Origin of the sequence: Pseudomonas sp. TAE6080, assembly GCF_018732265.1 — a bacterium.
Lineage (GTDB): Bacteria > Pseudomonadota > Gammaproteobacteria > Pseudomonadales > Pseudomonadaceae > Aquipseudomonas > Aquipseudomonas brenneri.
Genome location: NZ_JAHIDY010000002.1, coordinates 148632 through 205000, shown reverse-complemented (window position 1 = coordinate 205000; position 56369 = coordinate 148632). Strand labels below are relative to the sequence as shown.

Here is a 56369-nt window from a genome sequence, read left to right as displayed (position 1 = left end):
TAGTGTTCGAGTTCTGCTTGCGGCGACTCATAGTGAAAGTGCGCATACCAAAGCACCGCGTGAGTCTGATGATCACGCACCTCGTATTCGTCGAGGTAGTTTTTCCCGGGGCCCTTGAGCCGTCGGCGGGTGAGCACTTTGGCGATTTTCACCAGCCCTTGGCTATACAGCCATTCCACCCGTGCTGCCGTCGGTGGTTGCTGTGTGATCATCTCGATGCGGGTGCTTGTTCCCAGCTTGTAGAGCCGCGTAGCCACGTCGTTGAGTTTGCGGTTGAGGGTGGCGGCGGGAGGGCGGTCGCTTTCGGTGAGGTTGAGTTGAGTCAGAGCTTCTTCGATGGTGTTCGCCGCGCGTTCGAGCCGTGCAGCGTACTGATGAAACATTTCTTCGATTTCCACCGGGCTGCGTCCGGCTTTCTTCGAGTGGCTCAAGGTTCGCAGGGTGGCGGCGGGTTCTCCGTCCAACAGGCTCTGCCCGGTATTGATACTCAGATTCAGGTCGATGGGCTGGGGCACAAGGGATGCTGAAGAGGGGCTCTCCCGCTCGACCCAGACCCCTGGGCTTTTTTCGTGAAAGGTTGCGATGACCTTGCCCGTCATGGGTGCCTTGACGTCCACCAGGCTACGTTCGGCTGCACGGGGCTCACCCACGACAACTCCGTTGAAGCGCGTCTTGATGACTTTGCGCTTGGGCGTCTGCGGTGTTTTTGATGGGCCGGGCTTGGGCTCCTGGGCTTTTCTTTCCTTGAGCAGCCCCACCAGTTCCTGAACCGCCTGCTGGTTGAATTGTTCGACTTGTTGGCGGAGGCTTTCCAGCGGCTCTCGCTGCACCTGCTCCGGGTGTTCGGCGTGTAGGTCCAGCAGACGCTGGTCGACTATTGCAAATTGCTCGACCAGGCTGTTCAACACTTCAATGTGCTCGTGCAGGTCACTGACGCTGGTTTCGACCAGTGTCTCGATCCACGTTTGTACGTTGAGATCGGCGATATCGATGATGTCATTGAGTTGGGCGTGGGCATTGGTGAAGGCCTCCCCACTGCCTTCGCCAATACACAGGTAGCGGCTGAGGGTGAGTTGCAGCGCCTTGAGGTCGTGAAGCTTGAATTCGGGCAAGGCTTTCATGGTGGTCTGGATGACTTTTGCACCCTCTATGCCTAGGCCCTCCAACTCGCGATAGCGTGATTGCGCGTACTCCATGCGGTTGATCATATCCAGGTTCAACTTAGCCATTGTCTGGGCGATTTCGCTGCGCTGTTTAAAGTTCAGGCCGGTAACGGCTTCTATGTCTTCCACCGCCACCAACAACTTGTCACGAAAGGCAGGTAGACGTTCTGAGATAGCAGAGCGTGTCAGCAGCAGTTGTTTGTTCAAGTAATCGATCATGCTGCTCTGGTAGTTGGGCACCGAGTCGATGATGTTCAGCGATCGCAGTTGGCGAATGGGTACGTCATATTCGGCCAGGCGGCTGTCCACCTTATCGAGGAATGTCTGGCGCTGGAGGTCGGTGGACGGCCCGGGAGTCGGGTCTATCGCCGCGTGAGCCTGTGAGACTTCGGCTTGCCCGCGTTCTTCTTCGGCTTTGAATTGGCTGAGTTTCTCCCTGAGGTCGTTGATCCGGGAGGGTGCCTTGCCTCGGGCAGCGTGCCGGCGGTTCCGGAACCCGGCGCCACGCAGGCGCAGGCGGGTATCGACAAACCATTGACCGGCCAGGTTACTCACCAGTAAAGGGCCGTTGTGGGAGGGGCGTTTTGGGTCGACGATCACGACACTGTCGTTTTCATCCACCATGACCTCGAACCAGCGTATTCCGACGGGGGCATACCATTTATCGGCAAGTGAATAGAGATGCAGGTGAGCCCCGGCTTCCTTGATCGGCTCCCCCAGCCCTTCGGGTTTGGCAACGTTGAAGCGGTCCAGTGTCGCTCCCAGGTTTTCGGGTGAGCGATTGAGCGGGCCGCTGGTATACAGGGGCCCTTGATGGTGAGCCGGCAGATCGGCATCGGGCAGGTTGGGTTGTTGTGTCACGGGGACTTTGCGGGCCGGTAACGGTACGGCTTCAGGATCCGTCACGGGTGTGGTTTCAGGTGTCGGCGGTTGCACCTTGATCGTCTTTCGCTCCGGCGGATGTCGCAGGGCGACGTGCAGTACCAGGGCCATGCCCAGGTTGAGCAGCAGGTCGACCTGCGCCGTCCAGGAAACTTGCCCGTCTGGCCCAGGCTCGGTTTGGGTGGATGCTTGCAGGTCGTCCATGATTTGCCAGATCCAGGCGGCGATCCCGGCCGTACGCCCCATGAATGGCAAGGCTGCGCTGAAAATCATCCAGCCGGCTTGCCGGTAGCTTGCCCAGCGTTTCTGCACGTTGGATACCGATTGCCGAGTGGCCAGTTCAACCATCGCATTGGCGTTGTCCTTGAACAGCGTTGCCAGGGTGTCGTTGCCTACCACTTCACTGCTCAAGGCAATGGGACCGCTCATTTGCAGCACCACCTGCGGCTCCACCAGCCCGCGCACGACGGTCCATGGTGAGGGCAGTGCGGCGGGGAAGACGTATTGCTCGTAGTTAAAGCGCACGTTTTCGGGTAACCAGGCCAGCACCGAGTCGCGCAAGGTGCGGTGATGCTTGATGGCATAGAGCAGGTTTTGCTGTGACGGGAACTGAACCAGCACCGGCTCCAGCAGTGGGCGGTACAGTAGGCACGGGCCTTGGGTCTGGTCGCGGGGGCCGATCACGAACATATTGGCCACCACATCCTGTGCCTGGCCGGGGCGCAAGGTGGGGACAAGCGCCAGGCGGCGGATGACGATTTCTTGCCCATCGACCTGCCGTTGATGCGTTTGCGCCTGCATGGCAGCGGCGATATAGCGGTAACCACGATCATCAAGGCCATGCAGGCGTTGAATTTTCCACTGCAGTGCCAGCAGCGGTAGTTGCACCTGCAAGTGCGAGGTGTAGAGGGTTTGTCGGCTCTTTGACTCAATAGGGTCGTCAAGCAAGGTGCGCTTGATAAGGTTCGGATAGTGCTCGCCTAGGTCGAGCGTTTCAATCAGGTCCTTGAGGTAGTTGTACGTCAACCATGTCGGACCATTGCCGCCGTTGTAGCGCACGCTGGCCGTGCCGGTGGGTAACCCGGTGAGGTTTTCCAGGGCCAGGTCGATCAAGTTGCACCGGGTGATGTCACTGGTGCCAGGTAGCACAAAGGTACCCCAGAGCACCGGGCTCTCGATGCTGATCTCGATTTTGTCCAGGTTCAGGTTCGCGTCATTTCTGTGGGTTTGCATCTGGTTTTGCAGCTGCTGCCGGGCGTAGTCGCGGATCGGTGGGATACCCTCCTGGAAAGACTGCCCATGATTGTGCGTATGCAGTTCGGCCAACTCGATCACGTACCGGCTGTAGGTCGCTACATCCAGGTCTGAGGCGTGAGCGAGCCAGTTGGGGAGCTGTTGATGGATCTGGCGGATACTCGACAGCGAGTCATCGCTCAAGTCTTCAATCACCGGCAGGATGCGGGCCACCGCCTGGCCGGTGACGACCGTCGCGGGAGGTGCTTCGAGGCCGGACGAGCCAATAGCGCCGATTGCTTGCAGTTGCAGGGTGATCAGATTACACGCCAGGCTGTCGAAGAAATCACCGGTAGGTTCGTACAGTCGCCATTGCACACTCACGTCGGGTTGATATTGAGTAAGGCTCGCCGGCAACGCTTCGCCGAGTTTATCCAGCGACTCGAATTTCTCGTAACCGCTGATCAGCGAGTACGCCAGAATTCGCTGACGCTGCTCGTGGACACCGATCAACACGGCCATGTCCGATAGGCCAATGTGAACGTCATTGTTGTTGTGATGCCCATCCATGTCGATCAGGTAAGCGTGTGTCTGGTACGTATCAGAGGCCTTGCGCTTGTCCAGCTCCGGAGCGTGGAACAATGTCCTGGCCATGGCGCAATCGTGCTCATCCCAACCTTCCTGGGTGGTGACATTCCACACCTTGCGCAGGGAATGGGAGAGCGTCTGCCAGCGCGGGCCTGACAGGCCATTGGAGGCATTCCAGTAATCGAGCTGCTGCTCCTGGAAGGCGGTGAATATCAGGGCCGATAGCTCATTGATCAACCGTGCGATGGCATCGATCTTCACCGGTAGGTGCACGACAGGCTGGGCCTCTGGCTCCAGGGTCAGGAAATGCTCACCGTCGATATAGATCACCTGGCTCGGCGACAAAGCCTGGTTGGCCAGGACTGAGGTCAGTGATTGCGCGGAGGCGGGCGCCGACTGAATGACATCGCCGACGATGCGCCAGTGCGGCGTGATAACCATGGCCAGGTCCGGGTCGATGGTGAGTGTCGGGTATTGCTCAATGAGGGAGGAACGCAACAGGTTGGCGGCGACATCCCGAATGGACGGACCAACGCTCAATTGCGTCAACAGTTCATAGTTACTGGGAGGGTGGTTGTTGGTGAGGGATGAGTCGTTGGGCATCTGCAGCTCCTTGGCCAGTGTCAGGCTTTAAGAGCTCCAAGGTAGTTTCCGGGAGGGTGGGAAAGACGGTAGATAAATAATCATGGCCGGGGCGTGCTCTCCCCGGCCATGAGTGATTATGTCCCGGACTTGATCTTGGTCCAGGCGCGGGTCCTGGCACGTTCGGCATCGCGGGCCAGGGGTTTCAAGGTGTAGAGCGTGGCCATTGCTGCTTCGCTGGGGTACAGGTTGGGGTTGTTGCGGATCGCTGGATCCACCTGTTCGGTGGCGTCCTTGTTGGGGTTGGGATAACCGACAAAGTCGCTGATGGGCGCAATGACCTGGGGTTGCAGCAGGTAGTTGATAAAGGTGTAGGCGTCTTGCGGGTTTTTGGCGCCCTTGGGTATCGCAAGCATGTCGAACCAGATCGGCGCACCTTCCTTGGGCAGGCGCATGTCGACCGTCACCCCGTTCTTGGCTTCTTTGGCACGGTTGGCAGCCTGGGAGAAGCTGCCGGAATAGCCGACGGCCACGCAGATATCACCGTTGGCGATGTCGGCCATGTATTTGGAGGAGTGAAAATAGGTGATGTACGGCCGGATCTTGAGCAGCAGGGCCTCGGCTTTTTCATAGTCCTTGGGGTTGCTGCTGTTGGGGTCCAGGCCCAGGTGTTGCAAGGCCAGTGGCAGGATTTCCGACGGCGAATCGAGAAGGGCGACACCGCACTGCTTGAGCTTGCTGATGTTCTCTTCCTTGAAGATCAGGTCCCAGCTGTCCACCGGTGCGCTGTCGCCCAGTGCGGCCTTGACCTTGGCCGGGTTGAAGCCGATCAGGATGGTGCCGTACATGTAGGGCACGGCAAATTTATTGCCGGGGTCGTTGGCCTCGATCAGCTTCATCAGCTTGGGGTCGAGGTGGTTCCAGTTCGGCAGTTGGCTGCGGTCCAGGGGCTGGAACACACCGGCTTCGATCTGTTTGGCCAGGAACACATTGGACGGCACCACCACGTCATAGCCGGAGTTGCCAGTCAGCAGCTTGGCTTCCAGGGCTTCGTTGGTGTCGAAGATGTCGTAGATCAGCTTGATCGCCGGGTTCCGGGCCTTGAAGTCGTCCAGCGCCTTGGGGGTGATGTAGTCGAACCAGTTATAAACCCGCAGGGTGTTTTCTTGTGCGTGGGCGGTGGTGCTCAGCACGGCGGCGCAGAGCACAAGCGACTTGAGCATGTTCATTGGGCTGCCCCCTCAAAACCTTCGAGAACGTTGACGGCATTGATGCCGATTTCTTCCACGGCATAACCGCCCTCCATCACAAACAGCGTGGGCCTGCCCAAGCGCGCGATACGTGCGCCCATGGCCAGGTAATCCGGGCTGTCGAGCTTGAACTGCGAGATAGGGTCGTCCTTGAACGTGTCCACGCCCAGGGACACCACGATGATCTCGGCGCCGTAACGTTCAATCTCCGTGCAGGCGTCTTCAAGTGCTGCGCTCCAGGATTCCCAGCCGGAACCAGCCGGCAGCGGGTAGTTGAAGTTGAAGCCTTCACCGGCCCCATCACCCAATTCGTCGGCATAGCCCAGGAAAAATGGAAACTCCGCTTCCGGGTGGCCGTGGATCGAGGTGAACAGCACATCGCTGCGCTCATAGAAAATCGACTGGGTACCGTTACCGTGGTGGTAATCCACGTCCAGGATCGCGACCTTTTTATGGCCTTGGTCAAGGAAGGCCTGGGCGGCAATAGCGGCGTTGTTGAGGTAGCAATAACCCCCCATCAAGTCGCCGGCGGCGTGGTGCCCCGGTGGGCGGCAGAGTGCGAAGGCACTGTGGGCGCCCTGCTGGATGGCTGCCTGGGCTGTGAGAGCGACCTGCGCCGCGCTGTACGCTGCTTGCCAGGTGCCGGCGGTGATCGGCGCGCCGCCGTCGAAGCTGTAATAGCCCAATTGGCCATGTAGGCTGGTGGGCAGTACACGCCGCAAGGTGCGTGCGGGCCAGGTGTAGGGCAACAGGTCGCCGTCCTGGCCGAACTCGGTCCAGCGCGCCCAGGCCCCCTTGAAGAAGTCCAGGTAGTCGCGGCTGTGGATACGCTGCAGCGGTGTCAGGCCGAAATCCTGGGGCGCCTGCACCGGGCCCAGTTCGCGGTCCTTGACCCGTTGCAGCACGTGGTCGGCGCGCGAGGGCATTTCAAAGCAGGGCATCAATTGCCCGTCCATCAGTTCGCAACGGCCGTGGTGCAGGTGGTGATCGTCTGAGTAGATCGTCAGCATTTGTTGTTCTCCGCAGGCTGTATCGGTGAATGCAGTCTTGCGGCGAGCGCGATTTAAGAGAACGGCAGGAGCGGCCAAAAGGGGATTAATACGGCCAAATTATCTGTCCGAAATTCGCCCCATGTGGGAGCGGGCTTGCTCGCGAAGGCATCAGCGCGGTGCGGGTCAGGGGCGAAATTGACTAGGCGCCACTCCGCTCCAGCGCACGAAGGCATGCCTGAAACTTGCGGTTTCGCTGAACCCCAGGGCCTCGGCAATCCGGTAGATCGGCCACTGGTCTTGCGACAACAGTTGCTTGGCCTGCTCGAAGCGCAGCTCGTCCAGCAACTCCTGGTAACTGCAGCCCAGGTCATGCAGGTGCCGGCGCAGGGTGCGCGGGGAACAGTTCATCTGCTGGGCCAGGCCATCCAGCCCGGGTGCCGCGTGCAGTTGCGCAGCAAGCAATTGGCGGACCCGTCCCAGCCAGGCCTCGCGCCCGGTGAATTCGGTGTTCTGTTTGCGGCAGCGCTCAGCCATGGCCCGGTGGGTCACGGTATCGGCCAGAGGCAAAGGTTGGGCAAGCCAGCGTTTGTCAAAGGCGAACGCATTGGCAGTGGCCTGGAACTGCAACGGGCAGTCGAAGCACTCGGCGTAGCGTGCCTGATAATCCGGCGCATCATGCTCAAAGCGCGCGCCCAGCAGAGGCAGCGGGTGGCCGAGCAGGTCGTCGCAGATAACCTTCAACGACCCCAGGCACAGCTCTACATTGAAGGCGGTCAGCGCCGGGTTTTCTCGGTAATCGCTGGCGGTGAACCAGATACGTTCGCCGTCCTCCTCCAGGCTCAGCTCAAACAGTGTTCCCAACAGCGCCGGATAACGCAGGGCCAGGCGCAAAGCGTCACCGAAAGTGGCACTGGTGAGCAGGGCATAGCCGAGCATGCCGTAGGCCGATACGTGCATTCGCTGTCCCACGATCAGCCCGATGTCGCGCTGCAAGGCCACGGCATTGGCGCACACCTGCATCTCCTGGTGCGTGGCGATGCGTGTGTCGGCGCGGCTCAAGTCCGCCGCACAGATGCCACTGCCGGCCAGCAGCGCTTCGGCGGGCCAGCCTTCGGCCTTGAAGGTGCTGAGCACCAGGGAAACGGCATTGAGGGTAGTGAGGTGGGAGTGCAACATGGGAACTTCCAGCCAGGGGATGGCTGGAAGTGGAGCAAGTTATATGCCGCTCAGCTCAGTTCGCCGCACAGGTCCAGTTCCACCAGGCGGCGGACTTCGTGGGTTGCAAGGCCGGCGCCGAGCAGGGCCTGTAATTTGCCGAACACCGCTTCGCGGGTCATGCCGCCTCCGGACAGAACGCCTGCGCCGCGCAAACGGCTGCCCGCTTCGTACACATCCAGTTCCACGCCGCCTTCATGGCATTGGGTAATTGCCACCACCACTACGTTGTGCTCCTGCGCACGCTGGAGGCTGGCGAGAAACGCCGGGTTATCGCTCGGCCCGGTACCGCTGCCGAAGCACTCCAGGACCAGCGCCTGGATACCGCTGTCGACCAGTGCATCCAGTTGCCCAGCGGTGATGCCCGGCACCAGCGGCAGCACACCGACATTGGCCAGGGCCTTGGGTTGGCGGTAATCCAGGGCGGCGGGAATTGCCTGGGCCTTGGCCACGCCGCCGTTGCGCTGCAGTGCGGCAAACGGATGGCGACCAAAGCTGCGGACCTTCGCGCAGCGGGTCGGTGCCATCAGCGCGCCGTGGAAATACAGTTGCACACCCGGTGCCAGGCCTTTACCCAGCGCTTGCAACGCGCCGCTGACGTTTTCCCAGGCATCACTGTCCGGCACACCGGCGGGTAGCATCGAACCGGTGAACAACACCGGTGCCGGCAGGCCCAGCAGTTGGAAACACATGGCCGCCGCACTGTAGGCCAGGGTGTCGGTGCCGTGCAGGATCAGTACGGCATCGGCGCCGTTATCCACGGCCTCAACCACGGCGCTGCGCAGTTGCTGCCAGTAAGCGGGGGTCATGTTGGCGCTGTCGATCAGCGGCGCCATCTCCCGGAAGCGCCACGCGGGCACTTGCATGTTGGCAAGCTGCTCGCGCATGCGCGCCTCGAAACCCGATGCAGGCGCCAGGCCGTTGGCGCTGGCCTGCATGCCGATGGTGCCACCGGTGTAGAGCACCATGACGTTGTTGGATGGGGACATGAATTTTCTCCTGAACGAAAAACGCCGCCGGGCCCAGAGCATGCCCAAGGCCAGGCGGCGTGTCATCTATCTACGCTCAGCGTTGCACTTGAGCGTTCAGTTCAACCGATGGGGCTGCGTCCGGTTGCACCGGGTTGGCCGGCCAGGCCTTGCGGTCCAGGTCCAGGTCGGGGAACTGGCTGGAGTCGAACACCGGGGTCTTGATCCCGGCGGCACGCTGGTCGTCGTAGTCCTTGAGCAGGCGCATGGCGATCTTGAACAGGAACGCCAGGGCGAACAGGTTGACGAACGCCAGCATGGTCATGGTGATGTCGGCGAAGGCGAACACGGTGCCCAGGTTCTCGATCGAGCCCCAGAAGATCAGCACCAGCACCAGCGCACGGTAACCAATCAGCACCTTGCGGTTGTTGCCGACCAGAAAGCGCAGGTTGCTCTCGCCCAGGTAGTAGTTGTACATGATCGAGGTGAACACGAACAAAGCCAGGGCCACGGAGATAAACATCCGGCCCCAGTCACCGACCACTGCCGCCAGGGAGTTCTGGGTCAGGGCAATGCCGTCGCCTTCAAAACCTGGGGTGTAGAACCCCGAGAGCAGGATCAGCAGCGCGGTGCAGGTACAAATGATGAAGGTGTCGAGGAACACGCTGAACGCTTGCACCACACCCTGGGCGACCGGGTGCTCGACCGAGGCCACGGCGGCCACGTTGGGCGCACTGCCCAGGCCGGCTTCGTTGGCGAACACGCCGCGCTTCACGCCCATGATGATTGCGCTGCCCACCAGGCCGCCGAAGGCTTGGTCCAGGCCAAAGGCGCTCTTGACGATGGTCATCAACATGCCCGGCACCTGGTCAAATTGCAGCACGATCACGTAGACCGTCACGGCGATGTAGACCAGGGTCTTGACCGGCACCAGCAGGTCGGCGATCGAGGCAATGCGCTTGATCCCGCCGATGAACACCAGGCCCAGCAATACCGCCAGGGCCAGGCCGGTGTAGGTGGTGTCGAAGCCAAAAGCGTTGTTCAGCGAGTGGGTCACGGCATGGGCTTGCAGGCCGTTGAAGGCAAAGCCGAAGGTCACCAGCAGCAGGAACGCCATGACCATGCCCAGCCAGCGTTTTTGCAGGCCGTGCTGGATGTAATAGGCCGGGCCGCCACGGTAGGTGCCTTCAGCGTCGGTGCGCTTGTAGAGCTGGCCGAGGGAGCACTCGATAAAGCTCGAAGACATGCCCACCAGTGCGGTGACCCACATCCAGAACACGGCACCGGGGCCGCCGAGGGTCACGGCAATGCCGACGCCGGCGATGTTACCGGCGCCCACCCGCCCGGCCAGGCTGAGCATCAGCGCCTGGAACGAACTGAGTTGGCCGGCGCTGCTTTTCAGGCTGTCGCGAAACACCGCGAACATATGAAAGAAGTGACGAAACTGAACGAAACGCGAGCGGATCGTGAAGTAGCCACCGAGCCCGACAATGAGCACGATCAGCACTTTTCCTGAGAGGAAGTCGTTGATGACTTCTAGCATGGAGTATTCCTCGCTGTTTTTTGTAAAGGCAAAAGCCGGACGGTTCGACACATCGTGTTACACACAATCGCGCAGGCAGCACGATAGGTGGGTCGAGTGTTCGTCCCGGTTCCAAGTCGCGGGTTGTTATTAGTTCGGCGTTCGCATGCGGTTGACGGCCGTGCATGCGAAGAGGGGCGGCACTATACCGATGTGCGCGCCAGCCGTCTGCAAGCAGCGCAACTGGGCGAGGAGTGGTAGGCGGGCAAAGGGCTGAACCGGTTCACTTTTGTAGGCGCGAGCTTGCTCGCGAAAAACGCCCAGGCACCGCGTTTTTTCAGGACGCCGGGGTCATCGTTGGCGATCTTCGCGAGCAAGCTCGCTCCTACAAGGGGGCATCAGAAGTAGTAACCAATATTCACGTTGGTGCGGTAATACCACTCGTTGCTGCCCACCGAGCTGGTGTTGGTGAAGCCGCTGCCATTCTCGGCACCGCCGTAGGGGTTGGCGTTGCGCGCCCAGGTAAAGTCGACCCAGGCCATCACCGGCATCGCCAGGAACTGCGCGCCTACGGTGAACATCTGCGAATCATCCCAGGCGCTCTTGTCTTTCATCATCCGACTGTAGTCGGTGTACAACTTGACCTTCTTCAACTGCCCCAGCGACGGTGTGTAGACGTCATAACCGAGGTTGACCGAGGCCAGACTGGCCTTGGACGCGATCAGGTACGCCGGTGTCAGGCCGTTGCCGCCCATCAGCACCGAATCCTTGCTGACGCCCGTGGGGTTTTCGGGATCGTATTCGTAGCGGATGGCCTGGCTGGTGACCGTCCACAGCCCCTTGTTGATGATGGCGTGTACGCCAGCGGCCCAGTAGTCGCCGTCATCCTTGGTGGTGGCGTTGTACAGCTGGGCGGTGACCAGCGAGGCACCGATCTCGGTCTTCCAGCCATCGCTGTTGAAGGTGCGTGCCACCCGCGCGTTGATCTGGTTGCGTTTCTCGTTGTCCTGGCGCGACTGGGTGAAGGCAATCGCATTGTCTTTCAGGTCGGCGTAACGCCCGACTTCAGGCGAGTAGCGAATGTCGCTGGGCAACATGCGCGGGAAGAAACCCAGTTGCACGTCCCAATCCTGGTCCTTGTAGCTGTACTTGAGGCCGGTGCCGGCACTTGAGGCATAGCCCATGAAAAACGGCAGGTGGTAACTCCAGCCGAATTGCGGGTACGGCTCCAGGCCAAAAGGCTTGAACGGCGCCCCCAATTGCAGGTTGGAATTGGCATTGAGCCGATAGCCGACGAACCCACGGTCAATGGAGCGCTTGCCGTCGTCCTGGAACCAGTAGCCGAGATCGCTATAGAGGTTCTTGTAGGTGGCCTGCACATCCAGGCGGAAGGTGTCGAAGAGGAAGCGACCATTGTTCTCGGTGGTATCCCAATGCTCGTCACGATAGTTGGTACGCAACGCGCCGCCGATATCCAGGCTGCTGTCGCCGCTATCGCTGCGCCAGGAAATATGCGGGAAAGGCTTGTTGGCGGCGTTGGCCCGCACCGGCTCGGAAGGAATGGGTTCGGCGGCGAAACTGCTGAAACTGGCAAACATCAATCCTGCACACAAGACGCGCTTCATAGAGACCTCTCTACCGGGTGATCGGCAACACTCGTCCGCTTGCCTTTAAAGGCAACTAAGGAGGGAGCGGGTCTTACCGGGTTTAAGTGTTGGTTCTTATTGTTTTATCGGCGAAACGCCGTTTAATCAGTGAATGCACAGGAGTAGAGCAGGAAGTGTGCCAGGCGGCTTGTTAGTTTGTTTTTTATAAAAATATTATTAAAAACAATTGTTTATATGGGAAACAAGGCTGTTTGTATAACCCATGAAACAACCCGCAAGTGCGGTAACAAAGTTGCCCGTGATAGGTGCGTCTTTATTGCACGTTGCCAATGAACCGGGCACTAGTTTGTTTTACGGATAATCCTGTAGGAGCGAGCTTGCTCGCGAAGAACTTGAGGGCAACGCGGTTACTCAGGATAAACCGCGTTATCGTTAACGTTCTTCGCGAGCAAGCTCGCTCCTACAGAGGGTGGGGAGGTTAGAGGTCGAGCACCAGGCGTTGGCTCTTGCAGCCGGAAACACACACCATCATCGATTTATTCGCCGCCCGTTCGGCCTTGGTCAGCACGCCGTCGCGGTGGTCGATCTCGCCTTCCACCACCCGTGTTTCACAGGAACCACACACCCCTTCGCGGCAGCTGTGATCGATCTCGCAACCCGCTTGGAGCAGCACATCCAGCAAGCTCAAGCCGGGTTCCACCGCCAGGGTTTTGCCGGACTTTTTCAACTCCACGCTGTAGCGGTTCTGGGCGTCTTCGCTGGGCGGCAGTTCGGCGGCGGTAAACCGTTCGATATGGGCGTGGGGATAACCCAAGCGTTCACAAGTGCCCTCGAAGGCATCCAGCATCGGTGTCGGCCCGCAGCAATAGAAGTGCGTGTCCGCGGGCTGGCCGGCCAGGTAGGCGGCGAGGTCTGGCGGCACGCCTTTCTCGTCGTTGAAGTGGTACACCACCCGCGCATCCAGGCCGTTCAAGGCTTCCACCAACGCCGCTTCCTGGCGCGAGCGCGCGCAGTAGATCAGCTCGGCGGATTTTCCCAGGGCCAGCAGTTGGCGAAACATGCAGTAGATCGGCGTAATACCGATGCCACCGGCCACCAGCACACTGTGGCTGGCGCTCAGGTCCAGCGCGAAGTTATTGCGTGGCGCCGAGATCGACAACGGCATGCCAACCCGTAACTGGCTGTGCACATATTCCGAGCCGCCCCGGCTGTTGCGGTCGCGCAGGATCCCCACGGTATAACGCCCCTGGTCGCTGGGGGCGTTGAGCAGCGAGTAACTGCGCACCAGGCCGTTGGCCAAATGCAGGTCGATGTGCGAGCCGGCCTCGAACGGCGGGAACACGGTATCGCCCAGCGGGCGCAACTCAACGCTGATGATGCCTTCGGCTTCATAGCGCAAGGTGTGGACGCGGGCGTTGAGGAGCGCGATCTTGTTCATGGCAGTTGCTTCGCGTCGATCAATTCGAGCTGGGCCTTGGCGGCGTTCTTCAGGTAGCGCCGCAACCGCACCACACCCAAATCGTGTTGATAGAGGTTCTCGCGCTGATTGGCGTCCGGCTCCATGAACTCCAGCAGCACCCGGTCTTGCTCCAGCACCGCCCAATGCCGTGCCTCCAGACGGTTCTTGTACAAGAACCGCCAGGTGTCGCGCTGCCAGCCGGTCAGCGGACGGCAGCGCCAGTGGAACGCCGCCGACAGCGAACGACTGCTGGGGGTATAGCTGCCGATAATGGTGAAGTTGCCGCCAGGGCCACCGGTTTTCGGGTAAGGGATTTCCAGGCGCAGCCAATGGCAGCCGTTGTCCATGAACTCGGTCCAGTCGAAGTTCACCCCGCGTTGGCCTTCCTTCTCGAAGAAGAATCCGGTGTCGGTGTCGCGGGTGACAAATTTGGCGGTGGCCTCACCTTCACTCATCGAGTGCGACATCTTGTGCAGGTAGGTGCCGTGCATCGGGTCCATGACGTTGTCGATCACGTAGCGGTAATCGCCTTTCCACTCGGTGTAGCAAACGAAGCTGCTCCACTGGGGGGAGGTCAGTTGCTCGGGCAGGACCAGCTCCGGGGCCGTGGCCAGATGCGGGTCGGTGGCGTTGAACAGGAAAATCGCGCCAGCGGCTTCGCGGGTGTGGAACATACGTGTCGGCCGGCTGCCTTCCAGTTTGCAGCCGGGACTGCCCGGCACCTTAGTGACCGTGCCGTCGCAGCGCACTTCGACACCGTGGTAAGGGCACTGTAAACGATCCCCCAGCACCGGCCCCTGGGACAACGGCGCGCCGCGATGGGGGCAATGGTCTTCCAGGGCGTGAACGCTGCCATCGTTGTCGCGCCACAGGGCGATCTTGTAGCCCAGGCGCCTGATCGACAGTGGTTTTTCGCCCAATAGGTCCGACGGCAATACCGGGAACCAGAGGTCTTTCAGGCCCTTGGCCAGATGCTGTTCAACAGGGTCGACGGTCAGTTGCATATTCATTTTTTATTCCTTCTGCCGGGTCATTCGCCCAGCCGGGCCATCAAGGTTTCGTAGGCATCTGCCGTCCACTCGCCGCTGGTCAGCGGGCAGGGCGGGCCGGCCAGGTTCAGGTGCGCGAGCAGGTCCGGCAGTTCGGTCACGCCGTTGCCAAAGGCGCGCTCGATGGAGTCGCCCAGCAACTCTTCAAACTGGGTGTTGGGCCGTTTGCGCGCCTGATGGGGCTCCAGGTAGGGTTCGGTCGTGCTCATCGTATTGCCCTCTATTGGGTGCCCGGGCGCGGGTCGTTTCGCGCACCGGGCTAAAGTCGTGTTCAGGCTGCGTTGTTTGTCGAGACGGTCCAGGCGTCGTAGCCGTAGACCCAGTCGGCATTGCCGCCGTCCTTGAGCCACTGGTTGCCCCGCGAGCCGATCTGGATCTGGCTGGTGCGTTCCAGGCGTGCCTGCTGATAAGCCTGCAATGCCTGCGCGACCTGGGTCGGGCTGGTGAGGTCTTGCAGGTAGCGGCCGAGGACCACCGCGTCTTCGATGGCCTGGCCGGCGCCCTGGGCCATGAACGGCATCATCGGGTGGCAGGCATCGCCCAGCAGGGTGATGGCGCCCTTGGACCAGAACGGCAGTGGATCGCGTTCATACAGCGCGGTCTTGAGCACATCAGTACACGCATCGAGCAGCGCGCGGGCGTCCGGGTGGAAGGCCTGGTAATGGCTGCGCAGCTCATCGGCATCGCCGGCACTGGTCCACGACTCTTCGTGCCAGCTGTCCTGGGCGGTGGTGGCGAAGATAAAGATGTCCTTGCCCTGGTTCAGCGGGAACGTGACGATCTGGCTCTGCGGGTTAGGCCCCCACCACTTGGTGAAGGCCTGGATGTTCGGCACATGGGCCACCAACTCGGCTGGCACTACGGCGCGGTACGCCACCACCCCGGTAAAGCGCGGATGCTCTTCGCCGAACAGCGCGTTGCGCACTACCGAATGAATGCCATCGGCGCCGATCAGCACATCGCAGCGGTGCTGGCTGCCATCCTTGAAATGCAGGTGGATGCCGTCGTCAGTCTGTTCGACCCGTTCGGCGCGCTTGGCGAACTGCACCTGTTCCAGCGGGAACACCTCGGCCAGGGCCGCCAGCAGGTCGGCGCGGTGAATGGTCAGTTGCGGCGCGCCGTATTTCTGCTCGGCGGCGTCGGACATTTCCAGGCGCGAAGTCTCTTCGCCGCTGTCCCACATCCGGCTGATGCGGTGGGTCGGCCGCGCAGCCGGGATGCGCACGGCGGCGCCAATGCCCAGGCCATCCAGTGCCCGTACCGCGTTGGGGGTGAGGTTGATATCGGCACCGACCCGCAAAAAGGCCTTGGACTGTTCGAACACGGTGACCTGGTGACCGGCGCGGTGCAGGGCGATGGCAGCGGTCAGGCCGCCGATACCGGCACCGGCGATAGCAATATTCAGGGAAGGCATGGGCGACTCCTGCTCAGGATTTGGGTTTGTCGGTGAGGAACTTGCCTTGCGGCGCCTCGACGTGTTGCTGGCGTCGGGTATTGCCGTCGATGCCGCCGGCAATCGCCCATTCGGCGAACACCGTGGGGCCCGGCTCAAAGGTGCGCGGCTGCCATTCGCCGGTCAGTTGGTCCTCGTCGGCGTAGTACTCCACCAGCGCGCCGGCGGGGTTCTTGAAGTACCAGAAGAACGCCGAAGACACCGGGTGGCGCCCCGGCCCGATCTCGGTCGGCCAGCCGCTGCGCGACACATGCATGCCACCGCCGAACACCTCGTGTACGTCACGTACGGTAAAGGCCACATGGTTCAGCCCGGCCCGTGGCGCCGGCAGTTGCAGCATGAACAGATCGTGATGGCCGCCTTCTTCGGCGGTGCGCAAGAACGCGCCGCGATCCGGGTAGCGGTCCGAGGCCTGGAAGCCGAAACGCTCGTGGTAGAAGGCTTCGCAGGCGTTCACATCCTTGACGAAAAACACCACGTGGCCGACTTCAATCGGCGTGGCGCGTTCATAGATCGGCGCGGCCTTGTTGATCCTGCCCTTGGTCTGCCAGGTGTTGTGGCCGCTGCACTCGATCTTAAGCTCACGCTTGCGCGTCACTTGCAGGCGGATCGCCAAGCCATTGGGGTCGGTGCAGCCGATGCGCCCGTTGCCTTCGACAAAACCCGGATCGTTGGCGATGCGTTCGGCATACAGCGCAAGGTCCGCTGCGTCGGCCACACCCCACACCACTTCACGCACGGTGGAGCCGGCTTCGATGGCGGGCGGCAGGCCCGGTTTGTTCAGGTCGGCCAATACCACGCGGCAACCGTTAAGCGTTTCGAAGATCACTTCGTCCGCCTGGGTGCTGACCTGCTTCAAGCCCCAGTCGCTGAAAAACCGCACGCAGGTGTCGAGGTCCTCGACGCCGTAGGTGACTTCATCAATACCTAAAACGCTCATTGCGCTACCTCGTGTGGCACGCCGGCCCAGGCCAGTGGTTGTTCGTTCATGCCCCAGTAGAGGCTCTTCTGTTCCATGTATTGCAGGATCCCCAGGCGCCCTTTTTCACGGCCCAGGCCACTGTCGCGCCAGCCGCCAAACGGCGTGGAAATCGAGAACTGCTTGTAGGTGTTGATCCACACCGTACCGGCCTGCAAACGCCGGCCCAGGGCCCAGGCGCGCTTGTAGTCACGGCTCCAGATCCCCGCCGCGAGGGCGTACAGGCTGTCGTTGGCCTGCTCCAGCAACTGTGCTTCGTCGTCGAACGGCATGGCCACCAGCACTGGGCCGAAGATTTCTTCCTGGCACACCTGTTGTTGGTTGTGCAGGCCTTCGAGGATGGTCGGCGGGTAGAAGTAACCCTGGTCATACACGCCGCCACTTGGGCGCTGCCCGCCCAGGCGCAGGCGCCCACCTTCGGCCAGGCCGAGGGCGACGTAACGTTCCACCGACTCACGATGGCCGGCACTGATCAGCGGGCCCATCTGCGTGTTTTCGTCGGCCGGGTCGCCCATGCGCAGGTTGGCGGCGGCGGCCACCAGGCGCTGCATAAAGGGTTCGTACAGGGCGCGCGCAACAAACAGCCGCGAACCGGCAATACACGCCTCGCCCGAGGAGCTGAAAATGCCGTACAGCACACCGGCCACCGCGTGGTCGAGGTCGGCGTCATCCAGGACGATGGTCGGCGACTTGCCGCCCAGTTCCAGGGACACCGGCATCATCTTGTCGGCAGCGATATGGGCGATGTGCTTGCCGGTGCGGGTGCCGCCGGTGAACGACACGCGCTTGACCAGCGGGTGGCGGGTCAGCGCATCACCGAGCAACGAACCCTTGCCCGGCAGCACGCTGATCAGGCCCTTGGGCAAGCCGGCTTCTTCGCACAGACGCGCCAGGCGCAGGGCCAGCAACGGGGTGATTTCTGCTGGCTTGATCACCACCGCATTGCCTGCCGCCAGGGCTGGCGCGACCTTTTGCGCCTCGCTGGCAATCGGCGAGTTCCATGGGGTGATCGCGGCGACCACGCCCATTGGCTCATACACGCTCATGCTGACGAAATCACCGCGCGACGGGGTGATGGTTTCTTCCAGGGTTTCGCAAGCGGCGGCAAAGAACTGGAAGGTGCCCGCAGCGCTGGCTACCAGTGCACGGGTTTCATTGATCGGTTTGCCGTTGTCCTGGCGTTGCAGCTGCGCCAGCTCTTCGCTGTGCAGGCGGATCAGCTCGGCGATGCGGTACAGCACGCCGGCCCGCTCATGGGGTTTGCGCTGGGCCCAGCCGCTGTGCAGGAACGCCTGGTGCGCGCCCTGGATGGCGTCTTCCACATCTTGCAGATCGGCGGCATTGAGCCAGGCTACGGGTTCGCCGGTGGCCGGGTAGTGGCTGGCGTAGCGCTCGCCACGGCCCTGGCGCCAGTGGCCGGCGATGCAGATCGGTAAAGTCTGTTCGAGGGTCATCGACGGGCTCCTAGATTGAGATGGCATGGGCGTGGTTGCCCAAGGCTCGGACCACGCTGTATACGGTCAGCGCCGAGGTCTTGGGGTTGGCCAAAAGCGGCTTGCCGCGCAGGCTCAACTCGAAACGACCAAAGGCGCCACGGGCTTCGAAGTGGTGGACGTTTTCGTCGCTGTGGGGGTCGGCGATCAACGTCACATGGGTGCGATCCAGGCCCAGCCCGGCCAGGGACAGGGTGGCGGCGACGTTGGCGTTTTTCGGGTACAGCCGCGCCGCTTCGCGGGCGCTGCCCTGGAAGATCACCGTGGCTTCGCGGATGCTGTCCAGGTCGCAAGCCTGCTCGCCGGGAGTGTTCTTCCAGGCGCGGGCTGGCTTGCGCCCGGTGTAGTTGACCGAATCCAGCCCGCCGACCTTGGCCGCCGACAACGCATCAATGCCGCCAATCGCGCCGGGCAGCAACTCGATGCGGGTCTTGCCGCGTTCGGCCGCTGCTTCCAGGCGCTCGACCAGGCCCACTTCGGACAAGGCGCCGACCGAGACAATCAGGCAGGCAATGCCGCGCTCCAGGGCCGGCAGCACATGCTCTTCGATGGCCCGATGGCCGGCGCACTCCACCAGCAAATCCGGACGCGTATCGGCGGGCAATGCCGTGAGCACCTGCGGCGGCTTTTTGAAACTGGCCAGGCGCTGGCGCACCAGGGCTTCGGAGCCCTCGGAGGCGATGACGTAATCCACGCACAGCTGCGGATCGTTCTCCAGCAGCTCCAGTACGCCGACGCCAATGGCGCCGCAGCCGATCATGGTGATATGCAACATGCGACGATCCTCAGGCGGTGGCCTTCTGGGCTTTGGTTTCGCTGTTGGGCGGGCCGGCGAACTGGGTGGCGAAGTTGCCCACGCTGAGCATGTCCACTTCCAGCAGGAACGGGCCGGGTTGGCTCAAGGCACTGTCGACCACGCGGCCGAAATCCTTGAGGTCGGTGACCAGGCCATGGCGCAGGCCCATGGAGTCGGCGAGCTTGGTGTAGTCCGGGGTGTGCAGGTCGACGTAGCAATGGCGGCTGCCGTAGACCGCGTCCTGGATATTGCGGATCACCCCGTAGCGCTGGTCGTTCATCAGCAGGATCACCAGGTTGGCGCGCTCCTGGACCAGGGTCGCCAGCTCACCGAGGTTGAGGATGAACCCGCCGTCGCCGGCCAAGGCAAACACCTTGCGCTCGGGCGCAGTTTCGGCTGCCGCGATTGCCGCACCGATACCCATCGCCAAACCCTGGCCGATGCCGCCACCGAGGGCGTGAACCCCGGCGCGCGGGTGGTACAGGTTAAGCAGGCGGTTGCCCCAGATGCTGTTGGACAGGGTCACGTCGCGCACCCACGAGAAGTTGCGCCCGGTGACGGCCTGCAATTGCTCGACCATCGCCGAGTACGGGCCCAGGTCGGCGACCAGTTGGCTGCGCGATTGCTCACGCACGGCCTTGAGTTCGTCGAGGAAGTCCGGGTCGGTGTGCAGGCGACCTTCCAGACGATCAGCCAAACCGTCCAGGGCCAGGGCCGCGTCGCCGCAGATAAACAGCTCGCTGGCATAGCTGCGGCCTTCGATGGCCGGGTTGGCGTCGATGCGCAGGGTGTTCTGCGGCAATTTCAGCGCGTACTTGAAGGTCTCGTTGCTGCGCAGGCGCGAGCCGGCGATCAGCAGCGCATCGCAGGTTTGCAGGAACTGCTCGACCCGCTTGTTCTGCGAAAAGGCGCCCAGGCAACGCTCGTCGTCCTCATTGACCACGCCACGGCCCTGGGTCGAAGTGATCACCCCCACACCCATCGCCAGCAGGCGCTTGACCTGCGCGCCGGCATGCCGCGCGCCGCCACCGAGCCAGAGCATCGGGCGCTTGGCGTTGGCCAGGCGCTCGGCCACCAGGTCGAGGGCTTCCGGCGGCGGCACGGCCACCGGGATCGGCAGCGGCGACAGGTCGGTGGGCATCGGGATAAAGGTCGACTGGATGTCGATCGGGATCTCGACGCTGACCGGGCCGGTGGGCGCGGTGAGGGCGGTCTGCACTGCGAGCTTCAGGGTGCTGAGGGCGGTTTCGACGCTGCGCACGCGGAAAGCGGCCTTGGACACCGCCTTGAGCATGTTCAACTGGTCGCGGGCTTCGTGGATGTACGCGAGCTCCTGGTCCAGGTACGGCGTCTCGATCTGCCCGGTGATATGCAGCAACGGGGTGCCGGCGGTCTGCGCTTCCACCATGGCGCCAGCGGCATTGCCGGCGGCGGTGCCGGTGGAGGTCAGGCACACGCCCAGGCCACCAGTGGTCCGGGCATAGGCGTCGGCCATGTTGGCGGCGCCGGCTTCACCCCGGGCCATGACAAAACGGATATTGCCGCGCACGGCAAAGGCATCGAGGATCGGCATGTTGTGGATCGAGATCACGCCAAACACGGCCTTGACGTCGCATTGTTCGAGGAAGGCGGTGATGGCAGCGCCCACGGTGACAGTGTTTTCATTACGCATGGCGGGACAGGCCTCCGGATACATCGATATGGCTGCCTGTGGTGTAAGCCGACAGAGGCGAGGCCAGAAACAGGATCGCGCGGGCCGCTTCAAGCGGCAGGCCCAGGCGCCCCAGGGGGATTTGTTTTTGTTGGGCCAGGCGGGCGGTCCATTGCGCCCAGTCGAGGTCGCGTTCTTCACGCGCTTCGAAGCGGCGGCGCCATTGCCCGGATTCCACCAGGCCAATCAGGATGCCGTTGACGCGGATGCCCTGGGGGGCGAATTCGGTGGCCATCGAGCGCACCAGGTTCTTGACCCCGGCGCGGGCGGCCGAGGTGGCGACCATGTGCGGTTCCGGCTGGCTGGCCAGCAGCGAGTTGACGCAGACGATGGCGGCGTCGGCCTGGTTTTGCAGCTGCGGCTTGAAGGCGCGCACCGGGTTGATCACCGAGAAAAACTTCAGGTGCAGCTCTTCGGTCCAGGCGCTGTCGGTGGTGTCGGCAAAGGTCGAGACCCGGCCTTGCCCGGCGTTGTTGATCAGCACGCTGGCATTGCCCAGTGCCGCCAGGCTGGCGCTGGCAAAGGCGCTGACCGATTCGGCATCAAGGACATCGCACGCCTGGGCCAGCAGCCGGCCTTGCGGGAAACGCTGGCGCAGGTCGTTTTCGGCGCGGCGCAGGCGCTCTGCATCGCGGCCGCAGAACGCGACGGCTGCGCCGGCTTCCAGCAGCAGTTCGACGCACGCCAGGCCAATGCCTGATGAACCTCCGGTGACGATTGCGGTGCGGCCCTGCAATGAATAAAGGCTCATCTCAATCTCTCATCAAGGCAGTGACGCGGGGTAGCCCGCCATGGGCGCCACCGTTGTAGTTGAGCAGGCGTGAAAGCTCGTCGGCGCTGCGCCGCACTTGGTTCAGCAGCTCTTCAAAATTGACGTGGCCGATCTGCGTGGTGGGGATGGTCACGCCGAGTGCGGCAACGATGCCGCCACTCTGGTCGCGTACCGGCGCGGCCACCGTGGAGATCGCCGACTCAAAAAAACCTTCGCCGCTGACAAAGCCGCGTTGGCGGTCGGCCTGGACCAGGTCGAACAGCTCCATCACGGTCTTTGGCGTGCAGTGGGAGTGCTGCTCCAGGTGCTCTTCGGGATACAACTCGCGCAGTTCGGCCAGCGACAGGTCCTCCAGGAGGATGCGCCCCAATACCGTGGCATGGGCCGGCAAACGAGTGCCGACGTTGACCGCGTTGGAGAACACCGAAGGTGGCGAGACCTTGGCTACGTACACGATGGAACGTCCGTCGCGCACCACCAGGTTGCTGGGGTAGTTCACCCGGTCGCACAACCGTGCCAGCAGCGGCTGGCCGAGCTCAGTCAGCTCCAGCGACGCGAGGTACTCGAAGCCCAGGCGCAACACCGACATGCCGAGGCGGTATTCGTTGCCGCTGCGGGTGACGAAGCCCATGGTTTCCAGGGTGGTCAGCAGGCGGAAGATGGTCGAGCGCGGCAGCGCCAGGCGGCGCGCCAGTTCCGGCGCGGTCAGGGTACGGTTGCGCCGGCTGAATTCGCAGAGCAGCAGCAAGCCGCGCTCCAGGCCCGGCACGATGTATTTGTCCTGGGCATCCTTCAGCAGATCTGAGTCATTCATAAGGTTCTACCTGTCAGGGATTGTTTGAGGGCGTAGGCCAGGCGACCGGCAACCACCAGTGGTTGTTCGATAGGGCTGGCATGGCCTGCGTCGGCGATCAGGTTGAAGCTGGCGCCCAGGGCCTTGGCCACGCCCAGGCAGGTGTCGGGCGTGGTGACGGCGTCGGCTTCGCCGCAATGCACCTCGCAGGGCATCGTCGGTTGGCCGTGGCGCAGCAGGTCGTCGCCGCACAACAACTCGATGGCCTGGCGATAACCCAGCGGGTTCAGGCGCGCCATGTTCCAGTGGACCCAGGCCAGTGCTTCGGGTTGGGCGCGCGGCGACAGCATGTGCGCACTGCGTTGTGCGGCCAGGCCGGCGATGCCCAGGCGTTGCAGGTTATCCAGGCGCTGTTGGCGGACCTGCTGGCGCTGCTGGCTACGTTCGGGCGCGCCATAGCCGCGAGCGGGGCTGATCAGCACCAGGCGGCTCACGCGTTTGGCCTGGGCACTGCGGGCCAATGCCAGGGCGGTCAGCGCCCCCAGGGAATGGCCGACCAGTACGCACTCATCCACCTGCAGCGCATCGAGCATCTGCGCCAGGCGGGCAGCGTATTGCTCGGCCTTGGGTACTTGCGACTCCAGGGGGCTGGAGTCGCCATAACCCGGCGCATCCCAGGCAATGACCCGAGCCTGGGCCGCCAGATGCTGTGCCACCTGCAGCCAGGACGCCGCGCCCGAGCCGATGCCGTGCAGCAACACCACCACAGGCCCCGTGCCGCATTCACGCAGGGCCTGCTGGCCACCTGCGGCGGCGACCAGGCGCTGGGGGAAGTCGCGCTGCAGTTGGGCTTGCAGATGGGCCGTCGGCGCGGCTTGAGTGAGTCCTGGCAACATGGGCTTACCCGCGCTTGATCGAGGCCAGAGGGTGCTCTGGCGGATAGGTCGGGGTGATCGGCTTTTTCGCGCCGAGCATCACGCACATCAGCGCGTCTTCGTCGCCGATATTGATCTCTTCGCGGTACACGCCAGGCGGCACGGAAATCACGTCGCGGTCGGTGAGGATGGTTTCGAAGCGTTCACCGTCCTTTTCCAGCACCACTTTGAGTTTGCCGCGCAGCACGAAGAACACTTCTTCTACGTCAATGTGCAGGTGTGGCGGGCCCTCGTGGCCGGCCGGGATGACCATGGTGGAAAAGGTGAAGTGCTCCGACGGGATGGTGTTCATGTCGGTGCTGATGCCGGTACCGCCGGTGCCGATGTAGCGCATTTGCGCGCGGCGGAACTTGGGGTCGTAGTCGGCCTGGAACTTCAGCGCGTCCCAGTCGTACTTGCGCGTCTCGTAGCGGGCGATACGGGTGCTCATCCAGCTTTCCAGGCTGGCGCCGGCAGGGCGGTCCCAGCTTTTGGGGGTGTCGTTTTGGGCAGATAGATCAGTCATGACAGTCTCCAGATCAAGGCATGACGAACCCGCCGTTGACCGGCAGGGTTTGTCCAGTGATAAAGCGGGCAAGGTCGGACAGCGCGAACAGCACGGCGCCGCTGACGTCTTCGGGCAATTGCGGGCGTTGCAGGGCCCGCTGGTCGTTGTACAAACGGTGGCGCGCCTCGGGCACGTAGGCGGTGGCTTCCACCAGCACCAGGCCGGGGGCGATGGCATTGACGGTGATGTTGTCGCTGCCCAGTTCCCGCGCCAGGCTGCGGGTCATGGCGATGATTGCGCCCTTGCTGGCGACATAGGCCAACAGGTTCGGCGCACCCCACAGCGGGGTGTCCGAGGCCAGGTTGACGATGGCGCCCTGACCGCTGTCGCGCAGGGCCGGCAGGCAGGCGGTGGTCATCAGCCAGGTGCCGCGCACGTTGACTTGCATCACCTGGTCCCAGGTGTCGATGCTCAGCGCTTCGCAGCCCTTGCCGCCGGAGTTGGTGATCGAGGCGTTGTTCACCAGGCCGTCGAGGCCGCCGAGCAGGCTGATCGTCGCGTCGATACAGGCCTGGATCGATGCGGGTTGCGCCAGGTCGACAGTCACGGCCTGGACGTCCAGGCCCAGCGCCCGTAATTCACCGGCGGCCTGCTGCACACGTTCGTGCAGCACATCGGCAATCACCACCCGCGCACCGGCCTGGCCGATGGCCTGGGCAAAGGCATAGCCCAGGCCACGGGCACCACCGGTGACCAGCACGCGGCGGCCTGCAAGCAAAAGGTCATGGCGGCTCATCATTGGGTGCTCAACATGGCTTTGGGCATGTAGTGCAGGACGCGTTTTTCCGCCCACACCACTGCGCCGTAGGCGATCACCCCGATCAGGGTCAGCGCCACAATGGCGACGAACACCCCAGCGGTATTGCCCTGGCCTTCGGCGTCCACCAGCAGGAAGCCCAGGCCCTGGTTGCCGCCGACCAGTTCACCGACGGTGACGCCGATCACCGCCAGGGTCGAGGCGATGCGCAGGCCGGAAAACAGCGCGGCCATGGCCGAGGGAAACTCCACCAGGCGGAAGATCTGCCAGCGGCTGGCATTCATGGTGCGTATCAGGTTGATCATGTCCGGATCGACGGTGCGAATCGCCGAGAGCACGTTGATCATCACCGGGAAGAACACGATCAGGATCGCGATCAGAATCTTCGGGTAGATGGTGTAGCCCAGCCACATCACGAACAGCGGGGCGAAGGCCACTTTCGGCGCGATCTGCAACGCCAGGATGTACGGCGACAACATGGCTTCGGCTGCCGGCGACAGGCCCAGCGATACGCCGATCATCACACCCAGCAGGGCGCCGAGGGCGAAGCCGACGACGATTTCAAACGCGGTGATCAGGGTGTGTTGCAGCAGGCCGCCCGCCTGCCACATCACCAGGCTTTCCTGGACCACGCGGCTGAGCTTGGGCATGACGAACTCGGGCATGCCGAGCAGGCCCGGGCCCCACTGCCAGAGCACCAGGAACAGGATCAGCAGCGCGACGCTACCGAGCACGGAGTTATTGCTTTTCATCGTGTGCGTACCTCAATGTCCCGGTGCTTCACTGTGCGGCGACCGGGCTGTCGACGAATTGGTTGGTGAAGAGCTCCTCAAGCGGGGTCTCGCGGGTGACGATGCCTTCGCTCACGTAGAACTGGCGGACCTTGTCCAGACGCTCTGGGTCGATGTGCCCGAGCACGCTCTGGTTGGCGTAGACGTGCTCGACATAGAGCTTGAAGATTTTCTCCAGTGAGTCTTCCTTGCCGGCGTAGGTGGGGACTGCCTTGGCAAAGGTCGCGGCAGCCGCACGCGGGTCCTGGATGATGTCGCGCATGCCTTGCAGGGTGGCCTGAACGACGCCGCGCACCACGTCGGGGTGATGTTTGATGGCGTCGTCGGAGGCGAGGATTGCCTGGGCCATGCTTTCGAAAATCTGCTCCTGGGGAATCAACTTGATCTGTGCGCCAGCTTCTTGTGCGGTGACCACCCAGTCCGGCACACCGGCCATGGCCTGGGCTTTGTTAGCCGTGAACAGTTGCCAGACCCCCGCAGGCCCTGCGGCCTGGATATTCACGTCGTTCTTGCCAAGGCCTGCCTTGCGCAACGACGCGAGCAGGGCGTAGTAGGTGGTGTCGGAGTAGGACATCACCGTCACGGTCTTACCCTTGAGGTCACTGACGCTGTTGATGTTGTCCCGAGCGTTGGTGGCGATCATCGTCACCCCGCCCGACCCCAGCACCGCCACGGCGCGAACCGGGATGCCATTGCCCCGCACCATGATCGGCGTATCGCCGATGGCTCCGCCAAGCAGAGCATTGCCGGCACCGATCTGCTTGGCCACATCCACACCGCCTTTGGCGGCAATAAACGTCAGGTTCAGGTCCTGGGCCGCGTAATAGCCCTTTTCCTTGGCGATGATCCATGGCGCAAAGGCCGGCAAGTTGGGTGGCGCCGGCAGCAGGTAGGTGACCTTGGTCGGCTGTGCCTGGGCGGCGCAGGCGATACCGAGGCCCAGGCTGAGGGCGCAAAGACGTTGAAACAGAGACTTGAGCATGGGAACTCCTGAATCGGTTGGGGGCCGCTAGGGCGGTGATCAGTGCAGTTCGGTGTCGGCGCCGACTTGCAGCAACTCCATCAGGCGGCCAACCAGCGGGCCGATTTCCGGCAGCTTGCGGCGTTCCAGGGGGTTGTCGCGAAACGGCAGGTCGATGCTGATCTCCTCGATGATCGTGCCGGGGCGCGCGCTCATGACCAGCAAGCGGTCGGACATGGCGATGCCTTCGATCAGGTCATGGGTGATGAACAGCGCGGTTTTCTTCTCGTCGAACAGCATCCGCGCCATGTCCTGTTGCAGGATCATCTTGGTCTGGGCATCGAGGGCCGAGAACGGCTCGTCGAGGAACAGCACCTGTGGGTCGATGGCCAGGGTGCGGGCCAAGGCGGCGCGCTGGCGCATGCCGCCCGAGAGCTGGAACGGGTAGTGATCGGCGTAGCCGTTGAGGTGGCAGCGGTCGAGCAGGTCCAGGGCCACCTTCTGCCGGGTGGCAGCGGGCACGCCCTGGATCTCCAGGCCCAGTTCCACGTTGCGGCGGATGCTGCGCCAGGGCATCAGCAGGTCTTTCTGCAACATGAACGCGACCTGCGGCACGGGCCCGGTGACCGGCTCGCCACCGACGAACACCTCGCCTTCGCTGGGCCGGTACAGGCCCGAGCCCATATTCAGGATGGTGCTTTTGCCACAACCGGATGGGCCGATGATCGACACCACTTCACCCCGGCGAATCTTGAAGTTCACCTCGCGAATGGCGAAGGGCGCGTCCGCTTTACCCTTGGCCGGGAAACATTTACCGACATTGCGAAATTCAATTTCAGTCGGCTCCAGCTCTTCCTTGAGAGCGGGGTTATTCCATTGGGGCGTCACGGCGTACATCTCTTTCACAGCCATCAGGTAGGTACTCTGGTCTGTTTTATAGGTGATACGTCGTTTAGTGCATGAACAATGCCAGGGGATTATTTCCTACAAGTTTTTAGTGGAAATCCTTTTGTATTAATGGGTTATGTGATTTTTTGTTAAAGTCATGCGTTTCATATATGAAACATTGGTTCTTATATGGCACGAAATTGCACACTGCTTGAGCGTGTAATGGGAAGTTGCAAGAAGTCGGTGCTTTATTGGGTAACGCGGGGAAGTTACGAAAGGGCTTAGTTGTTTTATAGATAAAACGCAGCTGTGCGTTTCTATATAGGTATTTGTAGGAGCGAGCTTGCTCGCGAAGAACGTTAACGATAACGCGGGCTTCCTGGATGAGCGCGGCGCTCTCAGGTTTTTCGCGAGCAAGCTCGCTCCTACAGGGCGCAGGCGTTAAAAAACAGGCAAAAAAAAGGGCCTGAAGAACAAGTCTTCAAGCCCTCAAAAGGGTGAGAGGTGTCTAGTCCCTCAACCTGGTGAGCGGTGCTACCTGCGTTCAGGCCTTCAAAGGCACCAGACGCGGGGCAATCATGTTTTCCGGGCGCAGGATGTCGTCGAGCATGGCGTCGTCGAGCAAGCCTTCTTCGCGCACCAGTTCCAGCACGCCGCGGCCGCTTTCAAGGGCGATACGCGCGATGCGGGTGGCGTTTTCATAACCGATGTACGGGTTCAGCGCGGTGACCAGGCCGATGGAGTGTTCCACCAGTTCGCGGCAGCGTGCTTCGTTGGCGGTGATGCCGACGATGCAGTGTTCGCGCAGCATGTCCATGGCGCGTTGCAGCAGGCGGATCGAGTCGAAGATCTTGAAGGCGATCAGCGGCTCCATCACGTTCAGCTGCAGTTGGCCGCCTTCGGCCGCCATGGTCAGGGCCAGGTCGTTACCGATGACCTGGAACGCGACCTGGTTCACGGCTTCCGGGATCACCGGGTTGACCTTGCCGGGCATGATCGAGCTGCCTGGCTGACGCGCTGGCAGGTTGATTTCGTTGATCCCGGTACGCGGGCCGCTGGACAGCAGGCGCAGGTCGTTGCAGATCTTCGACAGCTTCACCGCAGTACGCTTGAGCATGCCGGAGAACAGCACAAAGGCGCCCATGTCGGAGGTGGCTTCGATCAGGTCGGCGGCTGGCACCAGCGGCTGGCCGCTGATGGTGGCCAGGCGTTGTACGGCCAGGGCCTGGTAGCGCGGGTCGGCGTTGATGCCGGTACCGATGGCGGTGCCGCCCAGGTTGACTTCGGTCAACAGCTCCGGAGCCAGGGTCTTCAGGCGCGCCAGGTCTTCACCCAGGGTGGTGGCGAAGGCGCGGAATTCCTGGCCGAGGGTCATCGGCACGGCGTCTTGCAGTTGGGTGCGGCCCATTTTCAGGACGTGGCCGAACTCGACACCTTTGGCGGCGAACGCCTGGATCAGGCTGTCGAGGCTGGCCAGCAGCGCGTCATGGCCCAACAGCAGACCCAGGCGGATCGCGGTCGGGTAGGCGTCGTTGGTCGACTGAGCCATGTTCACGTCGTTGTTGGGGTGCAGGTACTGGTATTCGCCCTTCTGGTGGCCCATGGCCTCCAGCGCGATGTTGGCGATGACTTCGTTGGCATTCATGTTGGTTGAAGTGCCAGCGCCGCCTTGAATCATGTCCACCACGAACTCTTCGTGGAAGTCGCCGCGGATCAGGCGGGCGCAGGCTTCGCTGATGGCAGCGTGCTTGGCTTCGCTGAGCTGGCCCAACTCGCGGTTGGCGTCAGCGGCGGCTTGCTTGACCATTGCCAGACCGACCACCAATTTCGGGTAATGCGAAATCGGAACGCCGGAGAGACGGAAGTTATTCACGGCTCGCAGGGTCTGGATGCCGTAATACGCTTGGGCAGGTACTTCGAGTACGCCAAGCAGGTCTTTTTCTGTACGGAATGATGCAGCGGAGGACATGACGGAAATCATCTCGATATGGACCCGGAACAGGCCGGAACGCTGCGAATGCTAGGCTTGCAGAAGTTTTTGGGCCAATGCTGTTAAGCACTGGCCTATGCACAAACGGCATAATGTTGATGTGACCCGGTTATCATGGCGGGCGTGTGTGCCAAAATGGTGCATGCCCTGGAGAATCAGATGAACCTTGAAAGCAAATGGCTGGAAGACTTTAGCGCCCTGGCTGCCACGCGCAGCTTCTCCCAGGCTGCCGAGCGGCGCTTTGTCACCCAGCCGGCCTTCAGCCGACGTATCCGCAGCCTGGAGGCCGCGTTGGGGCTGACCCTGGTCAACCGCTCGCGCACGCCCGTCGAACTGACGGCGGCGGGGCAATTGTTTTTGGTCACAGCGCGCACGGTGGTCGAACAACTGGGCGAAGTGCTGCGCCATTTGCATCACCTTGAAGGTGGGCAGGGCGAAGTCATGCAAGTGGCTGCCGCGCACTCCCTGGCATTGGGCTTTTTCCCACGCTGGATCGCGCAATTGCGCAATGAAGGGCTGAACATCGCCACGCGGCTGGTGGCCACCAACGTCGGCGACGCCGTGCATGCGCTGCGTGAAGGCGGTTGTGACCTGATGCTGGCGTTCTACGATCCGGATGCCGCGATGCAGATGGACCCGGACATTTTCCCCTCGTTGCACCTGGGCAATACAGAAATGCTCCCGGTCTGCGCCGCCGATGCCGATGGCAAGCCGTTGTTCGACCTGGAGGGCGAGGGCAGCGTGCCACTGCTGGCCTACAGCGCCGGTGCGTTCCTCGGGCGGTCGGTGAACCTGTTGCTGCGCCAGCGCGCGCTACGCTTTACCACGGTGTACGAAACCGCGATGGCCGACAGCCTGAAAAGCATGGCCCTGGAAGGATTGGGAATTGCCTGGGTGCCACAGTTGAGCGTGCGCGCCGAACTCGCGCGCGGCGAGCTGGTGGTGTGCGGCGGGGCGCAGTGGCATGTGCCGCTGGAGATTCGGCTGTATCGTTGCGCGTTGGTGCGCAAGGCGAATGTGCGGTTGTTGTGGCGCAAGCTGGAAGGCGGCGCGGCGCAGTCCCCGGCGGCTGAGCGCGGTTAAATGTGGGAGCTGGCTTGCCTGCGATAGCGGTGTATCAGCTGACATTTCAGGCACTGACCCTCCGCCATCGCAGGCAAGCCAGCTCCCACAGTATTTTGTGGTGTTTTCGCTGACCTGGAAGTCAATAAAATCGCAGGTTTAACGCGTAAGACAGATGGTCATCCAAGGGGCTGTTTATCTGCATTATTACGGTATACTGCGCGGCCTTCGGCCGGTCCAACCGGCCTTAATTCGTACAACAAGCCACGCCGGATTTCCCGCGTGGCTTGTTGTTTTTTGACGCGCCTGCGGGCGCCCAGAGAGAAGAGGCACGACGATGAGTGCATTGGTTGGCGTGATCATGGGCTCCAAGTCCGATTGGTCCACCCTTAGCCACACCGCCGATATGCTGGAAAAACTCGGCATTGCGTTCGAAGTGAAGGTGGTCTCTGCCCACCGCACGCCGGACTTGCTGTTCCAGTATGCCGATGAAGCAGAATCCCGTGGCATCGAGGTGATCATCGCCGGTGCCGGTGGCGCAGCCCACCTGCCGGGCATGTGTGCGGCCAAGACCCACTTGCCGGTACTCGGCGTGCCGGTGCAGTCGTCGATGCTCTCGGGCGTGGATTCGCTGTTGTCCATCGTGCAGATGCCTGCCGGCATCCCGGTGGCCACCCTGGCGATCGGCAAGGCTGGCGCGATCAACGCGGCGTTGCTGGCCGCCAGTATCCTGGGCGCCAAGCACCCGCAGTTCCACGCGGCACTGAAGAAGTTCCGCGCGGAACAGACTGACAGTGTCCTGGACAATCCAGACCCACGCATCGCCTGAGGTTGATTGATGAAAATCGGTGTAATCGGTGGCGGCCAACTGGGCCGCATGCTGGCTTTGGCGGGTACTCCGCTGGGGATGAACTTCGCGTTTCTCGATCCGGCGCCGGACGCCTGTGCGGCGGCCCTGGGTGAACACCTGCGGGCGGACTACAGCGACCCGGACCACTTGCGCCAACTGGCCGATGAAGTCGACCTGGTGACCTTCGAGTTCGAAAGCGTCCCGGCCGAAACCGTGGCTTTTTTGTCACAATTCGTGCCGGTGTACCCGAGCGCCGAAGCCTTGCGCATCGCTCGCGACCGCTGGTTCGAAAAAAGCATGTTCAAGGACCTGGGCATTCCGACCCCGGCCTTCGCCGACATCCAGTCCCAGGCGGACCTGGACGCGGCCGTCGCCAGCATCGGCCTGCCGGCCGTGCTGAAAACCCGCACCCTGGGTTATGACGGCAAGGGCCAGAAAGTCCTGCGCACCGACGCCGATGTGGTCGGTACTTTCGCCGAACTGGGCAGCGTCGCCTGCCTGCTGGAAGGCTTCGTGCCGTTCACCGGCGAAGTCTCGCTGGTGGCCGTGCGGGCCCGTGATGGCGAAACCCGTTTCTACCCGTTGGTGCACAACACCCACGACAGCGGCATCCTCAAGCTGTCCGTGGCCAGTACCGACCACCCGTTGCAGGCGCTGGCCGAAGACTATTCCAGCCGCGTGTTGAAGCAACTGGATTATGTCGGGGTGATGGCGTTCGAGTTCTTTGAAGTCGACGGTGGCCTCAAGGCCAACGAAATCGCCCCGCGCGTACACAACTCCGGGCACTGGACCACCGAAGGCGCCGAATGCAGCCAGTTTGAAAACCACCTGCGAGCGGTAGCGGGCTTGCCATTGGGTTCCACGGCCAAGGTCGGCGAGAGCGCGATGCTCAACTTCATTGGCGTCGTGCCGCCGGTGGAGCAGGTCATTGCGATTGATGACTGCCACCTGCATCACTACGGCAAGGCTTTCAAGGTCGGGCGCAAGGTCGGCCACGCCAACCTGCGTTGCAAGGATCGCGCGACCCTCGACGCGCAGATTGCCAAGGTCCAGGCGCTGATCGCCGCACAATAACCCTGGTGGCGGCGGGAACCATTGGTTGCCGCCATCCTCTGATGGCAGGATGCCAAAGTCTGACTAGGCTTCAGCTCACTTTCATTCAGAGGGAAATGCCATGGGTATCATTGGAACCATCTTTATCGGTTTGATCGTCGGCCTGCTGGCGCGTTTCCTGAAACCAGGCGACGACAGCATGGGCTGGATCATGACCATCCTGCTGGGTATCGCCGGCTCTCTGGCGGCCACCTATGGCGGCCAGGCACTGGGGATCTACCAGGCAGGCCAAGGCGCAGGCTTCATTGGCGCGCTGGTTGGTGCCATCGTGTTGCTGGTGATCTACGGTCTGCTGAAAAAGAAATGATTTAGCGTCAAGCCCTCTGCGCTGCGCAGGCGCAGAGGGCTAGAATGCCGACACTTGTTTATTGGTCGAGCCACTCCATGCGCCGTCTTCTGTTGACTGTCCTTTTGCTGGGTTCAAGCCTGACCCACGCCGCTGAGCTGGCGGAAACCGACTGGCTGGAACTGATGCCCAAGTCGGACCAGAAAGCCCTCGAACAAATGCCTGATATCGACCACAACTCCCCGGAAGCCCTGGGCACCTTTACCGAAAAGGGTGGCCTGAAGCAGAGCAAGGGGTTGCCGGCGGTAATGTATTCAACCAAGACCGTGGCCGCCATGAATGGCAAGCACATCCGCCTGGGTGGCTACCCGGTGCCGCTGGAAACCGATGCCAAGGGGCGCAGCACCCTGTTCTTCCTGGTGCCTTACCCGGGCGCCTGCATCCACGTGCCACCGCCGCCGCCCAACCAGTTGGTGCTGGTGCGCTATCCCAAGGGCTTGAAGCTGGACGATATCTATACACCGCTGTGGGTGACGGGCACGCTGAAGGTGGAGACGGTCAACAACGACCTGGCGGATGCGGCGTATGCGCTGGATGCGGGGGTGGTGCGGGTGGTGCAGGAGTCAGACCTGTAACCAGCACCACAAATCTCCCTACAGGGGCAGGCTGGCGATGCTCACGCCCATGGTGTGGCTCGCGCCAGGTGCCAGCACCACTACATCGTCCAGCACATTGGCCGTCTCGATGCACAGCATGCCCTGCCAGCCATCGTCGGCCATATCGTCGAACGCCTTGGCGCGTTCAGTCCAGGGGTTCCAGATCACCGTCGATTTCGATCCTTCGCTGGTGAGCTGGATACGGCGCTGCCAGTCTTTATCAACGATGTTCAATTGTGCCGGGGTGTCGAGGTAGATGCGGTCGGTCTCGGCGCTGAAATGCAGCGCTCCAGACTGTTGTTTGGTCTGCCAGCCGTCGGCGGTATCGATGTAGTCCAGCCCGTCCAGGCCTTCGACCTGCACAGTGCGCACATCGCTGACGGCGAAGTAGCTGTGCAGCGCCTGGCTGATGGTCACGGTATCGCTGCCACGGTTGTGGCTGCTCAGGCGGATCTGCAGTTGATCATCCAGCAGGATGCTCATTTTCAGGTCGACCTGGTGTGGCCAGCCCGGGAAACCGCCTGCCGGCGCCGGTAGTACCAGCTCAACCCGGTTGTCTTCGACGCCGGCCAAGGTCCAGAGGGCGGTGCGCGCAAAACCATGGGCACCCGCTGGCTGATCACTCTGGCGCATCGCTTTCACGCTCTGCGGGTTGCGGTCGAACACGCCAAACCATGGCCAGCACACCGGCACGCCGGTGCGGATGCCTTTGCCTTGCTTGAGCACCGCCTGGTCGTTGGGCCAGATCACCGGTTTTGCATCGGCCGGCTGGTAACTGAAGACGTGCGCACCCTGTTGGGCCACCAGCACTTGGGCGCCGTTGTGGCGGATGCGCCAGCAGTCCAGCTCATCCATTTTCACGGTTTCAACGTGGGGCGTAGGCATACAAGGCTCTCTCAATCACAGGCAATGGGGCAATGGACCGTCAAACCGCCGCGAGGTTTAACGCGCCCGCGATGGAACCGACCGGGTGCGACCGCTGCCATCAATGGCAACGAATACAAACACCGCTTCGGTGACTTTGCGCCATTCGCTGGACAGCGGGTCATCGCTCCACACTTCGACCATCATCTGGATCGAGCTGCGGCCGATTTCCAGGGCCTGGGTGTAGAAGGACAACTGCGCGCCCACCGCCACCGGCACCAGGAACGCCATGCGATCGATCGCCACGGTAGCCACGCGGCCACCCGCGACCTTGCTGGCCATTGCCGTGCCGGCCAGGTCCATCTGTGCAACCAGCCAGCCGCCGAAAATATCGCCGAAACCGTTGGTTTCACGGGGGAGTGCGGTGATTTGCAGGGCGAGATCGCCTTGCGGGATAGGATCTTCTTGTTCGAGTTCGATCATGCCGGGGGTGCCTCTGACCCGTGACTCTTGGACTATGTAATCGGTGAATAGCCGTCTTGGAAAAACGATTCAGCCCCGAACATACTACGTTCGTCACGTTTTTCGAAAGGCGCCTTGAGGGAAACTCTGCGAAATCGGCTGGCCGGTACCAACGACGCTTTCGCGCAACTTCCACAGATAAGCAGGTGCAAGCTGGGCAGTATATCGGTCGATAGCCTGTACGACGACTGTCGGTTCCTGATTTTGTACATCTATCTACATGGCTTAACAGGCGTCAAGAAAATGGCCAAAACAGTCATGCAACTTGAGGGGTTTGACCATTGTTTCTTTTTAACGCTGGCCGCCAGTATTTGCAGGCGTTTTCGGTCCCCGACAATAATTCGAAGAGGGAACAGGCGGGCCTCGCAAGGGGGGTGACTTTGCGAGTCGGCGCTAACCGCGGTGCAGGTGTTTAGACTGTGCTTTTCCAGGCAATTTGTTATCTTGCCGGACCTGCCTGGCGCAAACCCACGCTGTTGCGGATTCCTGATCTGACCTAATAAGAGAAGCCTTGCCATGACCACAGTGCCTTCAAGCATTGCGCCGCCCGCACGACCGCTGAACCGCAACGATTACAAGACCCTGTCGCTGTCTGCCCTGGGCGGGGCGCTGGAGTTCTACGACTTCATCATTTTTGTGTTCTTCGCCACGGTGGTCGGGAAGCTGTTCTTCCCCGCCGACATGCCTGAATGGCTGCGCATGATGCAGACCTTCGGCATCTTCGCTGCCGGCTACCTGGCACGGCCGCTGGGCGGGATCATCATGGCGCACTTCGGTGACCTGCTGGGCCGCAAGAAGATGTTCACCCTGAGCATCTTCATGATGGCCGTACCGACCCTGATCATGGGCCTGCTGCCAACCTACGCGCAGATCGGCCTGTGGGCGCCGATCCTGTTGCTGCTGATGCGCGTGATCCAGGGCGCAGCGATTGGTGGCGAGGTGCCAGGCGCGTGGGTCTTTGTTTCCGAACACGTACCGCCACGCCATATCGGCTACGCCTGCGGCACCCTGACCAGCGGCCTGACCGGCGGGATTTTGTTGGGTTCGCTGGTCGCCACCGCGATCAATACGGCCTATACCCCGGAGCAGGTCTCCGATTACGCCTGGCGGATCCCGTTCCTGCTGGGCGGTGTATTCGGCCTGTTTTCGGTGTACCTGCGCCGCTGGCTGCACGAAACGCCGATCTTCGCCGAGATGCAGCAGCGCAAGACCCTGGCGGCCGAGTTGCCGTTGCGTGCGGTATTGCGCGACCACCGTGGCGCCATCGTGCTGTCGATGTTGCTGACGTGGCTGCTGTCGGCCGGCATCGTCGTCGTCATCCTGATGACCCCGACGGTGCTGCAGACCATCTACCACTTCAGCCCGACGGTGTCGTTGCAGGCCAACAGCCTGGCGATCGTCACCTTGAGCCTGGGCTGTATCGCTTCCGGCGCGCTGGCTGATCGTTTTGGTGCGGGCCGAGTGCTGGTCGCCGGTTGCGCGTTGCTGCTCGCGACCTCGTGGACGCTGTATCACAGCCTGCTGGATCACCCGGACTGGCTGTTCCCGCTGTACGCCTTGACCGGTTTGTTTGTCGGCACCATCGGCGTGGTGCCCTACGTGATGGTCAAGGCCTTCCCGCCAGTGGTGCGCTTCAGCGGCCTGTCGTTCTCCTACAACGTGGCCTACGCCGTGTTCGGTGGCCTGACGCCGTTGGTGGTGTCGCTACTGATGAAAGAAAGCCCGATGGGCCCGTCTTACTACGTTGCCATCCTTTGTGTGATGGGGATGGTGGTGGGCGGGTACCTGTGGAAACGCGGGCGCTGAGTTCCCTGTAGGAGCCGGCAAGCCGGCTCCTACAAGATTTTGTAGGCAATCAACGTTTACAGGGTGTTTCTGAATTACCGCAATCCCGCGCTCCACCCCCGCATTTACTCAGCCTCTCCCCGCGCCTGCCGGTTCTTCCAATACTGGCCTTTCATCTAATTGTCATATTCCAGACATAGAGTGTTCACACGGCCTACCGATACTTGGCCCCGATCCAACTATCCCTATCTGCTAGGAGTAAGGCATGAAACTGAAGCGTTTGATGGCGGCAATGACTTTTGTCGCTGCTGGCGTTGCGACTGCCCACGCGGTGGCCGCTGGTGTTGACCCGGCAATTGCGGCCTATACCAAAACCACTGGTGTATCGGGCAACTTGTCCAGCGTCGGTTCCGATACCCTGGCCAACCTGATGACCTTGTGGGCCGAGAACTACAAGAAAGAATACCCGAACGTAAACATCCAGATTCAAGCCGCCGGTTCCTCCACCGCGCCGCCTGCACTCACCGAAGGCACCGCCAACCTGGGCCCGATGAGCCGCAAGATGAAGGACAACGAACTGCAGGCTTTCGAGCAGAAGTACGGCTACAAGCCGACTGCAATCCCGGTGGCCGTGGACGCCCTGGCGGTGTTCGTACACAAAGACAACCCGATCAAGCACCTGACCATGGCCCAGGTCGACGCAGTGTTCTCGTCGACTCGCCTGTGCGGCGCCAAGGCTGATGCCAAGACCTGGGGCGACCTGGGTGTGACCGGTGACCTGGCCAACAAGCCAGTGCAACTGTTCGGTCGTAACTCGGTGTCCGGCACCTACGGCTACTTCAAGGAAGAAGCCCTGTGCAAAGGTGACTTCAAGCCAAACGTCAACGAACAACCAGGCTCGGCTTCGGTCGTGCAGTCGATCAGCTCTTCGCTCAACGGCATTGGTTACTCGGGCATCGGCTACAAGACCGCCAGCGTGAAAACCGTGGCCCTGGCCAAGAAAGAAGGCGGCGAGTTCGTCGAAGACACCGAAGAGAACGCCCTGAACGGCAAGTACCCGCTGTCGCGCTTCCTCTACGTGTACATCAACAAAGCCCCGAACAAGCCTCTGGCCCCGCTGGAAGCCGAGTTCGTGAAACTGGTTCTGTCCAAGCAGGGCCAGGAAGTTGTAGTCAAGGACGGCTACATCCCACTGCCAGCCAAAGTTGTCGCAAAGGCACTGGCTGACCTGGGTTTGAAAGAAGGTAAATAAGCTACGGGGCCGGGTAAAACCGGCCTTTTCTGTAGGAGCGAGCTTGTTCGCGAAAAGCGTTAACGATAACGCGCCGTATCTGAGTCAACGCGGTGCCTTGACGTTTTTCGCGAGCAAGCTCGCTCCTACAGAAACTCCTAATTCTTCGGTCCGCTGCCAGCCCTGCTATGCGGCGGATTTCTTGCGTCACTGCATTGTCATCTTTCTGTCATACAGGATCGCTAGGGTGTGCGCATGAATGATCTGGCCAATTCCACCATGACGACGACTTCTCCCCCCAAGCGCATTGATTTCAATACGCCTGAGCTGCAACGCAAGCGCCGCATCCGCGCGCTCAAGGATCGCCTGACCCGCTGGTACGTGCTGATCGGCGGCCTCGCCGTTCTCGGCGCTATCACGCTGATTTTCTTCTTCCTGGCCTACGTGGTCGCGCCGCTGTTCCAGGGTGCCAGCCTGACCAAGGACGACGCCCTGAGCCCGGCCTGGATGCAGGATGCCGGCAAGCCGTTGCTGATCTCGCTGGAAGAGCAGAACCAGGTCGCCATGCGGGTTTCCGACAAAGGCCAGGCATTGTTCTTCACGGTTGATACCGGCGCTGAACTCAAGCGTGTCGACCTGGCCCTGCCCGCCGGCGCCAGCGTGGTGTCCATCGGTGAAGATCAGCCGGGCAGCCCGTTGGTGATCCTCGGTCTGTCCAATGGCCAGTCCCTGGTGTTCCGCCACTCCTATAAAGTGACCTACCCAGACGGCAAGAAGACCATCTCGCCCGAGATCGAATATCCGTACGGCGAAACGCCGATGGTGCTCGATGAGGCCGGTCGCCCGTTGGAACACGTTGCCCTCAACGCCACTGACACCTCGCTGATCATTGCCGGCTCCGCAGGCTCGCATCTGAACGTGCTGTCGGTGAGCCGCGAAGAAAACATGATGACCGGCGAAGTGGTCAGCGAGCAGAAGCGCATCGAACTGCCACAAATGACTGAGCCGGTGAAAGCGATTTTCGTCGATCCGCGCCAGCAATGGCTGTACGTGATCAATGGTCGTGCCCTGGCCGATGTGTTCAGCCTGCGGGACAACAGCCTCAACGGTCGCTACAAATTGTTGGAAGATGGCAACGCCGAAATCACCGCCAGCACCCAGTTGGTGGGCGGTATCTCGCTGATCGTCGGTAGCTCCAAGGGTGGCCTGGCCCAGTGGTTCATGGCCCGCGACCCGGATGGCGAGCAACGTTTCAAGCAGATCCGCACCTTCCAGATGGGCACCACGCCTATTGTTGAAATCACCGCCGAAGAGCGTCGCAAAGGCTTCGTCGCCCTCGATGCCTCCGGCAAGTTCGGTGTGTTCCACAGCACCGCGCACCGTACCTTGCTGGTGGATCCGGTGGTCGAAGGCCAGGGCATCTTCGGCATGTCGCCACGGGCCAACCGTGTGATCGTCGAAGCCGGCGGCAAGCTGCAGCCGTTGGCGCTGGACAACCCGCACCCGGAAGTGTCCTGGAGCGCGTTGTGGAGCAAGGTCTGGTACGAAAACTACGACGAGCCTAAATACGTCTGGCAATCGACCGCCGCCAACAGCGACTTCGAACCCAAAATGAGCCTGGCGCCACTGACCTTCGGTACGCTCAAGGCCGCGTTCTACGCCATGCTGCTGGCCGCACCCCTGGCCATTGCCGCGGCTATCTACACCGCCTACTTCATGGCTCCGAGCCTGCGCCGCAAGGTCAAGCCGGTGATCGAGTTGATGGAAGCGATGCCGACGGTGATCCTCGGTTTCTTCGCTGGCTTGTTCCTGGCGCCGTATGTCGAAGGGCACTTGCCGGGGATTTTCAGCCTGCTGATGTTGATGCCGATTGGCATCCTGGTGGCTGGTTTTACCTTCAGCCGTCTGCCTGAGTCGATCCGCCTGCGGGTGCCGGATGGCTGGGAAAGCGCAATGCTGATCCCGGTGATCCTGTTTGTGGGCTGGCTCTCGCTGTACATGAGCCCGTACCTGGAAACCTGGTTCTTTGGCGGCGACATGCGCATGTGGATCTCCCACGACCTGGGCATCACCTACGACCAGCGCAACGCCCTGGTAGTCGGCCTGGCCATGGGTTTTGCGGTGATCCCGAACATCTACTCCATCGCCGAAGACGCCGTGTTCAGCGTGCCACGCGGCCTGACCCTGGGCTCGCTGGCCCTGGGCGCCACGCCATGGCAGACCATGACACGCGTGGTGTTGCTCACCGCCAGCCCGGGGATTTTCTCGGCGCTGATGATCGGCATGGGCCGTGCGGTCGGGGAAACCATGATCGTGTTGATGGCCACCGGTAACACCCCGGTCATGGAAATGAACCTGTTCGAAGGCCTGCGAACGCTCGCCGCCAACGTCGCGGTGGAAATGCCCGAGTCGGAAGTGGGCGGCAGTCACTACCGGGTGCTGTTCCTCTCGGCACTGGTGCTGCTGCTGTTCACCTTCGTCATGAACACCCTCGCCGAGCTGATCCGTCAGCGTCTGCGCAAGAAATACTCGTCGCTTTAAGAAAGGTAGAAGTCTGTGAAACAGAACTCCCTGAATGGATGGTTCAAGAGCGGCGCCCCCGGCGTCTGGATCAGCGGTGGCGCGGTGGCCATCGCGGTCATCATGACCATTGGCCTGCTGGCTGTGATCGCCGTGCGCGGCTTGGGTCACTTCTGGCCGGCCGACCTGATCCAGGCCAACTACAACGTGCCGGGCCAGGCCAACCACATCGTCATCGGCGAAGTGGTGCAGAAAGAACAAGTGCCACGCGAGCGCCTGAAAAGCGCAGGCTTGCCGGTGCCGGACGAAGGTCCGGAGTTCATGACCCGTGAGCTGATCAAGGTCGGCAACCGCGATTTGAACGGCAACGACTTCACCTGGATCGTCGGCGAGTGGCTGACCGACCAGACCACGCCTGTCGAGTTGATGGCTATCGAGCGTCGTGAGTGGGGCAACTTCTACGGCACCCTGGTCAACGTCAAGCAAGACGGCAAGGTGATCGCTGAAGGCCAGGCTGCATGGCCCGAGCTGCAAGCGCGGGTTGACCGGGTGAACCAGTTGGCCGCTGATCTCAAGAGCCTTGAGAAGAGCGACATCGGTGCGATCAACGCAGGTCTTGAGCGTATCCGCCTGCACGGTCGCAAACTGGAACTCAGCGGCAAGCTCGACGCCGCCGCCCAGGCCGACATGGATGCCGATCGCGCTGAACTGAATGCGCGTTACCAGGCCGTGGAAGCGCGCCTGACCGACCTGCATGCCCAGTTCAACCGCGACAGCCTGACGGCCCGCGATGCCAACGGCAAAGAGCTTGAAATCAATATCGGCCACGTGGTGCACGCCTACCAGCCGAACGCCATGGGTACCCTGACCAAGATGGGGTTCTATGTCAGCAAGGTCTGGGAGTTCTTGAGTGACGACCCACGGGAAGCCAACACTGAAGGCGGGATCTTCCCGGCGATCTTCGGCACCGTGATGATGACCCTGATCATGGCGATGATCGTGACCCCGTTCGGCGTGCTGGCGGCGGTCTACCTGCGTGAATACGCCAAGCAGAACACCTTGACCCGCATCATCCGCATCGCGGTGAACAACCTGGCGGGCGTTCCGGCGATTGTCTACGGTGTGTTCGGCCTGGGCTTCTTCGTCTACGTGCTGGGTGGCTCGGTGGACCGGTTGTTCTTCCCCGAAGCCCTGCCGGCGCCGACCTTCGGTACACCGGGCCTGTTGTGGGCCTCGTTGACCCTGGCGCTGCTGGCGGTACCGGTGGTGATCGTGGCCACCGAAGAAGGCCTGGCGCGGATCCCTCGCACCGTGCGTGAAGGTTCCCTGGCACTGGGTGCGACCAAGGCGGAAACGCTGTGGAAAATCGTCCTGCCCATGGCCAGCCCGGCGATGATGACCGGCATGATCCTCGCCGTGGCCCGCGCCGCTGGTGAAGTGGCACCGCTGATGCTGGTGGGTGTGGTGAAGCTGGCACCGTCGCTGCCCCTGGACGGCAACTACCCGTACTTGCACCTGGACCAGAAGATCATGCACCTGGGCTTCCATATCTACGACGTCGGCTTCCAGAGCCCCAACGTTGAAGCGGCACGTCCGCTGGTGTACGCCACCGCGTTCCTGCTGGTGCTGGTGATCGCCACGCTGAACCTGTCGGCGGTATGGATTCGTAACCACCTGCGCGAGAAGTACAAGGCGTTGGATAGCTGATTGAATTGAACGCGGACCCAATGTGGGAGCGGGCTTGCTCGCGAATGCGGTGTATCAGTAACAGATGGGTCGACTGACCTGACGCTTTCGCGAGCAAGCCCGCTCCCACAGGGAACCGGGTTGGAAACAGATTTGAGGTAAACCGCAAGGCCCACTATGAAGCCGCGGTTCAACGAAACGAATTGGTAGCACAGGGAGCATCCCATGCAACATGAAACCCATTCCCACGGCATCAACATGTCAGCCCTGGGTCGCGACAAGCAAAGCCTGAGCCTGGCCGAAGAAACCGTAGCCATCGAAGTCCCGGGCCTGAGCCTGTACTACGGTGAGAAGCAGGCGTTGTTCGACGTCAGCATGAACATCCCCAAGCAACGCGTGACCGCCTTTATCGGCCCGTCGGGCTGCGGCAAGTCCACGCTGCTGCGTACCTTCAACCGCATGAACGACCTGGTGGACGGTTGCCGGGTGGAGGGTGCAATCAACCTCTACGGCAGCAACATCTACCGCAAGGGCGAAGACGTGGCCGAGCTGCGTCGCCGTGTGGGCATGGTGTTCCAGAAGCCCAACCCGTTCCCCAAGACCATCTACGAAAACGTGGTCTACGGCCTGCGCATCCAGGGCATCAACAAAAAGCGCATCCTCGACGAAGCCGTCGAGTGGGCCCTTAAAGGCGCGGCGCTGTGGGACGAGGTCAAGGACCGCCTGCACGAATCGGCCCTCGGCCTGTCCGGCGGCCAACAGCAGCGTCTGGTGATTGCCCGTACCATCGCCGTAGAGCCGGAAGTGCTGCTGCTCGATGAACCGTGCTCGGCACTCGACCCGATTTCGACGCTGAAAGTCGAAGAGCTGATCTACGAGCTCAAGTCCAAGTTCACCATCGTCATCGTGACCCACAACATGCAACAGGCGGCACGGGTTTCGGACTACACCGCGTTCATGTACATGGGCAAACTGGTGGAATTCGGCGATACCGATACCCTGTTCACCAATCCGGCGAAGAAGCAGACCGAAGACTACATCACCGGTCGCTATGGCTAGGAAGCTGTGGTTCTGATTGCACTGACGCTGCGGTTCTCCGCACCTTACCGGACGCTCCAAGGACGCCAACATGATTAGCAAAGAAGGCCTTACCCACCACATCTCCGCGCAGTTCAACGCCGAGCTTGAGGAAGTGCGCAGCCACCTCCTGGCCATGGGCGGGCTGGTGGAGAAGCAAGTCAACGATGCAGTGACCGCGCTGATCGAGGCTGACTCGGGCCTTGCCCAGCAAGTGCGCGAGATCGATGACCAGATCAACCAGATGGAACGCAATATCGACGAGGAATGCCTGCGCATCCTCGCCCGTCGCCAGCCGGCGGCTTCCGACTTGCGTTTGATTATCAGCATCTCCAAGTCGGTGATCGATCTGGAGCGTATCGGCGACGAAGCCACCAAGATCGCCCGTCGTGCCATCCAGTTGTGCGAAGAAGGCGAAGCGCCGCGTGGTTACGTCGAAGTGCGCCACATCGGCGACCAGGTGCGCAACATGGTCCGCGATGCGCTGGATGCGTTTGCCCGCTTCGACGCCGACCTGGCGTTGTCGGTGGCCCAGTACGACAAGATCATCGACCGCGAATACAAGACCGCGCTGCGTGAGCTGGCGACCTACATGATGGAAGACCCGCGCTCTATCTCGCGGGTGTTGAGCATCATCTGGGTGCTGCGCTCCCTGGAACGGATCGGCGACCACGCGCGCAATATCTCGGAATTGGTCATTTACCTGGTGCGCGGCACCGACGTACGGCACATGGGCCTCAAGCGCATGAAAGCCGAAGTTGAAGGCACGGCCGATCAAATCCCTAATGTTCCGGACGAATCTGACGATAAGTAAGATTGCCCGAGAAATAAACGCCCGGCCTCTGGTCGGGCGTTTTCGTTTGTGGCGTATGAGTTTTGCGCTGCGGGCAGCCATAAAGTCCCGGCGTGACTGATGAGTTTTTGGCAAAATGCCATCATTGTGAAGCGTTTTGCTTGCCGGGGTTTTGAGAGGATGAAGGGTCGATGAGTAAAGTCAGTGTGTTGGTGGTGGATGACGCCTCGTTTATTCGCGACTTGGTAAAGAAGTGCCTGCGAAACTACTTCCCCGGCATCAAGATTGAAGATGCGGTAAACGGCAAAAAGGCCCAGGCCATCCTGATGCGCGAAACCTTCGACATGGTCTTGTGCGACTGGGAAATGCCGGAAATGTCCGGCCTGGAACTGTTGACCTGGTGCCGCGAGCAGCCGCAGCTCAAGGCCATGCCGTTTGTCATGGTCACCAGCCGTGGCGACAAGGAAAACGTGGTCCAGGCGATCCAGGCCGGGGTCTCCGGCTACGTCAGCAAGCCGTTCACCAACGAGCAGTTGCTGAACAAGGTCAAGCAGGCCCTGAACAAGATCGGTCGCCTCGACGCCTTGCTGGCCAGTGCGCCGACCAAGATGAACTCGGCCTTTGGCAACGATTCCCTCAGCGCCCTGACCGGCGGCAAGCCCGAAGCCGTCAAGCCAGCCCCGGTGGCCGCGCCGAGCAAGGGCCTGCTCAACAGCCCGCCTGTGCAAGCCGCCGCCGCCCCTTCGGCCGCCAGCGGTCGTGGCCAGGGCCAGTTGCGCCTGTCCAGTGGCACCCAGCAATGTGTGATCAAGGCCCTGAGCATCAAGGAGGCGCTGCTGGTGGTGCGCCGTGGCGACGTCCTGCCCCAAGTGCTGGAAAGTGCGGTGCTCGACCTGGAGCAAGGCGAGAACGCCGAAACCGCGCGCCTCAACGGCTACCTGCACGCGATCGTCGCCTACGAACCGCGCCCCGACAGCGACTGGCTGCAACTGACCTTCCGTTTTATCGACCAGGACGCGCAGAAGCTCGACTACATCTCCCGGCTGATCGCCCGGGGTACGGCGCAGAAGCATTTTGTGCCGGGTGCATAACCTGGGCAAAAATGCCGTGGATCGACCAATTGTCTGATTCTCGGCGCCCGTCTTGATTTATATCTGTTTCGATATAATCTCTCGATAGCGCTTCGGTGCTGTCGAGTGCCCGCCATGCCTTGAAACACACCGCTGCTGCTGTTGACTGAATCGTCGATTACGCTTTTTCTTTCCAGGAAAGGAGAAGTGAATGCCCAGGCACAAGGATGTGGTGTTTGTGGGAAGTGCACTCAAGGATCTCAGGTCGTTCCCGATTGAGGCGCGAAGAGCCGCTGGTTTTCAATTGGATCTTTTGCAGCAGGGCGAACAGCCTTTTGACTGCAAGCCGATGAAAACCATTGGGCGCGGGGTCAATGAGATTCGCATCACCGATGAGTCAGGAGCGTTTCGGGTGTTCTATGTGGTCAATCGGCCCGAGGCGGTTTATGTGTTGCATGCGTTTCGCAAAACCACGCAAAAAACTGAAACGCGGGATATCGAACTGGCTCGCGCCAGATTGCAGGAGTTAGGTTAAGCCATGACTGACCAAAAGCTTCATACCGAACGCTTCGCCAGTGTTTGGGACGCCCTGGAAGACGCTCCCCAAGAGGCCGCAAACATGCGTTTGCGCTCAAAGTTGCTGCTGGAATTGTGCAAAGCCATTCGTGGCTGGAAGCTCTCCCAGAAGGGCGCGGCCCAGCGGCTTCATATAAGCCAGCCACGACTCAACGATGTACTCAGTGGCAAGATCGACAAGTTCTCCCTCGATGCCTTGGTCAATCTGTCCGCCGCCGCCGATATGAACGTAGATATTTGCTTCTCGACGCAACCGGCCTGATCCACACAACACTGTCATGAACCCTTGCTAGCCTGCCGTTCGGTCATCCCCGGCAGGTTTATCCCATGCTTGTGCGTTTTATGTTGTTTTGTGGCCTGTGCGCGGTCGCTTCATCGACCCTGGCCATGACCCTCTATCGTTCCACCGATGCCCGTGGCGTGGTGTTTTTCAGCGACCAGAAAACCCCTGGCGCCCAGGCGTTTGTGTTCCAGGAGCGCCGGGTCGTGCCGGTGAAGCGCCAAGTGCTTGATCCCCAGCCGCCGCGCAACCTGCGGCCAGCGCAGTTCCAGCGCTACCCGTTGCCCTGGCGCGGTGGCCCCTTTCGCCTGACCCAGGGGCCTGGCGGCACCTTCAGCCACTCTGACGTCAAGAGCCGCTACGCCATGGATATCGCCATGCCCGAAGGCACGCCGATCATCGCTGCGCGAGGCGGGGTGGTGGTGAAGACCGAGAACAGCCAATCGGGGCGGGGCAGTGACCCGTCGGGCAACTTTGTGCGGGTGCTACACGATGACGGCACCCAGAGTGTGTATCTGCACCTCAAGCTGGGGTCGGTCAGTGTCAGGGAAGGGCAGCGGGTGGCGGTGGGCAGCCCATTGGCGCTGTCGGGCAATACCGGCAACAGCAGTGGGCCACACCTGCACTTTGTGGTGCAGCGCGATACGGGGGCGGGGTGGGTGTCGATTCCGTATGAGTTCACGCAGCCGGTACAGGCGTTGCCCAACTTTGCGTTGGGCACGCGGTAAGGCTTTTGTAGGAGCGAGCTTGCTCGCGAAAAACCTGAGGGCGCTGCCGGGTGTCAGGATCCCAGCGTTATCGTTAGCGTCCTTCGCGAGCAAGCTCGCTCCTACAGGGGGTGTGCCCTAGTCGAGCATCAAGACCTTGGCCAGCACGATTTTCGGGCCTTTCATCTTCTTGATGATGATCCGCAGGCCTTCCACTTCCAGCACTTCTTCCTCTTCCGGCACCCGGTTCAGGGTTTCGTAGATCAAGCCAGCGAGGGTTTCGGCTTCGATGTGATCCAGGTCGATACCCAGCAGGCGTTCGATCTTGAACAGCGGCGTGTCGCCACGTACCAACAGCTTGCCCGGCTGATAGGCGAGGATGCCGCGTTCGGCCTTGCGGTGTTCGTCCTGGATATCGCCCACCAGCACTTCGAGCACGTCTTCCATGGTCAGGTAGCCGATGATGTTGCCGTCGGCTTCTTCAACCAGCGCAAAGTGCGCGCCGCCCTTGCGAAATTGTTCCAGCAGTTGCGATAGCGGCATGTGCCGCGAAACGCGTTCCAGCGGGCGGGTCAGCTCGGCCAGGTTGAACGACTCGGGGATATGGTCCAGGGCTGCCAGTTCCAGCAGCAGATCCTTGATGTGCAGCAGGCCGACAAACTCACCGCGCACGGCGTCGTACACCGGATAGCGGCTGAATTTGTGGCGGCGAAACAGCGCGAGGATTTCCTTGAGTGGCGCGTTGAAGTCCAGCGTCACCAGGTCTTCCCGGGAGTTGGCCCAATCCACCACTTCCAGCTCGCCCATTTCCACGGCCGAGGCCAGTACACGCATGCCCTGGTCGCTCGGGTCCTGGCCACGGCTGGAGTGCAGGATCAGCTTGAGTTCTTCACGGCTGTAATGGTGCTCGTGGTGCGGGCCTGGCTCGCCTTGGCCGGCAATACGCAGGATCGCGTTGGCGCTGGCGTTGAGCAGGTAGATCGCCGGGTACATCGCCCAGTAGAACAGGTACAGCGGCACGGCGGTCCACAGCGACAGCAACTCGGGCTTGCGAATGGCCCAGGACTTGGGGGCCAGCTCACCGACCACGATGTGCAGGTACGAAATCACAAAGAAGGCGGCAAAGAACGACACGCCCTTGATCACTTCAGGCGATTCGACGCCCATCGCGCCCAGCAACGGTTCCAGGATGTGCGCGAAGGCCGGCTCGCCGACCCAGCCCAGGCCCAGGGACGCCAGGGTGATACCCAGTTGGCAGGCCGACAGGTAGGCGTCGAGCTGGCTGTGTACGGTGCGCAGGATCTGCCCGCGCCAGCCATTGGTATGGGCGATCGCCTCGACCCGGGTGGCGCGCAGTTTGACCATGGCAAATTCCGCCGCAACGAAGAAACCGTTGAGCAGTACCAGGATCAGTGCAAAAAGAATCATGCCGAAATCGGCGAAGAGTGTCGCGAGGGTGATACCAGGGGAAGGGTCCATGATGGGGTTTTGCGGGTTCCGTGTATTCAAAAAGGGGTGTTGGCAGTGCCTCAAGGGCGGGCACAAGTCAGGCAATGTAGCGGCTGAAGGGGCGCTTGCCTAGTGGCGGCTGCCGGATGGAACCGTGAACGTACCCTGCATCGGGCTTATGTGGGAGCTGGCTTGCCTGCGATGCAGACGCCTCGGTCTTACAGAAGCACCGAGGTGATGCTATCGCAGGCAAGCCAGCTCCTACATGGGATGGAGGGGATTTTCAGATTAATCCTTCACCGCGATTGCCGGCGAGCGGCTGACCTGTGCTGGCGCAAAGTGGCAGGTAAAGGTACTGCCGTGGCCCAGTACGCTGCTGATTTCCAGGCGGGCCCGATGGCGCAACAGCACATGCTTGACGATCGCCAGGCCCAGCCCGGTGCCGCCGGTGTTGGAGTTGCGGCTGGAGTCGACACGGTAGAAGCGCTCGGTCAGGCGTGGCAAATGCTTGCTGTCGATACCGATCCCCGAATCCTGCACGCTCAGGTGCGCGCCGTGCTGATCGGCCCACCAGCGGATGCGGATCGTGCCTGTGTCCTGGGTGTACTTCACGGCGTTGAACACCAGGTTGGAAAAGGCGCTGCGCAACTCGCCCTCGCTGCCTTTGAGCAGCACCGACGGGTCGGCCTCCAGGGTGATGTGCTGGCCGCGTTCGCCGGACAGGGCCTGGGCATCGTTCTTGATGGTCTGCAGCAGGCTCTGTACGGCCACGGGATGGTTGTCCGAGGGGTAGTCGGTGGCTTCCAGCTTGGCCAGCAGCAGCAGGTCGTTGAGCAGGGTCTGCATGCGCGAGCCCTGTTGCTGCATCTGCTGCAAGGCCCTGCTCCAGCGCGGGTTGACCTCTTCGACGTTGTCCAGCAGCGTCTCCAGGTAGCCGCAGATCACCGTCAGCGGGGTACGCAGCTCATGGGAGACGTTGGCGACGAAATCCTTGCGCATCTGTTCCAGCTGATGGATACGGGTCACGTCGCGCACCAGCATCAAGTGTTCGTTGTTGCCGTAGCGCGTGAGGTACAGCTGGATACGCACCCGGTCGTTGGTGGGCGACGGGATTTCCAGGGCTTCTTCGTAGTTATCCTGTTCGAAGTATTCCTTGAAGCGCGGGTGGCGCACCAGGTTGGTCACCGGCTGGCCGCTGTCCTGGGGCGTCTTGAGGCCCAGCAGAGTCTCGGCGGCGCGGTTCCACCATTCCAGGTTGCCGTCGCTGTCGAGCATGATCACCGCGTCCTTGAGCGCGGCAGTCGACTCCTGGACCCGGTCGATCACCGCTTGCAGGCGGCCACGTACCCGTTGGTCGCGGCGTTGCAGGTGGTAGATGCTGTCGAATACCTCGCCCCACAGGCCATAGCCGTCGGGTGGTGCCTCATCGGGTTTGTGCTGGCGCAGCCACTCGTGCAGGCGCAGCAATTGCTTGAGGGTCCAGCCCAGGTAGAGGCCCAGGCCGATGGCCAGGCTCCAGCCGTAGTAGCCGCTGATCAGGCCGACCAACAGGCAGCCGGTGACCAGCAGGAGCATGTGGCGGATCAGGGTGCCATGCCAGTTTTGGTTCAAGTTGCGTCCTTCGGAGCAGTTTCAAGTTTTAAGCCGCAAGCTCCAAGTTAAAGCGATCCTGCTTTTAACTTGCCGCATGTGGCTGATTGCTTGTAGCTCAACCTTTGGTTGAAAACCTATAACCGGTACCGCGCACGGTTTGTACCAGATTCTCGTAGGCATCGCCCAAGGCTTTGCGCAGGCGGCGGATATGCACGTCAACGGTGCGCTCCTCGACATACACGTTGCCGCCCCACACTTGGTCGAGCAATTGCCCACGGGTGTAGGCGCGTTCCTGGTGGGTCATGAAGAACTGCAACAGGCGGTATTCGGTGGGCCCCATCTCGGCCGGCTTGCCATCGATGGTCACGCGGTGGCTGATCGGGTCCAGCAGCAGGCCGCCGACTTCAATCGGCGCCTCGCCATCGGTCGGACCGGCGCGGCGCAGTACGGCCTTCAGACGTGCGACCAGTTCCCGTGGGGAAAATGGCTTGGTGATGTAGTCATCGGCACCGACTTCCAGGCCTTGGATCTTGTTGTCCTCTTCGCCCTTGGCGGTAAGCATGATGATCGGGATATCCCCGGTCAGCTCATCGCGCTTGAGACGCCGGGCCAATTCGATGCCGGAGGTGCCGGGCAGCATCCAGTCCAGCAGGATCAGGTCCGGCTTGCGGTCGACGATAATGGCGTGGGCCTGCTGGGAGTTCTCTGCCTCCAGGCAGTCATAGCCGGCCATTTCCAACGCAACGGCGATCATTTCGCGAATGGGCGCTTCGTCGTCAACGATCAGAATGCTCCTGCCAACCATGCTAAGTCCTCTTGTCATTTAACTGTCTTGCGCCGCATTAGATAACGGAATTATTGCAGTCGTGTGACAGTATTTTACTGGCCTGCGCAATCGGCCTGGTCCTGAACTACGCTTTGAGTCCGAATCCTGACAACCGCAAAAGGAAGGTTCCGATGACTCAACGTACTTTTTCCTGGAAAGCCCTGCTGGTCACGGCGGCGCTGACGCTGCCGACACTGGCATTTGCGGCAGAGCCAGCCATGACTAAAGACGGGATGTTGGTAGATCACAAGGGCATGACGCTCTATACCTTCGCCAAGGATGCTGACGGCAAATCCATGTGCAATGACAAGTGCGCGACCAACTGGCCGCCGTTGAAGGCCGAGTCCACCGATAAGTCGATGGGCGAATGGACCGTCATCACCCGTGACGACAACACCAGCCAATGGGCCTACGACGGCAAGCCCTTGTACACCTTCATTGCCGACAAGAAGGCCGGCGATGCGACCGGCGACGGCAAAATGGATGGCGCCTGGAAGATCGCCAAGCCCTGACACCCCCTGTGGGAGCCGGCAAGCCGGCTCCTTATCGAAAGGCGTAGTCCGCCACAATCCCGAGAAAAATCGCCAGTCCCGCCCAATGGTTGTGCAAGAACGCCTTGAAGCACTTCATCCGGTCCCGATCCCGGGTGTACCAGAACTCCCAGGCAAAACACCCCGCCGCTGCCAGCAGGCCCAGGTGGAACCAGCCTCCCAGCTCAAAGCGCGAGCCTGCCAGCAGCAGGCAAAGTAGCGCCAGCCCCTGCAAGGTGAGGATGATGATGCGGTCGGCATCGCCAAACAGAATGGCGGTGGATTTGACGCCGATTTTCAAATCGTCATCGCGGTCGGTCATCGCGTAATACGTGTCGTAGGCCACCGTCCACAGCAGATTGGCGATGTACAGCAACCACGCAATGGCCGGCAGGCTGCCGGTCTCGGCGGTGAACGCCATGGGCATGCCCCAGGAAAACGCCGCGCCCAGCACCACTTGCGGGTAATAGGTGTAGCGCTTCATGAACGGGTAGCTGACAGCCAGGGCCAGACCGCCCAGCGACAGCCAGATGGTGGCGGCGTTGGTCAGCAGCACCAGCAGGAAGCTGATGCTCATCAGCACTGCAAAGAACACCAGCGCTTCCTTGGAGCTGATCTTGCCGCTCGCCAACGGACGTTGCGCCGTGCGCTTCACGTGGCCGTCGACCTTGCGGTCAGCCCAGTCATTGATCACACAACCGGCGGCCCGGGTCAGCGTCACGCCAAGGACAAAAATCACGATATTGCTCAGCGACGGCGAGCCCTTGCCGGCAATCCACAGGGCCCACAGGGTGGGCCACAGCAGCAGGTAGATGCCGATGGGCTTGTCCATCCGCGTCAGTTGAACGAAGTCCCAGGCCCGTGGGTTCAGGCGGTTCAAAGATTGGAGCAGGCGCTGGTACATCAGCAATTCTCCGCAGATTCGTGCACCGCTTGCCACAGGCTTGGCAGGAAGACTTCCGCTACCAACACGCTCAACGCGCCGCGATCAAAGCGCGAGCGCCGGGCCCACAAACCGTTGGTCTGATCTGCCGTCGGCAGCCAGGCACGTGGGTAGTGGCAAACCTCAATAGCCTGGCGGGCGAAGGCCTGGTCACAAAACAGCAGTTCACCCAACGAGCGACTGCCCAACTCATCCATATGCAGACCGTCGCCCTGCAACGCACTGCGCGCCGCCACGCTGCGGGCGAATACCCAGGCCTGGCCGTGACCGCGCAAATACACCTCGCGCACCCAGCCAATACTGGCCGCTGGCAGGTCGAGGGCGGCGCATTCGTCGTCGCGCAGGGGCTGCCAGCCTTCGAACAGTGGCGTGACACTGAAGCCATCGTTGGACAGGTGCGTCAGGCGGCGAGTCAGCGAGCCCTCATCGAACAGCCAGTCGAGGGCAGGGGGGGCGGGCAGAGGGTGCAGAAGGCTCTGGTTCAGCCATTGGCAGGCATCGGGAACGGCAATCGAATGCGGCACGGGGAGTCATTATTGGCAGTTAATGAGGCGTCGAGCTTACCATGCTCACCCGAATTTTTGCCGGGCTGCGCCGGGACATTGGGTCGAACGTGCTTGCATCTGGGCGCCCCGATCAGTACAAAACGCCCTGAGCCGGACGGCAATGCTGGATCTATCGACTGTCGGCCAGTAAGCCTGGACCCTGAGGAAGCAAGTAATGAAGAAGTGGCAATGTGTAGTCTGCGGCCTGATCTACAACGAAGCAGACGGTTGGCCGGATGATGGGATCGCCCCAGGCACCCTGTGGCAGGACGTCCCACAAGACTGGCTGTGCCCGGACTGCGGCGTCGGCAAAATGGATTTCGAAATGATCGAAATCGGTTGATTCGCTGAATTTAAGAAACGAACTACAAGGAGAAAGGAATGAGCGCACCTGTCGTGATCATCGGTACGGGCTTGGCCGGTTACAACCTGGCTCGGGAGTTTCGCAAGCTCGACAGCGAAACCCCGCTGTTGCTGATCACGGCAGATGACGGGCGTTCCTACTCCAAACCCATGCTCTCCACCGGTTTTGGCAAAAACAAGGATGCCGATGGCCTGAGCATGGCGACCCCGGGCGCCATGGCCGAGCAACTGAAGGCGCAAGTGCGCACCCATACCCGAATCAGCGGGATCGACCCTGGCCACAAGCGCCTGTGGATCGGCGAGGAGGCGGTGGCCTACCGCGACCTGATCCTGGCCTGGGGAGCCCAGACCGTGCAGGTACCGGTCGAGGGCGATGCCGCTGAACTGATTTTCCCGATCAACGACCTGGAAGACTACGCACGCTTTCGCCACGCCGCCGCCGGCAAGCGCCGCGTGCTGCTGTTGGGCGCGGGCCTGATCGGCTGTGAATTTGCCAACGACCTGATCCTCGGCGGCTATGCAATCGACTTGGTGGCACCGTGCGAGCAAGTCATGCCGACCCTGCTGCACCCGGCTGCGGCTGCAGCGGTGCAGGCCGGGCTCGAAGGCCTCGGTGCGCGCTTCCACCTGGGGCCGGTACTCAACCGCCTGCAACGCACGGCTGACGGCCTGGAAGCCCATCTGTCCGATGGCACGGTGATCGAATGCGACCTGGTGGTCTCCGCCATCGGCTTGCGCCCCCGGGTGGACCTGGCGGCTGCGGCTGGCCTGCAAATCAACCGTGGGATCATGGTCGACCGCCACCTCAAGACCTCCCACGCCAATATCTACGCCCTGGGCGACTGCGCCGAGGTCGATGGCCTGAACCTGCTGTACGTCATGCCCCTGATGAGCTGCGCCCGCGCCCTGGCCCAGACCCTGGCGGGCAACGCCACGGCGGTCAACTACGGGCCGATGCCGGTCACGGTGAAAACCCCGGCCTGCCCGCTAGTGGTCTCGCCACCGCCACGGGGCCCTGAAGGCGTGTGGAGCGTCGAAGGGCAGGGTGGTGACATCAAGGCTTTGTGTCGCGATTCCTCCGGGCGCCTGCTGGGCTATGCCCTGACCGGCACGGCGGTCATGGAAAAACTGGCCCTGAATAAGGAACTTCCGCCACTGCTGGCGTAAATGCTGGTCGTTCTGTCGGAATAACCACCTTTTTCCCCCTAGAAAGGTCGCCGTGAGACTGGCGCAGGCACCAATGGCATGCCATCCTCACTCCCGTCTGCCGCAGAGTAGAGCCTGCGGCGCCTTGGCGCTGCTCCAGCAGAGAGCAGCACGGACATAACAACAAAAAACCGTCAAAGAGGCTTCACCTATGCGTAAACCAGAACTCGCAGCCGCCATTGCAGAAAAAGCAGACCTGACCAAAGAACAGGCCAACCGCGTCCTCAACGCCGTACTTGAAGAAATCACCGGCGCCTTGCACCGCAAGGACAGCGTCACCCTGGTTGGTTTCGGCACCTTCCTGCAACGCCACCGTGGCGCCCGCACCGGCAAGAACCCGCAAACCGGCGAGCCGGTGAAAATCAAGGCGAGCAACACCGTGGCGTTCAAACCGGGCAAGTCGCTCAAAGACAGCGTCAACCCGTAAGCGCGGCACCGTCTCGAAGGGAGGCGGGGTGGTATGAAAAATGGGCACGCCGACTGGGTCGGGTGCCCATTTTTATTGGGGCCGGTTCTTGGGCGATGAAGGTAATCCGTGTCTCTTTTCTAGGTCGCCAAGTCGCCCAGGCGGGCTTCAAGCGCTTCTATTTGCATTCTCACGCTTTCAATCACGCTAGGGGAATGACCCCACATATCCAGAAAGCCCCAGCTCTCATCAGGGGGATTTATCATGTTGGACAAGATCGATATGGCTTTCACCAGCAGTGGTTTGAGGGCCTCCTGATGTGCAGACGGCCATACATAGGCGATCCCCAGGGTTTGTAAAAGATAGCTGGCGGCCCTGACACTGTCGTAACGTTCTTCGTTGGGATCAAAGTCATTGATTTCATCAATCAGAACAGCGAAATCATGGTTCTCCCAAAAACTGTGAAACCAGTCTGCGGCTTCATCGTTGGCCCACGGTTGTACATTCCAGTCGCCCATTGTTTGCTCCTTATCTGCACTTGCCAAATCTGGATGGTTTGGACTTCTCACTCTTGACCCATGCGGGGTCTTTAAACGAATCTCGCGTGCCCGGAGGGGCCTTAATGTTTGACGTAGTTCCACCATCTACGCTTCTTCCACCGTTTCGTACGATCTCGCTGGCTTCCACCTTATAAATATCCGCATCAGAAGATCCATTCATACTGTGTACTTGCACAGATCCGATTTTGTTCGCCGGCAATTTACCTGACTGTACATGTTGTCCGAGTCTTGCCGAGAAATCCTGATTGGTAGTGGAGCCGACATACAGGTTTCCGTTTTTGTCGGTAAAGCGGTAAACGCCTATGGATTTAGCATCGCTCCCCAATACGTCCAGAAGTGCCGCGTTGAGGCCTAACGGATCGATCCATGTCAGCGGATTCAAGGCATAGGTGTAAGTATTCAAGCCGCCCGCCAACCCAATGGGGTCTGGCGTCGTGAACCTGCCAACATCCGGATCGTAATACCTGCGCAAATTGAAATGCAGCCCCGTCTCCCGATCCAGGTACTGCCCTTGGAACCTCAGGTTCTGCTCTTCAATAAAGTAAGGCTCCCGCACCTCCTCCACGGTATTGCCCCACACCCGATAAGTCGCCTGCCACAGGGTGTGCCCATCAGCCTCGGTCAGTTGCTCCGGCAAGCCATTGAGGTCGTTATGGTAATAACGAATTTTTTGCAACCCCCCGATACCGTCAACGCGGGCCAGGGGTTGGTAGCCTTCGTCTTCATAGAGGTAAAGGCTGGTCTGGCTGTGCTTATGCTCCTGTAACAGACGCAAGCCGTCCCACATGAATTGGGTTTCGCTTAGCGGATAACCATTGCTGCCGTGTTCGGTCTTGCCGATGCGTCGGCCCAGTGGGTCGTAGGCCATCCGCACCACGCTGCCGCCTTCATTGCGCACTTCGATCAGCCGGCTTTCGGCGTCGTACGCAAAGTGTTGTACGCCACGGGCGCCGCTGCGTTTTTCGATCATTCGGCCAAAGGCATCGTAGCGGTAGCGTTTGTCCTGATAGGTCAGCAGTTTGTTGTGTACCACCAGCCCGGCCCCGGATTGTGGGCCGTCCAGCAGGTTTGCCGCCGCGTCGTAGGCGAAGGTCTCGCGCTGGCCGTGCAGGCTGTCTTGGCTGGCGATGATGCGGCCGGTGGCGTCGTAGTGCAGGAGTTGGCGATGTTGCGCGCTGGGCTGTTGATCGAGTTTGCCGATCAGGTTGTCGGCGGGGTCGTATTCAAAGTGCTTTTGCACCGCCGCCGGCATCAACGCCGGCTGGCTGGTGTGACGGCGTTGGCGGGCGCGCAGGCGGCCGCTACGGTCGTATTCGCTACGGGTGCTGAGCTGGCCTTGGGTGCGCAGCACTTCGCGGTGCAGGCGGTCACGCTCGAAGTCGCTGATGACCTGGCCGTCGAGGTTGATCTGATGCAGATGGCCACTGCCGTAGTACAGGCGATTGAGCCAGCGGCCGTCGGGCAGTTGGGTCTGGATCAGGTTGCCGAGTTCGT

51 protein-coding genes and 2 pseudogenes (2 of these 53 cut by a window edge) are annotated in these 56369 nt (G+C 61.4%); 20 read left to right on the top strand and 33 right to left on the bottom strand.

All coding sequences use genetic code 11. The features are described from left to right. The 23 genes from KL786_RS03335 to KL786_RS03225 form a co-directional block, all read right to left on the bottom strand. Nucleotides 1–4469 carry the 5' portion of a dermonecrotic toxin domain-containing protein gene (locus KL786_RS03335; RefSeq protein ID WP_215516728.1) on the bottom strand. The gene continues 145 nt to the left of window position 1, outside the view, so the window shows 4469 of its 4614 coding nt (coding positions 1–4469); its start codon is at nucleotides 4467–4469; the stop codon falls past the left edge of the window. A 116-nt stretch (nucleotides 4470–4585) separates the two neighbouring features. After that, nucleotides 4586–5677 (bottom strand): polyamine ABC transporter substrate-binding protein, encoded by a 1092-nt coding sequence (locus tag KL786_RS03330; RefSeq protein ID WP_032856715.1) that lies wholly within the window; start codon nucleotides 5675–5677, stop codon nucleotides 4586–4588. After that, entirely contained in the window at nucleotides 5674–6708 is a 1035-nt protein-coding gene (locus tag KL786_RS03325; RefSeq protein WP_215516727.1) for a histone deacetylase family protein, read from the bottom strand. The genes KL786_RS03330 and KL786_RS03325 overlap by 4 nt, the downstream gene beginning before the upstream one ends. Before the next feature lie 165 nt (nucleotides 6709–6873). Continuing rightward, a complete protein-coding gene (locus KL786_RS03320) occupies nucleotides 6874–7866 on the bottom strand; it encodes an AraC family transcriptional regulator (protein ID WP_215516726.1) in 993 nt (330 codons plus the stop codon). A 50-nt stretch (nucleotides 7867–7916) separates the two neighbouring features. Next, nucleotides 7917–8894, bottom strand: coding sequence for an asparaginase (locus KL786_RS03315; protein WP_215516725.1), 978 nt, complete (start codon nucleotides 8892–8894; stop codon nucleotides 7917–7919). A 76-nt stretch (nucleotides 8895–8970) separates the two neighbouring features. Further along, entirely contained in the window at nucleotides 8971–10416 is a 1446-nt protein-coding gene (locus tag KL786_RS03310) for an alanine/glycine:cation symporter family protein (RefSeq protein ID WP_032856722.1), read from the bottom strand. A 377-nt stretch (nucleotides 10417–10793) separates the two neighbouring features. After that, complete coding sequence (locus KL786_RS03305) at nucleotides 10794–12020, bottom strand: hypothetical protein (protein WP_215516724.1); 1227 nt, start codon at nucleotides 12018–12020, stop codon at nucleotides 10794–10796. 460 nt (nucleotides 12021–12480) lie between these two features. After that, nucleotides 12481–13440: a PDR/VanB family oxidoreductase gene (locus tag KL786_RS03300; RefSeq protein WP_215516723.1), complete on the bottom strand. Its 960-nt coding sequence runs from the start codon at nucleotides 13438–13440 to the stop codon at nucleotides 12481–12483. Next, nucleotides 13437–14471, bottom strand: coding sequence for a Rieske 2Fe-2S domain-containing protein (locus KL786_RS03295; protein WP_215516722.1), 1035 nt, complete (start codon nucleotides 14469–14471; stop codon nucleotides 13437–13439). The genes KL786_RS03300 and KL786_RS03295 overlap by 4 nt, the downstream gene beginning before the upstream one ends. 20 nt (nucleotides 14472–14491) lie before the next feature. Then, complete coding sequence (locus tag KL786_RS03290; RefSeq protein WP_154842352.1) at nucleotides 14492–14719, bottom strand: recombinase-like helix-turn-helix domain-containing protein; 228 nt, start codon at nucleotides 14717–14719, stop codon at nucleotides 14492–14494. Nucleotides 14720–14781: 62 nt separating this feature from the next. After that, nucleotides 14782–15924: an FAD-dependent monooxygenase gene (locus KL786_RS03285; protein WP_215516721.1), complete on the bottom strand. Its 1143-nt coding sequence runs from the start codon at nucleotides 15922–15924 to the stop codon at nucleotides 14782–14784. Between the two features lie 13 nt (nucleotides 15925–15937). Further along, complete coding sequence (locus KL786_RS03280) at nucleotides 15938–16903, bottom strand: VOC family protein (RefSeq protein ID WP_215516720.1); 966 nt, start codon at nucleotides 16901–16903, stop codon at nucleotides 15938–15940. After that, entirely contained in the window at nucleotides 16900–18396 is a 1497-nt protein-coding gene (locus KL786_RS03275; RefSeq protein WP_215516719.1) for an aldehyde dehydrogenase, read from the bottom strand. The genes KL786_RS03280 and KL786_RS03275 overlap by 4 nt, the downstream gene beginning before the upstream one ends. Before the next feature lie 10 nt (nucleotides 18397–18406). Continuing rightward, nucleotides 18407–19210: an aspartate dehydrogenase gene (locus KL786_RS03270; RefSeq protein WP_215516718.1), complete on the bottom strand. Its 804-nt coding sequence runs from the start codon at nucleotides 19208–19210 to the stop codon at nucleotides 18407–18409. A gap of 10 nt (nucleotides 19211–19220) precedes the next feature. Then, nucleotides 19221–20903, bottom strand: coding sequence for a thiamine pyrophosphate-binding protein (locus KL786_RS03265; protein WP_215516717.1), 1683 nt, complete (start codon nucleotides 20901–20903; stop codon nucleotides 19221–19223). Further along, nucleotides 20896–21693, bottom strand: a complete 798-nt coding sequence (locus KL786_RS03260; protein ID WP_215516716.1) for an SDR family oxidoreductase — start codon at nucleotides 21691–21693, stop codon at nucleotides 20896–20898. Before KL786_RS03260 ends, KL786_RS03265 begins: the two co-directional genes overlap by 8 nt. A gap of 1 nt (nucleotide 21694) precedes the next feature. Further along, nucleotides 21695–22528, bottom strand: coding sequence for an IclR family transcriptional regulator (locus tag KL786_RS03255; RefSeq protein ID WP_215516715.1), 834 nt, complete (start codon nucleotides 22526–22528; stop codon nucleotides 21695–21697). Next, nucleotides 22525–23403: an alpha/beta fold hydrolase gene (locus KL786_RS03250; protein WP_215516714.1), complete on the bottom strand. Its 879-nt coding sequence runs from the start codon at nucleotides 23401–23403 to the stop codon at nucleotides 22525–22527. Before KL786_RS03250 ends, KL786_RS03255 begins: the two co-directional genes overlap by 4 nt. A gap of 4 nt (nucleotides 23404–23407) precedes the next feature. After that, complete coding sequence (locus KL786_RS03245) at nucleotides 23408–23947, bottom strand: cupin domain-containing protein (RefSeq protein ID WP_029289969.1); 540 nt, start codon at nucleotides 23945–23947, stop codon at nucleotides 23408–23410. Between the two features lie 13 nt (nucleotides 23948–23960). Next, complete coding sequence (locus KL786_RS03240; RefSeq protein ID WP_215516713.1) at nucleotides 23961–24725, bottom strand: SDR family oxidoreductase; 765 nt, start codon at nucleotides 24723–24725, stop codon at nucleotides 23961–23963. Next, nucleotides 24725–25498: an ABC transporter permease gene (locus tag KL786_RS03235; protein ID WP_215516712.1), complete on the bottom strand. Its 774-nt coding sequence runs from the start codon at nucleotides 25496–25498 to the stop codon at nucleotides 24725–24727. The genes KL786_RS03240 and KL786_RS03235 overlap by 1 nt, the downstream gene beginning before the upstream one ends. Nucleotides 25499–25526: 28 nt before the next feature. Continuing rightward, nucleotides 25527–26519 carry an ABC transporter substrate-binding protein gene (locus tag KL786_RS03230; protein ID WP_215516711.1) on the bottom strand — a complete coding sequence of 331 codons (993 nt, stop codon included), beginning with the start codon at nucleotides 26517–26519 and terminating at the stop codon, nucleotides 25527–25529. Nucleotides 26520–26558: 39 nt separating this feature from the next. Beyond that, complete coding sequence (locus KL786_RS03225; protein ID WP_050492657.1) at nucleotides 26559–27395, bottom strand: ABC transporter ATP-binding protein; 837 nt, start codon at nucleotides 27393–27395, stop codon at nucleotides 26559–26561. A gap of 334 nt (nucleotides 27396–27729) precedes the next feature. On the opposite strand from KL786_RS03225, the pseudogene KL786_RS30025 reads away from it, so the two are divergent. Beyond that, nucleotides 27730–27816: pseudogene (locus KL786_RS30025) on the top strand (outer membrane lipoprotein carrier protein LolA); the annotation flags it as partial. A gap of 114 nt (nucleotides 27817–27930) precedes the next feature. Here the strand turns inward: KL786_RS30025 and aspA are convergent. Continuing rightward, the gene (gene aspA / locus KL786_RS03220) at nucleotides 27931–29355 is read right to left on the bottom strand and encodes an aspartate ammonia-lyase (protein ID WP_017739004.1); all 1425 of its coding nucleotides are present in this window, start codon (nucleotides 29353–29355) and stop codon (nucleotides 27931–27933) included. A 180-nt stretch (nucleotides 29356–29535) separates the two neighbouring features. Between aspA and KL786_RS03215 the strand changes: the two genes are divergently transcribed. The 5 genes from KL786_RS03215 (at nucleotide 29536) to KL786_RS03195 (ending at nucleotide 33322) form a co-directional block, all read left to right on the top strand. Next, on the top strand, nucleotides 29536–30459 hold the full coding sequence (locus KL786_RS03215; RefSeq protein WP_215516710.1) for a LysR substrate-binding domain-containing protein: 924 nt from the start codon (nucleotides 29536–29538) through the stop codon (nucleotides 30457–30459). A 316-nt stretch (nucleotides 30460–30775) separates the two neighbouring features. Then, nucleotides 30776–31267 carry a 5-(carboxyamino)imidazole ribonucleotide mutase gene (gene purE, locus KL786_RS03210; RefSeq protein ID WP_029289954.1) on the top strand — a complete coding sequence of 164 codons (492 nt, stop codon included), beginning with the start codon at nucleotides 30776–30778 and terminating at the stop codon, nucleotides 31265–31267. Between the two features lie 9 nt (nucleotides 31268–31276). After that, nucleotides 31277–32362: a 5-(carboxyamino)imidazole ribonucleotide synthase gene (locus KL786_RS03205; protein ID WP_032856724.1), complete on the top strand. Its 1086-nt coding sequence runs from the start codon at nucleotides 31277–31279 to the stop codon at nucleotides 32360–32362. Between the two features lie 100 nt (nucleotides 32363–32462). Then, a complete protein-coding gene (locus KL786_RS03200) occupies nucleotides 32463–32708 on the top strand; it encodes a GlsB/YeaQ/YmgE family stress response membrane protein (protein WP_029289950.1) in 246 nt (81 codons plus the stop codon). A 77-nt stretch (nucleotides 32709–32785) separates the two neighbouring features. Further along, nucleotides 32786–33322 carry a DUF3299 domain-containing protein gene (locus KL786_RS03195; RefSeq protein ID WP_215516709.1) on the top strand — a complete coding sequence of 179 codons (537 nt, stop codon included), beginning with the start codon at nucleotides 32786–32788 and terminating at the stop codon, nucleotides 33320–33322. Nucleotides 33323–33340: 18 nt separating this feature from the next. On the opposite strand, the gene KL786_RS03190 is transcribed toward KL786_RS03195, so the two are convergent. Next, nucleotides 33341–34228: a D-hexose-6-phosphate mutarotase gene (locus KL786_RS03190; RefSeq protein ID WP_215516708.1), complete on the bottom strand. Its 888-nt coding sequence runs from the start codon at nucleotides 34226–34228 to the stop codon at nucleotides 33341–33343. Nucleotides 34229–34285: 57 nt separating this feature from the next. Further along, nucleotides 34286–34690, bottom strand: coding sequence for an acyl-CoA thioesterase (locus KL786_RS03185; protein ID WP_003176975.1), 405 nt, complete (start codon nucleotides 34688–34690; stop codon nucleotides 34286–34288). A 564-nt stretch (nucleotides 34691–35254) separates the two neighbouring features. Here KL786_RS03185 and KL786_RS03180 point away from each other — a divergent pair. The 10 genes from KL786_RS03180 (at nucleotide 35255) to KL786_RS03135 (ending at nucleotide 46475) form a co-directional block, all read left to right on the top strand. Continuing rightward, nucleotides 35255–36535, top strand: a complete 1281-nt coding sequence (locus KL786_RS03180; RefSeq protein ID WP_175403868.1) for an MFS transporter — start codon at nucleotides 35255–35257, stop codon at nucleotides 36533–36535. A gap of 244 nt (nucleotides 36536–36779) precedes the next feature. Then, nucleotides 36780–37766, top strand: a complete 987-nt coding sequence (locus KL786_RS03175; RefSeq protein WP_032856729.1) for a phosphate ABC transporter substrate-binding protein PstS — start codon at nucleotides 36780–36782, stop codon at nucleotides 37764–37766. A gap of 486 nt (nucleotides 37767–38252) precedes the next feature. After that, nucleotides 38253–40286 (top strand): ABC transporter permease subunit, encoded by a 2034-nt coding sequence (locus KL786_RS03170; protein WP_215516772.1) that lies wholly within the window; start codon nucleotides 38253–38255, stop codon nucleotides 40284–40286. Between the two features lie 15 nt (nucleotides 40287–40301). After that, nucleotides 40302–41972, top strand: a complete 1671-nt coding sequence (gene pstA, locus KL786_RS03165) for a phosphate ABC transporter permease PstA (RefSeq protein ID WP_215516707.1) — start codon at nucleotides 40302–40304, stop codon at nucleotides 41970–41972. A 204-nt stretch (nucleotides 41973–42176) separates the two neighbouring features. Further along, entirely contained in the window at nucleotides 42177–43010 is an 834-nt protein-coding gene (pstB, locus tag KL786_RS03160) for a phosphate ABC transporter ATP-binding protein PstB (RefSeq protein ID WP_029289934.1), read from the top strand. A 70-nt stretch (nucleotides 43011–43080) separates the two neighbouring features. After that, on the top strand, nucleotides 43081–43842 hold the full coding sequence (gene phoU / locus KL786_RS03155; RefSeq protein ID WP_029289933.1) for a phosphate signaling complex protein PhoU: 762 nt from the start codon (nucleotides 43081–43083) through the stop codon (nucleotides 43840–43842). Between the two features lie 170 nt (nucleotides 43843–44012). Next, nucleotides 44013–44912, top strand: a complete 900-nt coding sequence (locus KL786_RS03150; protein ID WP_215516706.1) for a response regulator — start codon at nucleotides 44013–44015, stop codon at nucleotides 44910–44912. Nucleotides 44913–45102: 190 nt separating this feature from the next. Continuing rightward, nucleotides 45103–45426, top strand: a complete 324-nt coding sequence (locus tag KL786_RS03145) for a type II toxin-antitoxin system RelE/ParE family toxin (protein ID WP_154841751.1) — start codon at nucleotides 45103–45105, stop codon at nucleotides 45424–45426. 3 nt (nucleotides 45427–45429) lie between these two features. Beyond that, nucleotides 45430–45729, top strand: a complete 300-nt coding sequence (locus tag KL786_RS03140) for a helix-turn-helix domain-containing protein (protein ID WP_215516705.1) — start codon at nucleotides 45430–45432, stop codon at nucleotides 45727–45729. A gap of 65 nt (nucleotides 45730–45794) precedes the next feature. Continuing rightward, nucleotides 45795–46475 carry a M23 family metallopeptidase gene (locus tag KL786_RS03135; protein WP_215516704.1) on the top strand — a complete coding sequence of 227 codons (681 nt, stop codon included), beginning with the start codon at nucleotides 45795–45797 and terminating at the stop codon, nucleotides 46473–46475. Between the two features lie 117 nt (nucleotides 46476–46592). On the opposite strand, the gene KL786_RS03130 is transcribed toward KL786_RS03135, so the two are convergent. From KL786_RS03130 to phoB, 3 genes are all read right to left on the bottom strand, one after another. After that, entirely contained in the window at nucleotides 46593–47933 is a 1341-nt protein-coding gene (locus KL786_RS03130; protein ID WP_032856740.1) for a hemolysin family protein, read from the bottom strand. Nucleotides 47934–48191: 258 nt separating this feature from the next. Beyond that, nucleotides 48192–49478: a phosphate regulon sensor histidine kinase PhoR gene (phoR, locus tag KL786_RS03125; RefSeq protein WP_252193580.1), complete on the bottom strand. Its 1287-nt coding sequence runs from the start codon at nucleotides 49476–49478 to the stop codon at nucleotides 48192–48194. Between the two features lie 133 nt (nucleotides 49479–49611). Beyond that, nucleotides 49612–50301, bottom strand: coding sequence for a phosphate regulon transcriptional regulator PhoB (gene phoB, locus KL786_RS03120; protein WP_003176964.1), 690 nt, complete (start codon nucleotides 50299–50301; stop codon nucleotides 49612–49614). Nucleotides 50302–50453: 152 nt separating this feature from the next. Here phoB and KL786_RS03115 point away from each other — a divergent pair, with 152 nt between their 5' ends. After that, entirely contained in the window at nucleotides 50454–50834 is a 381-nt protein-coding gene (locus KL786_RS03115; RefSeq protein ID WP_215516702.1) for a COG4315 family predicted lipoprotein, read from the top strand. 31 nt (nucleotides 50835–50865) lie between these two features. Here KL786_RS03115 and ubiA read toward each other — a convergent pair whose 3' ends face one another. Together ubiA and KL786_RS03105 are read right to left on the bottom strand one after the other, a co-directional pair. Continuing rightward, nucleotides 50866–51756: a 4-hydroxybenzoate octaprenyltransferase gene (gene ubiA / locus KL786_RS03110; protein WP_215516701.1), complete on the bottom strand. Its 891-nt coding sequence runs from the start codon at nucleotides 51754–51756 to the stop codon at nucleotides 50866–50868. Next, nucleotides 51756–52319 (bottom strand): chorismate--pyruvate lyase family protein, encoded by a 564-nt coding sequence (locus KL786_RS03105; RefSeq protein WP_215516700.1) that lies wholly within the window; start codon nucleotides 52317–52319, stop codon nucleotides 51756–51758. Before KL786_RS03105 ends, ubiA begins: the two co-directional genes overlap by 1 nt. 196 nt (nucleotides 52320–52515) lie before the next feature. Between KL786_RS03105 and KL786_RS03100 the strand changes: the two genes are divergently transcribed. The 3 genes from KL786_RS03100 to KL786_RS03090 all read left to right on the top strand — a co-directional run bounded on the left by KL786_RS03100 (nucleotide 52516) and on the right by KL786_RS03090 (nucleotide 54336). Continuing rightward, nucleotides 52516–52683, top strand: coding sequence for a rubredoxin (locus KL786_RS03100; RefSeq protein WP_215516699.1), 168 nt, complete (start codon nucleotides 52516–52518; stop codon nucleotides 52681–52683). A gap of 38 nt (nucleotides 52684–52721) precedes the next feature. Beyond that, nucleotides 52722–53870: an NAD(P)/FAD-dependent oxidoreductase gene (locus tag KL786_RS03095; protein WP_215516698.1), complete on the top strand. Its 1149-nt coding sequence runs from the start codon at nucleotides 52722–52724 to the stop codon at nucleotides 53868–53870. Nucleotides 53871–54060: 190 nt separating this feature from the next. Beyond that, nucleotides 54061–54336: an HU family DNA-binding protein gene (locus tag KL786_RS03090; protein ID WP_003213368.1), complete on the top strand. Its 276-nt coding sequence runs from the start codon at nucleotides 54061–54063 to the stop codon at nucleotides 54334–54336. A 119-nt stretch (nucleotides 54337–54455) separates the two neighbouring features. Here KL786_RS03090 and KL786_RS03085 read toward each other — a convergent pair whose 3' ends face one another. Continuing rightward, entirely contained in the window at nucleotides 54456–54833 is a 378-nt protein-coding gene (locus tag KL786_RS03085) for a hypothetical protein (RefSeq protein ID WP_169990958.1), read from the bottom strand. 220 nt (nucleotides 54834–55053) lie between these two features. Continuing rightward, nucleotides 55054–56369 (bottom strand): annotated as a pseudogene (locus tag KL786_RS03080) (RHS repeat-associated core domain-containing protein) (its annotated part continues 145 nt past the right edge of the window); the annotation flags it as partial.

Excerpts from the sequence above, each read along its gene's own strand:
- KL786_RS03255 (WP_215516715.1), bottom strand. The coding sequence starts at position 22,528 with ATGAATGACTCAGATCTGCTGAAGGATGCCCAGGACAAATACATCGTG.
- purE (WP_029289954.1), top strand. The coding sequence starts at position 30,776 with ATGAGTGCATTGGTTGGCGTGATCATGGGCTCCAAGTCCGATTGGTCC.
- KL786_RS03175 (WP_032856729.1), top strand. The coding sequence starts at position 36,780 with ATGAAACTGAAGCGTTTGATGGCGGCAATGACTTTTGTCGCTGCTGGC.
- KL786_RS03090 (WP_003213368.1), top strand. The coding sequence starts at position 54,061 with ATGCGTAAACCAGAACTCGCAGCCGCCATTGCAGAAAAAGCAGACCTG.
- KL786_RS03295 (WP_215516722.1), bottom strand. The coding sequence starts at position 14,471 with ATGAATATGCAACTGACCGTCGACCCTGTTGAACAGCATCTGGCCAAG.
- KL786_RS03240 (WP_215516713.1), bottom strand. The coding sequence starts at position 24,725 with ATGAGCCGCCATGACCTTTTGCTTGCAGGCCGCCGCGTGCTGGTCACC.
- KL786_RS03185 (WP_003176975.1), bottom strand. The coding sequence starts at position 34,690 with ATGATCGAACTCGAACAAGAAGATCCTATCCCGCAAGGCGATCTCGCC.
- KL786_RS03190 (WP_215516708.1), bottom strand. The coding sequence starts at position 34,228 with ATGCCTACGCCCCACGTTGAAACCGTGAAAATGGATGAGCTGGACTGC.
- KL786_RS03300 (WP_215516723.1), bottom strand. The coding sequence starts at position 13,440 with ATGAACAAGATCGCGCTCCTCAACGCCCGCGTCCACACCTTGCGCTAT.
- KL786_RS03280 (WP_215516720.1), bottom strand. The coding sequence starts at position 16,903 with ATGAGCGTTTTAGGTATTGATGAAGTCACCTACGGCGTCGAGGACCTC.
- KL786_RS03130 (WP_032856740.1), bottom strand. The coding sequence starts at position 47,933 with ATGGACCCTTCCCCTGGTATCACCCTCGCGACACTCTTCGCCGATTTC.
- KL786_RS03330 (WP_032856715.1), bottom strand. The coding sequence starts at position 5,677 with ATGAACATGCTCAAGTCGCTTGTGCTCTGCGCCGCCGTGCTGAGCACC.
- KL786_RS03135 (WP_215516704.1), top strand. The coding sequence starts at position 45,795 with ATGCTTGTGCGTTTTATGTTGTTTTGTGGCCTGTGCGCGGTCGCTTCA.
- KL786_RS03310 (WP_032856722.1), bottom strand. The coding sequence starts at position 10,416 with ATGCTAGAAGTCATCAACGACTTCCTCTCAGGAAAAGTGCTGATCGTG.
- KL786_RS03260 (WP_215516716.1), bottom strand. The coding sequence starts at position 21,693 with ATGAGCCTTTATTCATTGCAGGGCCGCACCGCAATCGTCACCGGAGGT.
- KL786_RS03285 (WP_215516721.1), bottom strand. The coding sequence starts at position 15,924 with ATGCCTTCCCTGAATATTGCTATCGCCGGTGCCGGTATCGGCGGCCTG.
- KL786_RS03320 (WP_215516726.1), bottom strand. The coding sequence starts at position 7,866 with ATGTTGCACTCCCACCTCACTACCCTCAATGCCGTTTCCCTGGTGCTC.
- pstB (WP_029289934.1), top strand. The coding sequence starts at position 42,177 with ATGCAACATGAAACCCATTCCCACGGCATCAACATGTCAGCCCTGGGT.
- KL786_RS03205 (WP_032856724.1), top strand. The coding sequence starts at position 31,277 with ATGAAAATCGGTGTAATCGGTGGCGGCCAACTGGGCCGCATGCTGGCT.
- KL786_RS03245 (WP_029289969.1), bottom strand. The coding sequence starts at position 23,947 with ATGACTGATCTATCTGCCCAAAACGACACCCCCAAAAGCTGGGACCGC.
- KL786_RS03095 (WP_215516698.1), top strand. The coding sequence starts at position 52,722 with ATGAGCGCACCTGTCGTGATCATCGGTACGGGCTTGGCCGGTTACAAC.
- ubiA (WP_215516701.1), bottom strand. The coding sequence starts at position 51,756 with ATGTACCAGCGCCTGCTCCAATCTTTGAACCGCCTGAACCCACGGGCC.
- KL786_RS03215 (WP_215516710.1), top strand. The coding sequence starts at position 29,536 with ATGAACCTTGAAAGCAAATGGCTGGAAGACTTTAGCGCCCTGGCTGCC.
- KL786_RS03305 (WP_215516724.1), bottom strand. The coding sequence starts at position 12,020 with ATGAAGCGCGTCTTGTGTGCAGGATTGATGTTTGCCAGTTTCAGCAGT.
- phoU (WP_029289933.1), top strand. The coding sequence starts at position 43,081 with ATGATTAGCAAAGAAGGCCTTACCCACCACATCTCCGCGCAGTTCAAC.
- KL786_RS03115 (WP_215516702.1), top strand. The coding sequence starts at position 50,454 with ATGACTCAACGTACTTTTTCCTGGAAAGCCCTGCTGGTCACGGCGGCG.
- KL786_RS03270 (WP_215516718.1), bottom strand. The coding sequence starts at position 19,210 with ATGTTGCATATCACCATGATCGGCTGCGGCGCCATTGGCGTCGGCGTA.
- KL786_RS03325 (WP_215516727.1), bottom strand. The coding sequence starts at position 6,708 with ATGCTGACGATCTACTCAGACGATCACCACCTGCACCACGGCCGTTGC.
- KL786_RS03200 (WP_029289950.1), top strand. The coding sequence starts at position 32,463 with ATGGGTATCATTGGAACCATCTTTATCGGTTTGATCGTCGGCCTGCTG.
- KL786_RS03230 (WP_215516711.1), bottom strand. The coding sequence starts at position 26,519 with ATGCTCAAGTCTCTGTTTCAACGTCTTTGCGCCCTCAGCCTGGGCCTC.
- KL786_RS03085 (WP_169990958.1), bottom strand. The coding sequence starts at position 54,833 with ATGGGCGACTGGAATGTACAACCGTGGGCCAACGATGAAGCCGCAGAC.
- KL786_RS03265 (WP_215516717.1), bottom strand. The coding sequence starts at position 20,903 with ATGCGTAATGAAAACACTGTCACCGTGGGCGCTGCCATCACCGCCTTC.
- KL786_RS03315 (WP_215516725.1), bottom strand. The coding sequence starts at position 8,894 with ATGTCCCCATCCAACAACGTCATGGTGCTCTACACCGGTGGCACCATC.
- KL786_RS03170 (WP_215516772.1), top strand. The coding sequence starts at position 38,253 with ATGCAGGATGCCGGCAAGCCGTTGCTGATCTCGCTGGAAGAGCAGAAC.
- KL786_RS03150 (WP_215516706.1), top strand. The coding sequence starts at position 44,013 with ATGAGTAAAGTCAGTGTGTTGGTGGTGGATGACGCCTCGTTTATTCGC.
- KL786_RS03100 (WP_215516699.1), top strand. The coding sequence starts at position 52,516 with ATGAAGAAGTGGCAATGTGTAGTCTGCGGCCTGATCTACAACGAAGCA.
- phoR (WP_252193580.1), bottom strand. The coding sequence starts at position 49,478 with ATGCTCCTGCTGGTCACCGGCTGCCTGTTGGTCGGCCTGATCAGCGGC.
- KL786_RS03225 (WP_050492657.1), bottom strand. The coding sequence starts at position 27,395 with ATGTACGCCGTGACGCCCCAATGGAATAACCCCGCTCTCAAGGAAGAG.
- KL786_RS03195 (WP_215516709.1), top strand. The coding sequence starts at position 32,786 with ATGCGCCGTCTTCTGTTGACTGTCCTTTTGCTGGGTTCAAGCCTGACC.
- KL786_RS03250 (WP_215516714.1), bottom strand. The coding sequence starts at position 23,403 with ATGTTGCCAGGACTCACTCAAGCCGCGCCGACGGCCCATCTGCAAGCC.
- KL786_RS03140 (WP_215516705.1), top strand. The coding sequence starts at position 45,430 with ATGACTGACCAAAAGCTTCATACCGAACGCTTCGCCAGTGTTTGGGAC.
- KL786_RS03290 (WP_154842352.1), bottom strand. The coding sequence starts at position 14,719 with ATGAGCACGACCGAACCCTACCTGGAGCCCCATCAGGCGCGCAAACGG.
- KL786_RS03275 (WP_215516719.1), bottom strand. The coding sequence starts at position 18,396 with ATGACCCTCGAACAGACTTTACCGATCTGCATCGCCGGCCACTGGCGC.
- KL786_RS03235 (WP_215516712.1), bottom strand. The coding sequence starts at position 25,498 with ATGAAAAGCAATAACTCCGTGCTCGGTAGCGTCGCGCTGCTGATCCTG.
- aspA (WP_017739004.1), bottom strand. The coding sequence starts at position 29,355 with ATGTCCTCCGCTGCATCATTCCGTACAGAAAAAGACCTGCTTGGCGTA.
- KL786_RS03145 (WP_154841751.1), top strand. The coding sequence starts at position 45,103 with ATGCCCAGGCACAAGGATGTGGTGTTTGTGGGAAGTGCACTCAAGGAT.
- phoB (WP_003176964.1), bottom strand. The coding sequence starts at position 50,301 with ATGGTTGGCAGGAGCATTCTGATCGTTGACGACGAAGCGCCCATTCGC.